This window comes from Acinetobacter sp. YH12064 (assembly GCF_013419735.1).
In the GTDB taxonomy this organism is placed as follows: Bacteria; Pseudomonadota; Gammaproteobacteria; order Pseudomonadales; family Moraxellaceae; genus Acinetobacter; species Acinetobacter amyesii.
The window spans coordinates 1-57,671 of the sequence record NZ_VOZP01000020.1 but is presented as its reverse complement, the minus strand read 5'-3'; the positions used below and the strand labels follow the sequence as shown (position 1 = coordinate 57,671).

General features: G+C 40.4%; 58 protein-coding genes (1 of these 58 running past the window's edge). 37 read left to right on the top strand and 21 right to left on the bottom strand.

Annotated features, from left to right (window positions below; translation table 11 throughout):
• The 5 genes from FTU13_RS16085 to FTU13_RS16065 form a co-directional block, all read left to right on the top strand.
• On the top strand, positions 1-251 hold the 3' portion of the coding sequence (locus FTU13_RS16085) for a CaiB/BaiF CoA-transferase family protein (RefSeq protein WP_180092515.1). Its footprint begins 871 nt before the window's first position; only the last 251 of its 1,122 coding nucleotides appear in the window; its start codon lies off the left edge, out of view; its stop codon occupies positions 249-251.
• Positions 252-467: 216 nt separating this feature from the next.
• The gene (locus tag FTU13_RS16080; RefSeq protein WP_257226701.1) at positions 468-1,706 is read left to right on the top strand and encodes a carbohydrate porin; all 1,239 of its coding nucleotides are present in this window, start codon (positions 468-470) and stop codon (positions 1,704-1,706) included.
• A gap of 170 nt (positions 1,707-1,876) precedes the next feature.
• Entirely contained in the window at positions 1,877-4,282 is a 2,406-nt protein-coding gene (locus tag FTU13_RS16075) for a glucose/quinate/shikimate family membrane-bound PQQ-dependent dehydrogenase (protein WP_180128824.1), read from the top strand.
• Positions 4,283-4,547: 265 nt separating this feature from the next.
• Positions 4,548-6,191: a nitrite/sulfite reductase gene (locus tag FTU13_RS16070; protein WP_078190090.1), complete on the top strand. Its 1,644-nt coding sequence runs from the start codon at positions 4,548-4,550 to the stop codon at positions 6,189-6,191.
• Positions 6,184-6,669, top strand: coding sequence for a DUF934 domain-containing protein (locus FTU13_RS16065; RefSeq protein WP_168379542.1), 486 nt, complete (start codon positions 6,184-6,186; stop codon positions 6,667-6,669). Before FTU13_RS16070 ends, FTU13_RS16065 begins: the two co-directional genes overlap by 8 nt.
• Positions 6,670-6,738: 69 nt before the next feature.
• Here FTU13_RS16065 and FTU13_RS16060 read toward each other — a convergent pair whose 3' ends face one another.
• From FTU13_RS16060 to FTU13_RS16050, 3 genes are all read right to left on the bottom strand, one after another.
• Positions 6,739-7,188 carry a VOC family protein gene (locus FTU13_RS16060; RefSeq protein WP_180128826.1) on the bottom strand — a complete coding sequence of 150 codons (450 nt, stop codon included), beginning with the start codon at positions 7,186-7,188 and terminating at the stop codon, positions 6,739-6,741.
• A 206-nt stretch (positions 7,189-7,394) separates the two neighbouring features.
• Positions 7,395-8,570, bottom strand: coding sequence for a thiolase family protein (locus tag FTU13_RS16055; RefSeq protein ID WP_180026710.1), 1,176 nt, complete (start codon positions 8,568-8,570; stop codon positions 7,395-7,397).
• A 113-nt stretch (positions 8,571-8,683) separates the two neighbouring features.
• Positions 8,684-9,205 (bottom strand): GspH/FimT family pseudopilin, encoded by a 522-nt coding sequence (locus FTU13_RS16050; protein ID WP_180128827.1) that lies wholly within the window; start codon positions 9,203-9,205, stop codon positions 8,684-8,686.
• A 378-nt stretch (positions 9,206-9,583) separates the two neighbouring features.
• Here FTU13_RS16050 and omp38 point away from each other — a divergent pair, with 378 nt between their 5' ends.
• Both omp38 and FTU13_RS16040 read left to right on the top strand, forming a co-directional pair.
• Complete coding sequence (omp38, locus tag FTU13_RS16045) at positions 9,584-10,633, top strand: outer membrane protein Omp38 (RefSeq protein ID WP_180128828.1); 1,050 nt, start codon at positions 9,584-9,586, stop codon at positions 10,631-10,633.
• A 414-nt stretch (positions 10,634-11,047) separates the two neighbouring features.
• On the top strand, positions 11,048-13,225 hold the full coding sequence (locus FTU13_RS16040) for a TonB-dependent siderophore receptor (RefSeq protein ID WP_180128830.1): 2,178 nt from the start codon (positions 11,048-11,050) through the stop codon (positions 13,223-13,225).
• A 65-nt stretch (positions 13,226-13,290) separates the two neighbouring features.
• On the opposite strand, the gene FTU13_RS16035 is transcribed toward FTU13_RS16040, so the two are convergent.
• From FTU13_RS16035 to FTU13_RS17570, 4 genes are all read right to left on the bottom strand, one after another.
• A complete protein-coding gene (locus FTU13_RS16035) occupies positions 13,291-14,355 on the bottom strand; it encodes an aldehyde reductase (protein WP_180128831.1) in 1,065 nt (354 codons plus the stop codon).
• 326 nt (positions 14,356-14,681) lie between these two features.
• On the bottom strand, positions 14,682-15,170 hold the full coding sequence (locus tag FTU13_RS16030; protein ID WP_078194247.1) for a hypothetical protein: 489 nt from the start codon (positions 15,168-15,170) through the stop codon (positions 14,682-14,684).
• Between the two features lie 190 nt (positions 15,171-15,360).
• Entirely contained in the window at positions 15,361-15,606 is a 246-nt protein-coding gene (locus FTU13_RS17575; RefSeq protein WP_257226697.1) for a hypothetical protein, read from the bottom strand.
• 56 nt (positions 15,607-15,662) lie between these two features.
• The gene (locus FTU13_RS17570; RefSeq protein WP_257225319.1) at positions 15,663-15,839 is read right to left on the bottom strand and encodes an SMI1/KNR4 family protein; all 177 of its coding nucleotides are present in this window, start codon (positions 15,837-15,839) and stop codon (positions 15,663-15,665) included.
• A 391-nt stretch (positions 15,840-16,230) separates the two neighbouring features.
• On the opposite strand from FTU13_RS17570, the gene rlmF reads away from it, so the two are divergent.
• Both rlmF and bfr read left to right on the top strand, forming a co-directional pair.
• Positions 16,231-17,205 carry a 23S rRNA (adenine(1618)-N(6))-methyltransferase RlmF gene (rlmF, locus tag FTU13_RS16020; RefSeq protein WP_180128832.1) on the top strand — a complete coding sequence of 325 codons (975 nt, stop codon included), beginning with the start codon at positions 16,231-16,233 and terminating at the stop codon, positions 17,203-17,205.
• Between the two features lie 361 nt (positions 17,206-17,566).
• Complete coding sequence (gene bfr, locus FTU13_RS16015; RefSeq protein WP_067762676.1) at positions 17,567-18,031, top strand: bacterioferritin; 465 nt, start codon at positions 17,567-17,569, stop codon at positions 18,029-18,031.
• A gap of 57 nt (positions 18,032-18,088) precedes the next feature.
• On the opposite strand, the gene FTU13_RS16010 is transcribed toward bfr, so the two are convergent.
• Positions 18,089-18,622: a peroxiredoxin gene (locus FTU13_RS16010; protein ID WP_373423843.1), complete on the bottom strand. Its 534-nt coding sequence runs from the start codon at positions 18,620-18,622 to the stop codon at positions 18,089-18,091.
• Positions 18,623-18,844: 222 nt separating this feature from the next.
• Between FTU13_RS16010 and FTU13_RS16005 the strand changes: the two genes are divergently transcribed.
• From FTU13_RS16005 to FTU13_RS15980, 6 genes are all read left to right on the top strand, one after another.
• Entirely contained in the window at positions 18,845-19,576 is a 732-nt protein-coding gene (locus tag FTU13_RS16005; RefSeq protein ID WP_180128835.1) for a YqiA/YcfP family alpha/beta fold hydrolase, read from the top strand.
• 86 nt (positions 19,577-19,662) lie between these two features.
• Positions 19,663-20,955, top strand: a complete 1,293-nt coding sequence (gene bioA, locus FTU13_RS16000; protein ID WP_180128837.1) for an adenosylmethionine--8-amino-7-oxononanoate transaminase — start codon at positions 19,663-19,665, stop codon at positions 20,953-20,955.
• The gene (locus FTU13_RS15995; RefSeq protein ID WP_180128838.1) at positions 20,952-22,109 is read left to right on the top strand and encodes an 8-amino-7-oxononanoate synthase; all 1,158 of its coding nucleotides are present in this window, start codon (positions 20,952-20,954) and stop codon (positions 22,107-22,109) included. The genes bioA and FTU13_RS15995 overlap by 4 nt, the downstream gene beginning before the upstream one ends.
• 7 nt (positions 22,110-22,116) lie before the next feature.
• Complete coding sequence (bioC, locus tag FTU13_RS15990; RefSeq protein ID WP_180035869.1) at positions 22,117-22,905, top strand: malonyl-ACP O-methyltransferase BioC; 789 nt, start codon at positions 22,117-22,119, stop codon at positions 22,903-22,905.
• Positions 22,902-23,546 carry a dethiobiotin synthase gene (gene bioD / locus FTU13_RS15985; RefSeq protein ID WP_180128839.1) on the top strand — a complete coding sequence of 215 codons (645 nt, stop codon included), beginning with the start codon at positions 22,902-22,904 and terminating at the stop codon, positions 23,544-23,546. The genes bioC and bioD overlap by 4 nt, the downstream gene beginning before the upstream one ends.
• 39 nt (positions 23,547-23,585) lie before the next feature.
• Positions 23,586-24,044 (top strand): nucleoside deaminase, encoded by a 459-nt coding sequence (locus FTU13_RS15980; RefSeq protein WP_180128841.1) that lies wholly within the window; start codon positions 23,586-23,588, stop codon positions 24,042-24,044.
• Between the two features lie 104 nt (positions 24,045-24,148).
• Here the strand turns inward: FTU13_RS15980 and FTU13_RS15975 are convergent, their stop codons facing one another.
• The 5 genes from FTU13_RS15975 to FTU13_RS15955 form a co-directional block, all read right to left on the bottom strand.
• On the bottom strand, positions 24,149-24,562 hold the full coding sequence (locus FTU13_RS15975; RefSeq protein ID WP_078190075.1) for a biopolymer transporter ExbD: 414 nt from the start codon (positions 24,560-24,562) through the stop codon (positions 24,149-24,151).
• An 18-nt stretch (positions 24,563-24,580) separates the two neighbouring features.
• On the bottom strand, positions 24,581-25,006 hold the full coding sequence (locus FTU13_RS15970; RefSeq protein ID WP_078190074.1) for a biopolymer transporter ExbD: 426 nt from the start codon (positions 25,004-25,006) through the stop codon (positions 24,581-24,583).
• Positions 25,007-25,020: 14 nt separating this feature from the next.
• Positions 25,021-25,884, bottom strand: a complete 864-nt coding sequence (locus FTU13_RS15965) for a MotA/TolQ/ExbB proton channel family protein (RefSeq protein WP_078194237.1) — start codon at positions 25,882-25,884, stop codon at positions 25,021-25,023.
• Positions 25,885-25,912: 28 nt separating this feature from the next.
• Positions 25,913-26,611 (bottom strand): energy transducer TonB, encoded by a 699-nt coding sequence (locus tag FTU13_RS15960; RefSeq protein WP_180128842.1) that lies wholly within the window; start codon positions 26,609-26,611, stop codon positions 25,913-25,915.
• A gap of 148 nt (positions 26,612-26,759) precedes the next feature.
• Positions 26,760-29,471, bottom strand: a complete 2,712-nt coding sequence (locus FTU13_RS15955; protein WP_180121262.1) for a TonB-dependent receptor — start codon at positions 29,469-29,471, stop codon at positions 26,760-26,762.
• A 774-nt stretch (positions 29,472-30,245) separates the two neighbouring features.
• Here FTU13_RS15955 and FTU13_RS15950 point away from each other — a divergent pair.
• The 6 genes from FTU13_RS15950 to FTU13_RS15925 all read left to right on the top strand — a co-directional run bounded on the left by FTU13_RS15950 (position 30,246) and on the right by FTU13_RS15925 (position 39,692).
• A complete protein-coding gene (locus FTU13_RS15950) occupies positions 30,246-31,973 on the top strand; it encodes an ABC transporter substrate-binding protein (RefSeq protein WP_180128855.1) in 1,728 nt (575 codons plus the stop codon).
• 67 nt (positions 31,974-32,040) lie between these two features.
• Positions 32,041-33,804, top strand: a complete 1,764-nt coding sequence (locus FTU13_RS15945) for an ABC transporter substrate-binding protein (protein ID WP_373423847.1) — start codon at positions 32,041-32,043, stop codon at positions 33,802-33,804.
• Between the two features lie 23 nt (positions 33,805-33,827).
• Positions 33,828-35,843 carry a M3 family metallopeptidase gene (locus FTU13_RS15940; protein WP_078190068.1) on the top strand — a complete coding sequence of 672 codons (2,016 nt, stop codon included), beginning with the start codon at positions 33,828-33,830 and terminating at the stop codon, positions 35,841-35,843.
• A 10-nt stretch (positions 35,844-35,853) separates the two neighbouring features.
• Positions 35,854-36,792: an ABC transporter permease gene (locus FTU13_RS15935; protein ID WP_078190067.1), complete on the top strand. Its 939-nt coding sequence runs from the start codon at positions 35,854-35,856 to the stop codon at positions 36,790-36,792.
• 7 nt (positions 36,793-36,799) lie between these two features.
• Positions 36,800-37,939 carry an ABC transporter permease gene (locus FTU13_RS15930; protein WP_180085375.1) on the top strand — a complete coding sequence of 380 codons (1,140 nt, stop codon included), beginning with the start codon at positions 36,800-36,802 and terminating at the stop codon, positions 37,937-37,939.
• 13 nt (positions 37,940-37,952) lie between these two features.
• A complete protein-coding gene (locus FTU13_RS15925; protein ID WP_180092470.1) occupies positions 37,953-39,692 on the top strand; it encodes an ABC transporter ATP-binding protein in 1,740 nt (579 codons plus the stop codon).
• 51 nt (positions 39,693-39,743) lie between these two features.
• On the opposite strand, the gene rluB is transcribed toward FTU13_RS15925, so the two are convergent.
• Genes rluB through FTU13_RS15910 form a run of 3 tightly spaced genes read right to left on the bottom strand, consistent with a single transcriptional unit; the run spans position 39,744 to position 42,291 of the window.
• On the bottom strand, positions 39,744-40,862 hold the full coding sequence (gene rluB / locus FTU13_RS15920) for a 23S rRNA pseudouridine(2605) synthase RluB (protein WP_078194228.1): 1,119 nt from the start codon (positions 40,860-40,862) through the stop codon (positions 39,744-39,746).
• A gap of 41 nt (positions 40,863-40,903) precedes the next feature.
• A complete protein-coding gene (gene scpB, locus FTU13_RS15915; protein ID WP_078190063.1) occupies positions 40,904-41,500 on the bottom strand; it encodes an SMC-Scp complex subunit ScpB in 597 nt (198 codons plus the stop codon).
• A complete protein-coding gene (locus tag FTU13_RS15910; RefSeq protein ID WP_180128844.1) occupies positions 41,497-42,291 on the bottom strand; it encodes a ScpA family protein in 795 nt (264 codons plus the stop codon). The genes scpB and FTU13_RS15910 overlap by 4 nt, the downstream gene beginning before the upstream one ends.
• A 339-nt stretch (positions 42,292-42,630) precedes the next feature.
• On the opposite strand from FTU13_RS15910, the gene FTU13_RS15905 reads away from it, so the two are divergent.
• Complete coding sequence (locus tag FTU13_RS15905; RefSeq protein ID WP_180128845.1) at positions 42,631-43,350, top strand: GNAT family N-acetyltransferase; 720 nt, start codon at positions 42,631-42,633, stop codon at positions 43,348-43,350.
• Positions 43,351-43,364: 14 nt separating this feature from the next.
• Here the strand turns inward: FTU13_RS15905 and FTU13_RS15900 are convergent, their stop codons facing one another.
• From FTU13_RS15900 to FTU13_RS15890, 3 genes are all read right to left on the bottom strand, one after another.
• Positions 43,365-43,691, bottom strand: coding sequence for a hypothetical protein (locus FTU13_RS15900; protein WP_180102416.1), 327 nt, complete (start codon positions 43,689-43,691; stop codon positions 43,365-43,367).
• A gap of 100 nt (positions 43,692-43,791) precedes the next feature.
• Positions 43,792-44,409, bottom strand: a complete 618-nt coding sequence (locus tag FTU13_RS15895; protein ID WP_180128846.1) for an L-threonylcarbamoyladenylate synthase — start codon at positions 44,407-44,409, stop codon at positions 43,792-43,794.
• 89 nt (positions 44,410-44,498) lie between these two features.
• The gene (locus tag FTU13_RS15890; protein ID WP_180025025.1) at positions 44,499-45,161 is read right to left on the bottom strand and encodes an elongation factor P hydroxylase; all 663 of its coding nucleotides are present in this window, start codon (positions 45,159-45,161) and stop codon (positions 44,499-44,501) included.
• A 97-nt stretch (positions 45,162-45,258) separates the two neighbouring features.
• Here FTU13_RS15890 and FTU13_RS15885 point away from each other — a divergent pair, with 97 nt between their 5' ends.
• The 10 genes from FTU13_RS15885 to FTU13_RS15840 all read left to right on the top strand — a co-directional run bounded on the left by FTU13_RS15885 (position 45,259) and on the right by FTU13_RS15840 (position 50,346).
• Positions 45,259-45,816 carry a DUF177 domain-containing protein gene (locus FTU13_RS15885; protein ID WP_078194223.1) on the top strand — a complete coding sequence of 186 codons (558 nt, stop codon included), beginning with the start codon at positions 45,259-45,261 and terminating at the stop codon, positions 45,814-45,816.
• Between the two features lie 77 nt (positions 45,817-45,893).
• A complete protein-coding gene (gene rpmF, locus FTU13_RS15880; RefSeq protein WP_004279227.1) occupies positions 45,894-46,076 on the top strand; it encodes a 50S ribosomal protein L32 in 183 nt (60 codons plus the stop codon).
• Positions 46,077-46,281: 205 nt separating this feature from the next.
• Positions 46,282-47,262, top strand: a complete 981-nt coding sequence (gene fabD, locus FTU13_RS15875) for an ACP S-malonyltransferase (RefSeq protein WP_180005433.1) — start codon at positions 46,282-46,284, stop codon at positions 47,260-47,262.
• The gene (gene fabG, locus FTU13_RS15870) at positions 47,259-47,993 is read left to right on the top strand and encodes a 3-oxoacyl-ACP reductase FabG (RefSeq protein WP_078190055.1); all 735 of its coding nucleotides are present in this window, start codon (positions 47,259-47,261) and stop codon (positions 47,991-47,993) included. Before fabD ends, fabG begins: the two co-directional genes overlap by 4 nt.
• 85 nt (positions 47,994-48,078) lie before the next feature.
• Positions 48,079-48,315: an acyl carrier protein gene (gene acpP / locus FTU13_RS15865; protein WP_078190054.1), complete on the top strand. Its 237-nt coding sequence runs from the start codon at positions 48,079-48,081 to the stop codon at positions 48,313-48,315.
• Positions 48,316-48,506: 191 nt separating this feature from the next.
• Positions 48,507-48,980, top strand: a complete 474-nt coding sequence (gene lysM, locus FTU13_RS15860; protein WP_078190053.1) for a peptidoglycan-binding protein LysM — start codon at positions 48,507-48,509, stop codon at positions 48,978-48,980.
• Positions 48,981-49,086: 106 nt separating this feature from the next.
• On the top strand, positions 49,087-49,437 hold the full coding sequence (locus tag FTU13_RS15855) for a hypothetical protein (protein WP_180128848.1): 351 nt from the start codon (positions 49,087-49,089) through the stop codon (positions 49,435-49,437).
• Positions 49,438-49,620, top strand: a complete 183-nt coding sequence (locus FTU13_RS15850) for a hypothetical protein (protein ID WP_180128849.1) — start codon at positions 49,438-49,440, stop codon at positions 49,618-49,620. It begins immediately after the preceding gene.
• A 65-nt stretch (positions 49,621-49,685) separates the two neighbouring features.
• Positions 49,686-50,183 (top strand): hypothetical protein, encoded by a 498-nt coding sequence (locus tag FTU13_RS15845; RefSeq protein ID WP_180128850.1) that lies wholly within the window; start codon positions 49,686-49,688, stop codon positions 50,181-50,183.
• Positions 50,173-50,346 carry a hypothetical protein gene (locus FTU13_RS15840; RefSeq protein WP_180128852.1) on the top strand — a complete coding sequence of 58 codons (174 nt, stop codon included), beginning with the start codon at positions 50,173-50,175 and terminating at the stop codon, positions 50,344-50,346. Before FTU13_RS15845 ends, FTU13_RS15840 begins: the two co-directional genes overlap by 11 nt.
• Before the next feature lie 69 nt (positions 50,347-50,415).
• Here the strand turns inward: FTU13_RS15840 and hemJ are convergent, their stop codons facing one another.
• Both hemJ and FTU13_RS15830 read right to left on the bottom strand, forming a co-directional pair.
• Positions 50,416-50,868, bottom strand: a complete 453-nt coding sequence (gene hemJ / locus FTU13_RS15835; protein ID WP_180022661.1) for a protoporphyrinogen oxidase HemJ — start codon at positions 50,866-50,868, stop codon at positions 50,416-50,418.
• Positions 50,869-50,936: 68 nt separating this feature from the next.
• Positions 50,937-52,166, bottom strand: coding sequence for a beta-ketoacyl synthase N-terminal-like domain-containing protein (locus FTU13_RS15830; RefSeq protein WP_111885033.1), 1,230 nt, complete (start codon positions 52,164-52,166; stop codon positions 50,937-50,939).
• 273 nt (positions 52,167-52,439) lie between these two features.
• On the opposite strand from FTU13_RS15830, the gene FTU13_RS15825 reads away from it, so the two are divergent.
• From FTU13_RS15825 to FTU13_RS15805, 5 genes are all read left to right on the top strand, one after another.
• Entirely contained in the window at positions 52,440-53,900 is a 1,461-nt protein-coding gene (locus FTU13_RS15825) for an EcsC family protein (protein ID WP_180128853.1), read from the top strand.
• 155 nt (positions 53,901-54,055) lie between these two features.
• A complete protein-coding gene (gene rpsL, locus FTU13_RS15820) occupies positions 54,056-54,430 on the top strand; it encodes a 30S ribosomal protein S12 (RefSeq protein ID WP_000246374.1) in 375 nt (124 codons plus the stop codon).
• A gap of 178 nt (positions 54,431-54,608) precedes the next feature.
• The gene (gene rpsG / locus FTU13_RS15815) at positions 54,609-55,079 is read left to right on the top strand and encodes a 30S ribosomal protein S7 (RefSeq protein WP_005011815.1); all 471 of its coding nucleotides are present in this window, start codon (positions 54,609-54,611) and stop codon (positions 55,077-55,079) included.
• A gap of 131 nt (positions 55,080-55,210) precedes the next feature.
• On the top strand, positions 55,211-57,346 hold the full coding sequence (fusA, locus tag FTU13_RS15810; protein ID WP_111885035.1) for an elongation factor G: 2,136 nt from the start codon (positions 55,211-55,213) through the stop codon (positions 57,344-57,346).
• A 93-nt stretch (positions 57,347-57,439) separates the two neighbouring features.
• Positions 57,440-57,671 (top strand): GTP-binding protein (locus FTU13_RS15805; protein ID WP_249680400.1); only part of this gene is annotated, 232 nt, incomplete at its 3' end.

The following is a 57,671-nucleotide window of genomic DNA, read 5'->3' as shown; positions in this document are numbered from 1 at the left end:
TACTGACCAAAACATGGGCTGAGTGGAAAAAGATTTTTGCCTCTCAAGATGTCTGTGTGGAACCAGTTTTAAGTTTGGACGAAGCTCTAAATTCACAATTGGCCCAAGAGCGGCATTGGTGTGTTGAAGTTCCGCTACAAGAAGGCGACACAATGACACAAACTCAACTGGCATGTCCGATTAAATTTTCTAGATCAGCATTGATTTATACCCATGTGGGTAAAACTTTAGGTGCGGATAATTGGTTATGAACGGTATAAAAAAAGGTGATAAGTTAAACAATAAAACCTTTAAAATCTCTTAATTAGATAAACATCTATGTAAATATTGAGAGTTATTAACAAAAAAATAAATAAATTATACAAATGTGAGAGTATTATATGAACTATTAACACAATTGGTATATAGGTCTCCAAATGAAAATAGCTGTGAGTAAACTTGGATCTTTATATCTTAGCCTCGGAATAATGCTTGCGGGTTCAGCAACCCAAGCGGCAACTACTGCAGATGCTTTCAGTTCTGAAAGCCCATGGATGTTCGGTGATTGGAACGGTCAACGAACAGCTCTCCAACAGAAAGGTTACGATTTTAGTTTTAGTTATGGTGGCGAATTAGCCACTTTGTTAGATGCAAGGCATGCTTCTGGTCATGGCACTGAATATGCGGACCAATTCGCGATCGGGGCACATCTCGATTTAGAAAAAATTGCGGGTTGGAAAGATACCGAAGCGCAAATCAATATCACTGAACGTAATGGTCGTTCATTGTCTCAAACTTCAGATGCATTAAATGGTCATTTAAGTGCAACACAAGAAGTGTGGGGTCGTGGTCAAACTTGGCGTTTGACTGATTTTTGGATCAAGAAAAAATTCTTAGACCAAAAATTAGATATTAAAGTCGGTCGTTTTGGTGAAGGTGAAGATTTCAACAGCTTTGACTGTGACTTTCAAAACTTAGCACTTTGTGGTTCACAAGTGGGTAACTGGGTCGGTGACCAATGGTACAACTGGCCAGTCAGCCAATGGGCTGCTCGCGTGAAATATAACATTCAGCCTGAACTCTATGCACAAGTCGGGGTTTATGAATACAACCCTGAAAATCTAAAACGTGGTAAAGGTTGGAACTTGAGTACTGATGGTTCTAAAGGTGCGATTATTCCTGCTGAAGTGGTGTGGACTCCAAAAGTGGGGACACAAAAGCTACCGGGTGAATACCGTGCAGGTTACTACTACAGTACCGCTGATGCCGATGTCATTGATAGCCCAGTAAATGAAAAAGATCACCATCAAGGTGGTTGGATTGTGGCGAAACAACAACTGACAGCACACAAAGACGATGCTTCACGTGGCTTAAGCGGTTTTGTGAATGTCACCGTGCATGACTCAGACACCAACAATGTGAGTGATATGCAAAACATTGGCTTGGTCTACAAAGGTGCATTCGATGCACGTCCTCAGGATGAAATTGCGATTGGTTTAGGTCGTATCAGCATTAATGATGATGTGAATGATGCCAATATTGCCAATAACAGCGTTGATGCACGCGGTCTACAAAGTGAAGAGTATGACGCAGAAATTTACTACGGTATTCATGCAGCAAACTGGCTGACTATTCGTCCAAATATTCAATATATCCGTCACGTCGGTGCTTACAAAAATGGTGAGAATGCGTGGGTCGGCGGTATCAAATTTCAAACAGCATTTTAATTGATGTCAAATTAGAGTTCTTATAAAAGCAATTCGGTAATTCTGAGAAAAATTACGATATTTCCTCTTGAATTGTTTTTGTAACAACTTCTCTTTGCGACATAAAAACGTTGGTGTGTTGAATGTGTTTCACGCACCAAATACAACATTCGACAATAGAGGTGGTCAACATGAGCAACCCATCTACCGGAACTGGGATGCGAACATTTACCGTCGTTGTGATGGCAATTTTCGCCTTGGTTCTATTGATTGGTGGTATCTGGCTGGCAGTCCTTGGCGGTTCTTGGTACTACATTATCGCCGGCCTGTTAATGCTGGCTTCAGCAATATACTTAAGAAAAATTCAAAACAGTTCTTTATACATTTATGCAGCGTTGATGCTGGGTACAGTGATTTGGGGACTTTGGGAGGCAGGGTCTGACTTTTGGGCACTTGCACCGCGTTTTGATATTTTAGGCTTATTGGGCCTTTGGTTACTGATTCCTGCCGTGACACGCGGTATGGAAAATGGCAAAACTGCGAAAATTACATTATCAGGCACACTGGTGATTGCGATTATCGTGATGATCTATTCAATTTTTAATGATCCGCAAGAAATTCACGGTGAAATTAAAAATGCACAACCTCAAACAGCCAAAGCGATTGAGGGTATTGCTCCTGAAGATTGGCCTGCCTATGGTCGTACACAAGGTGGTGTACGTTATTCTCCACTCACCCAAATCAATAGCGACAACGTTAAAGATTTAGAAGTAGCATGGACTTTCCGTACAGGTGAGTTACCAACAGAAAATGACTCAGGTGAAACCACAAACCAAGTCACTCCGATTAAAGTCGGCAATGACATGTTTATGTGTACAACTCACCAACGTTTAATTGCACTTGATCCTGCGACAGGTAAACAAAAATGGGCATTCGATCCTAAGCTTAAAGCGGACAATACCTATCAACATTTAACATGTCGTGGTGTGTCTTATTTTGACGCTGCAAATACCACTCAGTTTGCAAAAAGCTTAGAGAACAAACGCTCGACTTCTACTGAATGTCCGCGCAAAGTGATCTTGCCTGTAAATGATGGTCGTTTGGTTGCAGTCAATGCTGACACAGGTAAAGCATGTAGTGATTTTGGTCATAACGGCGAAGTCGATCTACAAAAAGATATGCCTTATCCGTATCCGGGCGGTTATATCCCAACTTCACCTCCAGTGGTTACTGGCACAACCATTGTGATTGGCGGTTCAACTACCGATAACTTCTCGACTAAAGAGCCATCTGGTGTCATCCGTGGTTATGATGTCAATACCGGTGAATTATTGTGGATCTTTGATACAGGGGCGGAAGATCCAAATGCCATGCCAGGCGAAGGTCAAAAATACTCTGTAGCCTCACCGAATGCATGGGCACCTTTAGCATATGACGAAAAACTTGACATCGTTTATGTGCCAACAGGTGTAGGCACACCAGACATTTTTGGTGGTCACCGTACGCCATTAGATGAACGCTATGCAAACTCAATGTTGGCATTAAATGCATCAACAGGTAAATTAATTTGGAATTTCCAAACCACACATCATGATTTGTGGGATATGGATGTACCATCACAACCTTCATTGGCAGATATCAAAGATAAATCAGGTAATACTGTTCCTGCGATCTATGTCTTAACCAAAACAGGTAATGCATTCGTCCTTGACCGTAGTACTGGTAAAGCGATTGTGCCAATCACCGAAAAAGCGGTTCCACAAACTGTAAAACGTGGTCCACAAACTAAAGGTGAGCATTATTCTGCAACTCAACCGTTCTCTGATTTTGATTTAGCACCAAAAGATAAATTGACTGATAAACAAATGTGGGGTGCCACTATGTTTGACCAGTTGATGTGTCGTGTGTATTTCAAATCATTAAACTACGACGGTATTTATACACCACCTTCTGAAAATGGCACATTGGTATTCCCTGGTAACCTTGGGGTATTTGAATGGGGTGGTATGTCGGTGAACCAAGACCGTCAAGTTGCTGTGATGAACCCAATTGGCTTGCCATTTGTCACTAAGTTGATTCCTACAGATCCAAACCGTGAGCAAACTGCGAAAGGTGCGGGTACTGAACAAGGCGTGCAACCGATGTATGGCGTACCTTATGGTGTGGAAATCAAAGCCTTCTTGTCACCACTTGGCTTACCTTGTAAACAACCTTCATGGGGCTTTACTGCAGGTGTAGATTTAAATACACATGAAGTGGTCTGGAAAAAACGTATTGGTACAATTCGAGACAGTTTACCGAAATTGTTCCAATTACCTGCTGTGAAAATTGGTGTACCGGGTCTTGGTGGATCAATCTCGACTGCTGGTAATGTCATGTTTGTAGGCGCAACACAAGATAACTATATCCGTGCAATCAATGTAACGAATGGTGATACTTTGTGGGAAGGTCGTCTACCAGCAGGTGGTCAAGCGACTCCAATGACTTATGAAGCAAATGGTAAACAATATGTTGTGATCATGGCTGGTGGTCATGGTTCATTTGGTACAAAACTTGGTGATTACCTTGTTGCGTATGCTTTACCAGATAAAAAATAAGTGATTTTACATCGCTAAATAAAAAGCCCGATTTATCGGGCTTTTTATTGGCTTAAATTCTTTATGTAAATTTATGCTAAGTAATGGAGAAATAATTCAATATATTAATAAATAAAAAGTAAATGACCGGAATCCGCTATATCAGTGAAATTGCGACAGTCTTATCAATAAAATCGCTATTAAATATGTAAAAAACGCATTTTCTTGATAGATAAAATCTCGTTATGCTGTGCATTGTTATAATAGAAATTACTAGCTGTACGCCATGTATTTATATACTGATTTTGACCAGCAACTGGTTAATGAACGTGTTGCACAGTTCCGTGATCAAACGGAACGTTATTTAGCAGGTAAATTGACGGAAGATGAATACCGTCCACTGCGTCTTCAAAACGGCCTTTATGTACAGCGTTATGCACCGATGCTACGTATTGCAGTACCTTATGGCCTGATGAATTCTAAACAATTACGTAAAATTGCGTCATTGGCTCAGGACTATGACCGTGGTTATGCGCACGTATCTACTCGTCAAAACATTCAGTTTAACTGGCCTGCACTAGAAAATGTGCCTGATATGTTACAAGAGCTCGCATCTGTTCAAATGCATGCGATTCAAACTTCGGGTAACTGTATTCGTAACACAACTACTGACCAATATGCAGGTGTGGTTGCGGGTGAAATTGCTGACCCACGCCCAACGTGTGAATTGATTCGTCAATGGTCAACTTTCCACCCAGAATTCGCTTTCTTGCCACGTAAGTTCAAGATTGCAGTTTCAGCACTGGAAGAAACTGATCGTGCGGCAACGTCTTTCCATGATATCGGTGTGTATATCGTGAAAAATGAAGCAGGCGAGATTGGCTATAAAATCAAAGTTGGTGGTGGTTTAGGCCGTACACCAGTGATTGGTAGCTTTATTCGTGACTTCTTGCCACGTGAAGATTTGATTGCTTATTTAGAAGCGGTACTTCGTGTATACAACTTACACGGTCGTCGTGATAACAAATATAAAGCACGTATCAAAATTTTGGTGAAAGCATTAACACCAGAAGTATTTGCAGAGAAAGTGGAAGCTGAATTTGCACATACCATCAAAACTTTAAAAATTGATGCTGATACCTTGGCGAAAATGGATGAGAACTTCACACCATTTGATTACCAAGATTATGCGGATGAAGATTTTGCAGAGCAATTTGCCGCAGAGCCGAAATTTAAACAATGGTTCAACATCAACACCAATGCACATAAAGTCAAAGGTTACCGCATCGTTACGATTTCTTTGAAACGTGCGGGTATTGCACCGGGTGATATGACTGTTGAAGAAATGAACCTGATTGCTGACTTGGCTGACAAATATACCTTTGGTGAGTTCCGTACCACACATGAGCAAAACATTGCGCTTGTTGATGTACCGCAAAAAGATTTGTTTGATCTATGGAAAATCCTTGATCAACATAATCTTGCACGTGCGCATATTGGGTTCTTAACCGACATCATTTGCTGCCCAGGTGGTGACTTCTGTTCATTGGCAAATGCGAAATCGATTCCAATTTCTGAAGCGATCTCTCGTCGTTTTGATGACTTAGATACCATTTACAATTTAGGTAAATTGGATCTGAACATCTCTGGTTGTATGAATGCGTGTGGTCACCACCATGTCGGTAATATCGGTATTTTAGGTGTAGATAAAAAGGGTGCTGAGTTCTATCAAATCACTTTGGGTGGTAATGCCGACCATGATGCATCAATTGGTGACATCTTAGGCCCATCATTTGCAGCCGAAGTTGTACCAGACATTATTGAAGAAATCTTAAATACTTATCTAGACCTTCGTGCAGAAGGCGAAGAGTTTATTGATACTTACCGCCGTGTTGGCATCCAACCATTTAAGGAGCGTGCATATGCTTAATACAGCACTACAAGTCCTCTCTAAAGATGGCTCGATTGCAGACAATACTTACCAAGTCATTGGTGAAGATGGTGTGTTGCCACAAGGTGACGTGGTTTTAACAGTTGAGCAGTTAGATCAACTTGCGAATGTGTCTGGTAAAAAAGCACTTTTCGTAACGGTGGATGCTTCACCTGAAACCAATGAATTCCCGCTTGATCAGTTAGATGCAATCTTTATCGAGTTTGCTGGTTTTAACGATGGTCGTGGCTATTCATTTGCTGCGTTGTTACGTCGCCAAGGTTTTCAAGGCGAGCTACGTGCAACAGGTGATGTATTCAAAGATGTGTTGAACTACATGAAGCGTTCAGGTTTCGATACTTTTGTAGTGAAAGAAGGTAAAGATATTGCTGAAGCTGCTGCTGGCTTAGGTGATTTTACCAATCCATATCAAGCTTCAACTGCAGTGCCGCAAGCGCATTATCAAACTGGTGCTTAAGTGCCTTGATCAATAAAAAAGCCTCCATTCGGAGGCTTTTTTATTGATCGAAATACTTTTAATGAGTGATTATTCATTTTTAAGCTGGCAATTGACCATCCATTTAATTCCGAACTGATCGGTAAATGCGCCATAGAGTGCACCCCAAAAGGTCTTTTCGAGAGGCATTTCTATAGAGCCACTTTTGGACAATGCATCAAACAATCGTTTGGCTTCAGCTTGTTCACTGCTGTCTAAATTAATCGAAATATAGTGATTGCTGCCTAAGGTAAAGGGTTGATTGGATTGCGCACAGAATTGTTCGTTGACATCTGAGGCCATCAGCACGGTAAATTCATTGATCGGTAGGGAAATATGCATAATCTTTTGCTGATCTGCATCGGATAGTGAAATGCCTTCCTCAGCAGGCATATCACCATAACGCATCACATTGAGGAACTCTCCACCAAATACAGAACGATAAAAATTAAAGGCTGCTTCGGTATTGCCTTGAAAATTCAAGTAGTGATTGAGCTGCATAAAGGTCATCCATTTTTATTATGTCGACATTTATTTTAAGAGCCTTGGCTGACGTGTATGTGAACAATTTATGTCTAAAATGTAAGCATAAAAAATCCCTCTTACAGAGGGATTTTCAGTCTCCCTCCTTTATTAAAGGAGGGGTTAGGGGAGGATTAAAGAATATTCCCTCTAAATCGCCCTTTGTGAAGGGAGTCAGCAGAGGATTAAAGCAATTCAATCGCCACAGCAGTCGCTTCACCACCGCCAATACACAGCGCTGCAATACCACGTTTACCGCCTGTACGTTTTAATGCATGGATCAGCGTTAAGATAATGCGTGAACCTGTAGAACCAACAGGATGTCCAAGCGCACAAGCACCCCCGTTGATATTTACTTTTTCAGCATCTAATTTAAATTCATCAATAGGGCACATCGTGACCATGGCAAAAGCTTCATTAATTTCCCATAAATCGACATCAGCAACATTCCAACCCGATTTATCTAGAACTTTTTGAATTGCGCCTACAGGTGCAATAGTAAATTCTGAAGGATGCTGTGAATTTGATGCATAAGCCACAATTTTCGCTAGTGGATTTAAGCCCTTTGCTGATGCTTGTTCTGCTGATGTTAATACTAAAGCAGACGCACCATCAGAAATAGAACTGGCATTGGCAGCGGTAATTGTTCCATCTTTAGCAAAAGCAGGGCGCAGTGTTGGAATTTTTTCGATATTGGCGTTAAAAGGCTGTTCATCTTTATCGATAATCACATCGCCTTTACGACTCGAAACAGTGACAGGCACGATTTCGTCAGCAAAATAACCCTCAGTAATTGCAGTTTGAGCACGTTTAAGCGAGCGAATGGCGAAGTCATCCATTTGTTCACGTGTATAGCCTTTTGTGTTTGCCATATCCTGCGCAAAAGAGCCCATGAGTCGGCCCGTTTCTGCATCTTCTAGGCCATCTAAGAACATATGATCTTTAACGTCACCGTGGCCCATACGGTAGCCAGCTCGTGCTTTGGTCAAAACATAAGGGGCATTGGTCATAGACTCCATACCACCTGCAACTACGACTTGAGCTGATCCTGCCTTGATCATATCTGCCGCTTGCATCACGGCCTTCATACCTGAACCACACAGCTTGTTGATGGTTACGGCACCAGTTGAATCTGGAAGACCGGCTTTACGCATCGCTTGACGGGCAGGACCTTGTTTTAGGCCAGCCGGAAGCACACAGCCCATAATGACTTCTTCAACATCTGTCGGTTGTAAACCCGCGCGTTCGATGGCTGCTTTAATCGTAACTGCGCCTAATTCTGGTGCAGTGACAGCGGCTAAACTCCCTTGAAAACCACCCATTGCTGTACGGGCACCATTGACGATGACGATATCAGTCATTACATGTCTCCATTTTCTTATACATTAATATTTGAATACGTCAGCAGTATAAGTAAAATTGAACAGGAAAAAAGCAAATTTAAAAAGCTGTTTTGGACTCACCGGTTCTCAAATTAGCAACTGGCTGGGTTTTCAAATCGGATATGTCCCATTCGACTTAAGACTGCTCGGATCGGTTGAAGCGTTGATTTCGAACAGTAGTAGAAACTACCATTTGAACCATTGGGTAAACCGGAGCTAGCCTGAAAGGTTAGGCTCGGAATGTGTAAAGTCCCACGCCAAGACAGATCGCCATATTTTAAATTGAGTTTATCTTGCAGCAATATTTTTTCATTTGCGTCGACTTGACGGTTTTTATTACTGTCAATAAATATGATCAGACCACTGTTCCAGTTGTTAGGTTGGCAAAGTTTAAAGTTAAGACTAGGACAAATCACAATATTGGAGTGATAAATTGTGGCCTGAGCCCGTGCGAATGCATTGTGATTTTGAATAGTCGATTTGATGTTATTCGCTTCTCGCTGCGCCATTAAATTGTTGAAATGTGGTAAAGCTATCGTCACGATAATGACCATAATCGCGATTGAGACCAAAAGTTCAAATAACGTAAAGCCGGTTTCTTTATTGTAAAGCATTGATTTAATCCAAAATTTAATATTATTTTTATATGTCTAATGTTATATGTGTTTTTAATGGCGATATTAATTTTGAGTATAGAATTTTATTACTCAATTTTAGATAAAGCTGTTAAAATGAAAATAGCAAGTGACAATAGGCGATTCACTGCTCAAAATTGAGTAAAAATTTACCGAATTACAACGGAAATTGTAAGTAATTTTGTCAATAATTTACTTGATTAGATTAATCAAGCACTTGGAAAAAGAAAAAAGTGTTTGTATGATTCAGCGTGAATAGCTTAAAAAAAAAACTGGGGTATAAGAAAGCCTATCTCAGGATAGCCAATTTTTCGGCTTGAGCTTGAACAACAATTGTTATCTCTGGAGGATAAATCCATGAAAATGAGTCGTATTGCATTAGCAATGCTCGTAGCTGCTCCTTTAGCAGCTGCAAACGCAGGCGTAACTGTTACTCCATTAATGCTTGGTTACACTTTCCAAGATTCTGAACACAACAACAGCCGTGGCAACCTTACTGAAGGTCCAGAGCTACAAGACGACTTGTTTGTTGGTGCAGCACTTGGTGTTGAATTAACTCCATGGTTAGGTTTCGAAGCTGAATACAACCAAGTTAAAGGCGATGTGGATACTGATTGGGGTGAGTACAAACAAACTCAAATCAACGGTAACTTCTATGCTACTTCTGATTTGATCACTAAAAACTATGACAGCAAAGTTAAGCCATATGTATTGTTAGGTGCTGGTCACTACAAATACAAATTTGACGAAGCTGCTGCTCGTGGTTTAGGTGCTGACCGTGGTACTACTGAAGAAGGTACTTTGGGTAATGCTGGTCTAGGTGCTTTCTGGCGCTTAAACGATGCTTTATCTCTACGTACTGAAGCTCGTGCTACTTACAACATCGATGAAGATTTCTGGAACTACACAGCTTTAGCTGGTCTTAACGTAGTTCTTGGCGGTCACTTGAAACCTGCTGCTCCTGTAGTTGAAGTTGCTCCTGTAGCTCCAGTTGCTCCAGTTGCTCCAGCTCCTCAAGAGTTGACTGAAGATCTTAACATGGAACTTCGTGTGTTCTTTGATACAAACAAATCAAACATCAAAGATCAATACAAACCTGAAATCGCTAAAGTAGCTGAAAAATTAGGCGAATACCCTAATGCTACAGCTAAAATCGAAGGTCACACAGACAACACTGGTCCACGTGCTCTAAACGAACGTTTATCACTAGCTCGTGCTAACTCTGTTAAATCTTCACTTGTTAACGAATACAACGTTGACCCAGCTCGTTTATCTACTCAAGGTTTCGCGTGGGATCAACCGATCGCTGACAACAACACTAAAGAAGGCCGTGCTATGAACCGTCGCGTATTCGCTACGATTTCTGGTAGCCGTACTGTAGTGGCTCAACCTGGTCAAGCTCAATAATTTGAGTTTAACTTCGGTTAGAAAAAAGCGGCTCTTTTGAGTCGCTTTTTTTTTAAATTTACAAAAGGGACTTAAATTTGGCTAACAGGCACTAACTAAAATGCGTTATTAACTTTTGAATGTAAAAGGATTTATCTATTCATGTGGCAATTAAGCATGTAAAAATTCAAACTATTTGTATATTAATTAATCATTTATTTGCCTAAGAGCTTTAATTGAACATACACAGATTGTATTTATTTTTTTATAAAAGCAATAAAAAACAATTATTTACATTTGTATTATCTACAATTTATAAAAAATGAATATTTATATTTTTCATTAAAAAAGTATAATCATCGGGATTTATAATGCAGTTAAGAATTATTATAAATATAATAATGATTCTTATTCAAATAAATTAAGCGTTCAACAATGATCAATTTTCCAAAAACTCATTTAGTCCGTGCGATTTCAATCGCGATCTTAGGGGTGGGTACATCTGCAGTAGTAAATGCAGCAGAGCGAACCGTGCTTGAAACAATTGAAGTTGAAGTGCCAGCCGAAAAGCAGCTTGCAAATGGAAAATTGAAAGCGCAGACAGACCTTGGTGCATTGGGAAATCAAAAAATTGTTGATACGCCATTTAGCGTGACGGCATATAGCGAAAAACTGATTGAAGAACAGCAAGCGATCACCGTGGGTGAAGTGCTGAGAAATGATGCGAGTATCCGTATTACAACTAACCAAGGTCATTTAAACGAAAACTTTAATATTCGTGGCTTTGACATCAATCATGATGATATTGCATTGAATGGTATGTATGGTATGGCACCTTATGGGCGTGTACCAACTGAATTTTTAGATTCGGTTACTGTATTGAAAGGCCCGAATGCCCTGGTTGCCGGTATGTCGCCTGCTGGTGGGGTCGGTGGTGTGGTCATTGCTAAAACAAAGCGTGCTGATAAAGAAAAAACTCAAGTTTCAGCTTCAATGGAAGAAGGTGGTTTTTACCAATCAGGTTTTGACGTTTCGCGACGTTTTGGTGCTGAAAAAGAATTTGGTCTACGTGTGAATGGTGCTTATGGTCAAGGTGAGCACATTATTGAAGGCATGGAAGATAAACATGCATCAGGTGCAATTGCTGCAGACTATACAACGGATAAGTTAAAACTTAATTTTGATGCCTATGCGGTACGTGATGATCGTAATGGTGGGTCACCTGCAATGGTCGCGTTCGGCGTGAAAGACGCACATGGTCATATCTATAATGGCGTACTTGATGCGCCTAAAGGCGATACCAATTATTTTAGTAATTTAGAAGGTCATACAGATAGTGAGTTTGTAGGATTAAGTGGTGAATATGCATTCACGCCTGATTTAAATGTGTATGCGGGTGTAGGGCATATTGAAAAGGCCTATAGCGGACACATTTTTGGTACGCGTCTTGTCGTAGGGCAAGCAGATGGTCATGCTACATCTCAGTACTATCGTACGGGGTCATCTGAGTCGATTACATCAGCCAATACAGGTTTGCAATATAAGTTTAATACAGGTGCTGTAAAACATGCCTTAAATGTAAGAGCTGACTACTTGACCAAAGAAACAGATCAGCATGTGAAAGCGACGCAAGAGAATATTGAGTCAACCAATTTATATGATCCTAACACCACTATCGGTATGCCTTCAGCTTATCCTGTGGTTCAACCAAACTTAGACAATAAATATGTCAGCTATACGGTGTCTGATCAGATTTCGATGTTAAATGATAAATTGCAGCTGATTGTTGGTGCACGCTATCAGGATATCGATACCAAGAATTTACAAAGAAAGACTGGCTATCAAGATGATAAAATTTCGCCAAGCTTAGGTGTCGTGGTTAAACCTTTTGGTGAGAATCTTTCTATTTATGCAAACTATGTAGAGGGACTTTCTGAAGGGGTAACGGTGAATAACGTTGCAGATGCCAACAATAATGTCACCTTTGCGCCATTCCAAACCAAACAATATGAATTGGGTGCAAAATATCAAGTAGGTTCTTGGTTGAATACATTTGCCCTTTATCAAATTGAAAAACCATCGACCATGGTATCTTCATATTCTGATGGTCAACCCAATAGTACAATCAATCAAATTACCACAGATGATGCAGAAACACGTTCACATGGCGTGGAATGGGCATTTTCAGGAGAGATTTATACAGGTCTAAATCTGATGGGTAGTTTGGCTTATATCGATGCTGAATATACCAAAGCAGCGGTGAAAAATGGTGTAACTAATCAAGGCAATACGGTATATGGTATTCCTGACTTTACCGCAACGCTTGGCTTAGATTATGCGGTACCTTATGTAGATGGTTTAAATGTGAATGCGCGTGCAAATTATGTGAGTGAACAATATTTAAATGAAACTAATAGTCTTAAACTACCAGACTATACAATCTTAGATTTAGGTGCACGTTATAAAACCAATTTGGGTGGTGTAAATACTACATTCTTAGCCAATATTGCTAACGTGACTGATGAGAAATATTGGGAAGGTACATTCAACTCAGGTTATGTCTTAGTGGGTGGTCCACGTACCTATAAAGTCGGCGTGACTTTTGATTTCTAAGTTAGTTTAATTTTTTTAATATAAAAAGCCACCTATTTAAGGTGGCTTTTTTGTTAATGAGTGATTCACGGAATATATTGCTTCACCACACCGTCATCGAGGAGTTGTTGGAAATGCTCAACCACACTGTTTTGAATATTGCGGTATTCGATCCCTAATTCTTTCTTGCTCTTATCTGCATTAAAGTAAATTGGGTAACCCATATTCAGTTCAACAAACTTTCGCGGGAAACCTGCAAGAGGGCCAAAGGCTTTAAAGGCAAACTTCGGTAAGGTATTGCGCGGAAATGGAAATTTATTACCAAAATGCGAGCGTAATATTTTCCCCATTTCTAATAAACTTAAAGTACCACCACTAATAATATAACGTCCGCTTGCTGCAGGATTGAGAGCTGCTTGTACGTGCGCATCGGCAACATCGCGAACATCGACGATACCATTCCACATTGGTGGAACACCGGCCAAAGTCATGCCATTGGCAAACTGTTGTAGCACTTCAACGCTTCCTGACTGTGTTGACGCTGTTAAAGATGGCCCCATGACCAGTGCTGGATTAACACAGACCAGATCCCAACGGTTTTGTGCTTTTTGCATATCCCATGCTTTTCGCTCTGCCATAACTTTTGAATACGGATAAGGCTGATGAGTTTCTGAACTGGAGGTATTCCAATGCGATTCATCAAATTCATTATGCTCGGTCTGTAGAATATCAATGGCATCACCATAGGTTGATGCGATGCTTGAAGTCACGACAACACGTTGTACAGATTCTGTTTTATTGACACTGTTGAGTACATTTTCAGTGCCTAAAATAGCCGGCTCAATAATGTCTTTTATTGCGTCTTTATAGTTGGTCACAACAAAAGGGGATGCCATATGGATCACAATGTCACAACCTTGCATGGCTGAATCAAATGCACCCTCATCCAATAAATTGGCTTGGAACAGTTTTAAAGTGCCAGTTGTATCAGCTGCAATTTTTTCGAGATGTGCAAATCCTGATGTTTTATTCAGATCACGAACTGTGGCATGTACCGTGTGCCCTAATTCGAGTAAATTTTTGATGACCCAACTGGCAATATAGCCTGTCGCGCCTGTGACGAGTATCTGTCTTGTTGTCTTGCTATTCATATTCTTCAACTTTAATTGACGCATTTTTTTATCATATTGAGAATATTTAGTTTTGTCTTTGATTGATTTGAAAAAATATATGTTGATGATTGGGTTTAATGCGCACTAAATTCAGCAGAGAATGCATGTGAATGCTGAAAAAGTACTTTTTTATTGATCTTAAAATATGCGAATATGGGATGAATGTTGGATAGATGTATATTCTTATGAGTATGGACGCAAAATCTCACAGAAAAATGGACAAAGAGTCATATCTAACTTGTGTGCTTTAATTTAAAGCCTAGATCTTAGGTCTTGGTTTTTTATTTCGTATAACCTCTATGATGTTAAATAGGCTTCAAAAGCCACCCATGAATGACATTAATCTGATGCTGTATAGCATCTATTAAATGAGGTGAATTTTCGATTGTCCATGTTTCATCGCACCAGTCACAAGCGTCATAGAGGTCACCTATCCATTCGGGATAGTAAGCTATGTTATTTTCAAGTCCTCTTGGTGCATCAAGGAACCCTTTTTCTAAATTACTAAAAATTTTACATAGCTTAAGAGGGCTTAAATTACCATTTTTATAGTCAGCTAAAACACCTAAAAAGAATTTAGCTGCCAATATTTCGGCTTCTAAACAATTGGATGAAAATTCAGAATCTTTTATCTGTATTACACTGAGTAATAGTGGTTCATAATTAGGATATAGTTCAAGTAATTCAGCAGGAGTATTTTCATTGTTATCAATATATTCAATTAATTTTTTTCTCCTTTCTGAGTAAGAATATTCTCCATAATAAAGTTCTATATATAACGCTTTTAATGTCATTGATTATTCCAACTGATTCTTGATTTTCTCTAAAATTAGCATAATACACGTGATGCGAAGTTGAAAAAATTGATACTATAGACTTAATTTTTATATATTTTTTAAATTTAAAGCCTAGATCTTCGGTCTAGGCTTCTTCATTTTGTATAACAGCCATCATTTTAAATAAAAAATAGTCTTTTGAAACCTTTTAATATTCAATATCTTCATGTAATGAATTTATAAAATATACAAATCTATCAGCTAAATAAAGAACTTTTCTCTTATCCTCATTTACACCGTAATCATAGAAATCATCATGTAGGACTAAGACAATTTTAGGTTGATATTTTATCCATGGAAATCTGTAATCAAAGCAAATAAAGTCGCCTCCAGGCGTCATACTAAATCCAATTAACTTGCCACTATAGTCATCGTCACCTTCAGGGAACTGCATACCTTCTATTCGAGGCGTATGTATATATCCACCAAATTCAGCAATACAAGAAATATTTAGCTCTCCATTAGTATCAACAAAATCAAAGCTACTAATTTGGGGAAAAATCCATCATGTTGTGAAATAAGTTTAATATATTCAGGTGGGAATTCTACACCTAGAGTATTAGCAAAGTTTTGAATTACTTTCTTTTCAACTTCACCATTTGGATATAGATCGCCAATATCTTGCATTACTCAATACCTTTAATTATTTTCATTCATAGTTCCCACATCGTTAATATTATCTAAAATTAACATAATACACCTTATACGAAATTCTATTTTTTATTTCATATAAATCACTATCTTATACTTATATAAAAAGCCCAATCATCAACGATGGGGCTTTTTGTTGATTCTTCATGTTTCACGGTTTTGTTTAATGAAATTTAATGCTATAGCAAACAAAAATGTCCAAATAAAATAAGAATAGACTTCCAAGTGGTTATTGATTTTCAGATAGACAAATAAAAGGATAGGGGCGTCATTGATGGTCAAATTCACGTACAATATTGACTAATTTGCAGGTATTGATCCTGCCTTATCAGATGATTCTGTTCTCCCGTTGAATATTGGCATATACATGGCGCAAGCAAAGAAATCTTTTCCGCAGCAAAAATCGGAATTACATGCACGAAATCTGCATCGCAGTCGTTACGATTTTCCTCAGTTAATCAAGAGCTGTCCGGAACTTGCGCCTTTTGTCAGCCCAAATAAATATAACGATTTATCGGTAGATTTTTCTGATCCACACGCAGTGAAAATGCTGAATAAAGCATTGCTCAAGCATTTTTATGGCATTCAATATTGGGATATTCCCAAAGATTTTCTTTGCCCGCCTATTCCGGGGCGAGCGGACTATATTCACTATTTGGCTGACTTGTTGAGTGCCAACAACAAAGGGCAGATTCCAACAGGACACCACGTTCAAGTCTTAGATATTGGGGTGGGTGCGAACTGTATTTATCCGATTATTGGTCATCGCAGCTATGGCTGGAAATTTGTCGGCTCAGACATACATGCTGCATCGGTTAAAAGTGCTCAATTTATTGTGGAGGCAAATCCGAATCTGCGTAAAGGCATTCAGATTCGATTGCAAAAAAAAGCGAGCAATATTTTTAATGGTGTGATTAAACCTTCAGATCGTTTTGATTTGACTATGTGTAATCCACCATTTCATGCCTCGCAAGATGAGGCAAACGCGACTGCAACGCAAAAATTAAGAAAACTAGGCAAGCCAGTTGATCGGAGCAAGGTGGTATTAAACTTTGGCGGTCAAAAGAACGAACTCTGGTGTGATGGCGGCGAAGAGCGATTTGTCTGCCAAATGGTACAAGAGAGCATCCAGTTTGCTGAACAATGTCTTTGGTTTAGTACGCTGGTTTCCAAGAAAACAACATTGCCAGTGCTTTTAAAGGCCTTAGCGAAGAGCGGTGCAGTGGATGTGAAAACCATTAAAATGACGCAGGGACAAAAAGAAAGCCGTTTTGTCGCTTGGACTTTTCTAGATTTAAGGCAACAGCAAGCGTGGAAGAATGCACGTTGGACTTCAGCTTAAGTCTGTCTTCGTTGGAGATTTTCGCCTTGTCTTTGACAGCAATGCATAGAGCATCAATATAAAGTTTCCCATAGCGATAAGCACAGTGTGTTGAATCAATCTGGAGATATTTTTGCTAAACAAGACGCATTGTTAATTGTTACAAAAAACAGCATACAGCGATTTTTGATTATTACGTGTTCTAAATGCCTTGAATATTCTGCAAGGGCTTCTTTTATATGTGAAAAATGCGCGGAATTGAACTGCAAATGCGTATGTTTATCATTTAAATTTTATATAAATCATAAACTTACAAAAATTATATTTTGCATTCATTTTGAAACTTGTCCATAATATTTGAAAAGGGTATGGAGTGAAGAAAATGCGTGGCAATCCAGAAGTCGTAGACTACTTAAATATGCTGATCGGTGGCGAACTGGCTGCTCGTGATCAATACTTAATTCATTCCCGTATGTATGAAGATTGGGGCTTAAGTAAAATCTTCGAACGTATCGATCATGAAAGCCAAGAAGAAGGCTCACATGCAGATGCATTGATTCGGCGCGTATTGTTCCTTGAAGGAACGCCGAATATGAATCGTGATGATATTGAAGTCGGTACAGACGTTGTGACTTGTTTAAAAGCGGATTTGGCGCTTGAATATCATGTTCGTGAGAAACTTGCACAAGGCGTAAAATTGTGTGAAGAAAAGGGTGACTATGTGACCCGTGATATGCTCCGTCAGCAAATGTCAGATACTGAAGAAGATCATACTTACTGGCTTGAAAAGCAAATGCGTTTGATCGAACTTATTGGTCTACCAAACTATATTCAGTCTCAAATGTAATTTAAAAAATATCCAAAAAACCCAGCAGAAGCTGGGTTTTTTATTGGGCCATGAAAACTATTGTTGTAGTTTTTTAATATCTGCCAAGACTTGCGCCGCATGTGTCTGTGTATTCACACTGGTATAGTGATAAACAATAATGCCTTTCGGGTCAATGAGAAAGGTTTCACGTTTGGCAACTTTCAAAATCCCTAAGTTTCGTACAATACCTAACTGAGTAGCCAGCTTGTGCTGTTGGTCGGCAAGAATTGGAAAGGGAAGTCCGAGTGCTTTAGAGAACTTTTGATGTGATGCAACATCATCTAAGCTTGCGCCCAAAACAACCGCATTACTTTTTAAAAATTGTGGATATAGGGTTTTAAATTGATTGGCTTCTTCTGTACAACCGGGTGAGTTGTCTTTGGGATAAAAGTACAGAACAAGCCATTTGCCTTGATATTGTTTCAGTTCGTGCCATTTTCCATTTTGATCTTGCAATTTAAAGTTGGGTGCGGGTGTGCCTACCCATTGTTTTTGTTTGTTTTGACTGGTGCTGAGTATTGATGTTTCGGCAACTGTGATTTGGGTAGTTGCTATTAAAGCACATGTCATGAAACAGATTTTAAGCAATGAAGAAACTTTCATAGAGCATCAGTTTATATTGTTCTTTATCCGATCTTAGCAAATTTTAAAGCGCTGTAGGCTAGCTGATTTTATATTTTTCAAAGTCGATTCCAAATGTATTTTGCAAATCGGTTGATGTGCTGAAATGCCACTATCAAACTTACTTTGAACTTTTATACTATTTGGAATCGGTTAATTTTAGAGTTTGCATTGAATCAACATATTTTACTTATTACTGGCTGGGGCGGCGGTCGTAAATTACTTGCTCCTTTACAGCAGGCATTGATCACACAAGGTTATCAGGTCGAATTATGGAATATTTTTGATGCCTTAAATCTAGCAGTGCTCGAACAGAAAGTTGAATTGGCGAAACAATTTGATGTGATTATTGGCTGGTCACTTGGTGGTCAATTGGCGGCGATATTAGTAGATGAAATTCAAAAAAAATATCAACAACAAAAAGTGCTGATCACACTTGGCTCAAATCCAAGTTTTGTGGCTCATGAAAAGTGGTCTGCTGCGATGGATCAAGCGACTTTTCAAAGCTTCAAACAATCTTTCGAGCAGGATACGATTTCTACCTTAAAGAAGTTTGGTTATATGGTTTGTCAGGGTACTGATAGCACCAAGCAGGATTTCATCACCTTGCAAAGTTTGATTCAAGCGCAAAATTTAGATGTACTTCGTGCGGGTTTGAATTGCTTGGAAAAATTAAATAATGTAAGTATCTTAAAAAATTATAGTGGTTATCAATATCATGTATTTGCCAAGCAAGATTATTTAGTTAGTTACAAAGTTGAACGTTTATTGCGAAATTTAGCAGTAGAATTTTTAGAAACTGAATTGGTTTCTGGCTCACATGGCTTTCCATTGTTTGAATCTGAAGTCATAAGTTGCAAAATCTGCCAATATTTAAAGAAAATAGAACAAATCTCTGACTAGCTGGGCTTTATGGCAATTTATTTTTCATTGCCATGGGTTTAACATCTTGCCTCATTGATGTTTAAGCCTGATACATGGAGTGAGGGATGGCCAATTTAACCGATCTACAATTTGATCAGCAGCATATTTGGCATCCCTATACATCGATGACTCAGCCCCTTCCAACGTTTAAAGTGAAACGTGCGCAAGGGGTAATGATTGAGCTTGAAGATGGTCGTCAATTGATTGACGGTATGTCTTCATGGTGGTGTGCAATTCATGGTTATAACCATCCCGAGCTAAATCAGGCAGTGACCGATCAACTGCAACAGATGTCACATATCATGTTCGGTGGATTGACACATGATCCCGCGATTCAACTGGCTAAATTACTGTTAAAAATCACCCCGCCCAGTTTAGATAAAATCTTCTTTGCCGATTCAGGTTCGGTTGCTGTCGAAGTAGCCTTGAAAATGGCAGTGCAGTATTGGGCATCTTTACATCAACCGAATAAAACCAATTTTGTCACACCACGCTCGGGCTATCACGGAGATACATGGAATGCGATGTCTGTGTGTGATCCCGTGACTGGGATGCATCAAATTTTTGGCCCAAGTTTGCCCAATCGAATTTTTGTTTCTGCGCCGCAAATTGGCTTTGAGCAAGCGTGGAATCCTGCGGATATTGCTGAACTAGAAAAGACTCTCTCAGAACAGCATGAAAATATTGCGGGATTGATTCTAGAGCCGATTGTGCAAGGTGCAGGAGGCATGCGTTTCTACCATCCTGAATATTTGCGTCAAGCTAAATTACTCTGCGAAAAATACAATATCTTGTTGATCTTCGATGAGATCGCGACAGGTTTCGGGCGAACAGGAAAACTCTTTGCTTGGGAATGGGCCGCAGTTGAGCCAGATATTATGTGTATTGGTAAAGGACTGACAGGCGGTTATATGACCTTGTCTGCAACCCTGACTACGCAGAAAGTTGCGAATACGATCAGCCAAGGCGAAGCGGGTGTGTTTATGCATGGCCCAACCTTTATGGCAAATCCTTTGGCTTGCGCTGTGGCTGTAAAAAGTACCGAACTGCTGCTTTCTCAAGATTGGCAAGCCAATATTCGACGTATCGAAGCTCAATTGAAGTTTCATTTACCAACACTTTCATCGCTTGAACATGTCAAAGATGTGCGAATACTTGGTGCTATTGGTGTGGTGGAATTGACCTTCAATGTAGATATGAAAACGCTACAACAGGAGTTTGTTCGTCGTGGTATTTGGATTCGTCCATTTGGGAAACTGGTTTATGTGATGCCACCCTATATTATTTCTGAGTATGAATTAAAAATTTTGCTAGAACACATGGTTGAGGTGGTGAAAAACATGGGGCAGTCGGTATGAATCTGCTTAGCCATTTTTCAGATCAACTTGATCAACTGAAACAGCAAGGCAACTTACGTCAGTTCACTTCTAATCTTCAGCACGATCATTGCATCAGTATTCACGATCACAATATGTTGAATTTAGCGTCAAATGACTATTTAGGTCTGGCTTCAAACCTACATCTACGTGAACAGTTTTTTGATGAAACCCCGAACGCACAGCGTTGGATGAGTTCATCCTCTTCGCGGTTACTGACGGGAAACTTTCCTGAATATGAACAACTTGAATCAACATTAAGTGATGCCTTTCATGGCCGATCAGCACTGTTATTTAATAGCGGCTATCACATGAATATCGGGATTTTACCTGCACTGGCAGACAGTAAAACCTTGATATTGGCGGATAAGCTGATTCATGCCAGTATGATTGATGGCATCCGATTATCGAGTGCGAAATATGTACGTTATCGCCATAATGATTTGGCGCATCTTTCTCAGCTTTTATGCAAATATCATGAAGATGAGGCTTTTGAGCGGATCATTGTGGTGACTGAATCGATTTTCAGTATGGATGGTGATGAAACCGATTTGGCTGAACTGGTACGGATCAAAAAACAATTTCCCAAAGTGATGTTGTATGTCGATGAGGCGCATGCAATCGGTGTACGCGGTGAGCGTGGTTTAGGCTGTGCTGAACAATATCAAGTGATTGATGATATTGATCTTTTAGTCGGGACATTTGGTAAAGCACTGGCTTCAATAGGGGGGTATCTCATCTGTCATGCGATTATTCGTGACTATTTGATTAACTCGATGCGACCGTTGATTTTTAGTACCGCACAGCCCCCGATCTGTATGGCTTGGACAGATTTTATTTTCAAGAACGTTTTAAATTTAAAAGAAGAGCGTCACCATTTACAACAAATCAGTCAAAGTTTGCAGCAAGCTGTGCAAGCTAAAGGTTTTGATTGTCCATCTACATCACATATTGTGCCCGTCATTATTGGCGAGTCGAATAAAACAGTTGCCAAGGCTCAATCATTGCAAACGGCAGGTTTTTATATCATGCCTGTACGTCCACCCACTGTGCCGCAGCATAGTTCGCGCTTACGCATTTCACTCACTGCTCAGATTACACAAACAGATCTTGATCAGTTGACTCAATTGTTGTGAGTGACTTGTGAATAATATTGAGATTGATAAATCCCAAGTGGCGTTGCGCTTTGCTCAGGCAGGGCAGAGCTATGCTGAACATGCCGTTGCACAAAAAGAGATTGCTCAACATGTATTTGAGTTAATGCAGCAGTATTGTCCAAAGTTGCAAAATCATCCTGTAGAAACGGTTTTTGAAATCGGATGTGGTTCGGGGAATTTAAGCCATTTGATGCTGGAAAATATGCAAATCAATCATTTGGTTTTAAATGATCTATATGCAGAAATTCAACAGCATTTTTCATCAAGTCCGCAGATTCAGTACTGGCTTGGAGATATCGAACAACTTGAATTTCCACAGCATATCGACTTGATCGCATCCAGTTCGGCTTTGCAATGGGTAGGGAACTTTGCAGGCATTGTCGAAAAAGCCTTTCAAAGTTTAAATCCAGAGTCATATTTTTGTTTTTCGACCTTTGGACAGCAGAATTTACAGGAAATAAAAGCTTTGACTGGGCAGGGTTTGGACTACCTCGATGTTGATATGCTTCAAATCATATTAAGTCAAAATGGTTTTGAAATTCTGCATCTTTCAGAGCAGACAGCGGCATTATATTTTGATCATCCAAAGCAGGTTTTGCAGCATTTAAAAGCGACAGGTGTGACTGCGACAGCCTCACATTTTCGTTGGACGAAACAATCGCTCTTTGATTTTTATTCAGCATATCAACAGTTTTCTTTGCGTGATGAATCTGGGCAGATGCGTTATGCACTGACCTATCATCCGATTTTTTGTATTGCACGGAGAATGCCATGACAGGGCAAGTTTATTTCATTAGTGGGATCGATACAGGCATCGGGAAAACATATACCACGGGCTATTTGGCTAAAATATGGAATGAACAAGGGGCGCGAACGATCACGCAAAAGTTGATCCAAACAGGCAATGTCGATATTTCTGAGGATATAGAACAACATCGTCAAATTATGGGTACGGGGTTGTTGGTCGAAGATGAAACCAAACTCACGATGCCTGAAATATTTAGTTATCCTGCGTCGCCACATCTCGCTACCAAACTCGATGGGCGTGAAATCGATTTTGCTAAAATCGAATACGCGACAAAACGTTTAACTGAAAAATATGACAACGTTTTACTCGAAGGTGCGGGTGGGTTGATGGTGCCATTAACCACGGATCTTTTAACCATCGACTATGTTGTAGAGAAACAATATCCCGTTATTTTGGTGACATCAGGTCGTTTGGGCAGCATTAACCATACGATTTTAAGTTTGGAAGCATTAAAAAGTCGTGGCTTAGTGCTTTATGCACTCGCTTATAATTTAAATGATGAATCGCAAGATGCATTGATTTCTAAAGATACTGCTGAATATTTAAAAGCATATTTAGCGAAACACTTTCCACAAGCATTATGGATTGATGTTCCTGTATTGGCATAATGGGCTAACTCTATATATTGACAATGATGGGGTGTAATTATGACGGATCATGCGTTTATAGAACTTGCGATTCAACTTGCGAAAGAAAATATTGAGCAAGGTGGGCGACCATTTGGTGCTGTGATCGTTAAGCATGGTGCTGTGGTGAGTATAGGGGTGAATGAAATATTAATCTCGGGCGATCCGACATCTCATGCCGAGTTAAATGCATTAAGACAAGCCGCACAAAATTTAAATACGACGTCTTTGAAGGACTGTGTCGTTTATGCGAGCGGACAACCATGTCCAATGTGTTTGGCGGCTCTGCGAATGGCTGGAGTTGAAAAAATTGTATATGCTTATTCAAATGCTGATGCAGAAGCCTATGGTTTATCTACAGCAGAGATTGCCGAAAAATTAAGACTTGAACCACATGAACAGCAAGGGTTGAGTTTTAGTCAGTTAAAGCCAAACTGTGATCATGAGCTATATGAATTTTGGAAGCAGAAAAATACTTAATAAATAATAAGAGTTTCTTTCTGAGTCACTAACTGTATAGATTTCTGTGAAGAATTAAAAAAGCCAACTGAGGTGATCAGTTGGCTTTTTTTGTTGGAGAGCAATTATTGATTTGCTGAGACACCAATTTTTTTGACATTCAAACGTTGTGCTGCTGCCATCACCATAGCGACATCTTTATATTCTGTCATTTTGTCAGGTTGCACTTTGATCGTATCTTGATCTGCTTGTTGTGCAACACCAGCAAAAAGTGTTTCTAAAGCTTGCTTATTGGCAACGGGTTGACCATTCCAAAATAATTTACCCTGCGCATCAATGCGTAAGGTGACCGGCTCAGGCGGCTTTTCATTGGTTGGCGGTGGCGTACCATTTGGCAAATCAATATTGATCGAGTTATTTGGAATTGGAATTGTGATAATAAACATAATGAGCAAAACCAACATCACATCGATCAATGGCGTCATGTTAACGTCCAACATAACATCATCGTCTTTATCGGAACCGACATTCATTCCCATACCTTGTCCCTCATCCGATTATGGTGCGGCAACAGGAGTCGTGACAAAAGCAATTTTGCCAATTCCTGCTGCTTGTGTTGCACTAATGACTTCATCAATCGCTTCATATTTTGTCACCTGATCGCCACGGATATGAACTTCAGGTTGCGGACGCTTTTTAGCTTCCGCTTGTAGTCGACTGATCAGCGTGTCTTTATCTGCAATGTATTTTTCATTCCAGAAGATATCGCCATTTTTATTGACAGCAATCTGAATATTGATCGGTTTAGTTTCATAAGGTGTGTTTTTTTCCTCAGGTAACTTCACCGGAACTGTATGGATTGCAACAGGTACTGTAATTAAGAAAATAATGAGCAGCACCAACATAATATCAACCAAAGGTGTTGTATTAATGGCTGAAATTACATCATCTTCGTCACCATCTGAATTGACCATCATTCCCATGGCTGATGCCTCTCTTATTTTGTGTCGTTATTATTGTTTTTGATCTCACCGCTTAAAAGTACGGTGTGTAGATCTGAACCAAAGGTACGAACATTATCTAGAACTGCTTTATTACGACGCGTTAACCAGTTGTAGCCAAGAACCGCAGGTACTGCTACAGCCAAACCAATTGCCGTCATAATTAGGGCTTCACCGACTGGGCCTGCAACTTTATCAATAGATGCTTGACCTGAAATACCAATTGCCGTTAAAGCATGGTAAATACCCCAAACTGTACCGAACAAACCCACAAATGGTGCAGTCGAACCGACAGTTGCGAGAAAAGCTAATCCACCACTTAAATGGCTTTGAATTTTATCGATAGCACGCTGGATTGAAATAGTCACCCATGTGTTGAAGTCGATACGTTCCAGCAGATTACCGCCATGTTTTTTGGTTGAATTAATGCCTTTTTCTGCAATAAAGCGGTATGCACTCGATTCGTCTAAGGTTTCTGCTGCGCTATCAATTGAAGCAGCATCCCAAAATTTAGCTTCGGCTTCTTTGCCTTGACGTTTAATTTTAGCTTGTTGAATAAATTTAGTGACCATGATGTACCAAGTTCCAATCGACATCAGGACCAAGATAAAGAGTGTCGATTTAGCAACGATGTCACCTTCACGCCATAGTGCTTCTAAGCCATACGGGTTATAGACTTCTTTGGTTGCTGTAGGCATTGGTGGCGGTGCAGGTGTATTTGTTGTATTCGTAGTTTCTACTTGTGTTGTTGCAGTATTTGCAGATTCTTCAGCAAATGCTGCTTGCAGTGGGAGTAATGTACTTGTTACTAAAACTGTAGCAGATGCAAAAATACGCGCAGATTTCATCATTTTATTCATTTATATTCTCCAAATTTTTGTAGATTCATTAATCAAGTTTAAATTCGTATTCAATATCAAACCAATCTTCAACTGGCTCACCATTTTTGAGTGCAGGCTTAAATGTACATAAGCTGAATGCTTTGCTAGCAGCCTTATCTAGAGATTTAGTACCACTCGATTTTTTGACCTTCACTTGTTTCGCACTGCCGTCAGGCCCAACCAATACAGAGATGCGGACAGTTCCTACTTCTTCTGCCATTGCAGCTTCACGAGGGTAATCTGGTTCTTTACATCCAACGCTACCCTCAGATGCACCACGTGTTTCCCCAGCAGGTTTGGGTGCAGGCGCAGGTGCTGGAGCTGCTGCAGCTACAGGTGCTGGTGCTGTCAAAGGACTAGGAGATGGGGAAGCTGTAGGCGTAGGTGTTGAAACGGCTTTAACTGTTTGAGTTGGTGCAGCTTTTTCAACGACCTTTTGTTCAGGTTGAGGGTCTGGTGTTTTGAGCACTTCCTTAACGAGTTTTGGTAATTCAGGTGGTTTTTCAATTGGTTTCGGTTTTTCTGGCTCAGGTTTTTTATCTTGAATAATGATTAATTCAACAGGTTCTTCTACAGTTTTCTCACCTTTTTTGGACAGGCCAGTAATTAATCCGTAGAGTACAATGAGATGCAGAAGAATGACTGCCCCAATTCCGATCAGGCGTTTGCCGGAATTATTTTCTAATTCGGAAAAGCTTTTGCCCATTACTACTCCTGAAATGTGAGACAAACAATCAATAGTGAAATTGGCACTTGAGATATAAGTGTTTTTTGCATTTTTTATGTTTGACTAATTAATTAAATAAATAGTGCAAGTACGATTCCTATTGGAATCGTACTTGCAAATTTAGCTTTTAGAACTTGTAAGTACCGCGGACATAGAATGTACGACCAGTAGGATCGCTATAACGTGGGTCATAGCCATATTGGAAGTTATCTAAAACGTTCGATGCTGCAGGTTCTTCAGCAAAGATATTTTTGATACCACCAGTGAGCTCTAAGTTTTTAAATCCACTGTAAGTTGTTGCAATGTTATAAAGGGTGTAGTCAGGAACACGATGTTTGTCGAACTGTGCTTTCCCAGTTTGGTTTTGGTCGTCATAACCACGGAAGAACTGTTGTTCAAAAATCATTTTCCAGTTTTCATAACTCCAGTTTAGATTTGCTGTGTGTTTCCAACGTAAAACAGCTGGATCGTCATACACGCCAACTAAGCCTTCCCAAGCACCATCTTTTTCTTCTTGATAGTCATTTTTGATGACATAGGTACCATTAATGCCAAAGCCGAAACGACCTGTCGCGGTTAATGGTGAAAGATAATCTAAGCTAATGTCGATACCTTGAGTTTTAATACCCCCTGTATTCATTAGAATGGTATTGATGTATTCAATACGACCATCGGCACCACGCACGAATAATGAAGCATATTTCTCAGGATCTTCAAAAATTGAAGTTTCACCCACTTGGCCAACTAATTCGTCAATTTCAATGTTGTAATAATCAACAGCTAAAACTAAGTTTTTAATTGGTTCGTAAACAAAGCCGGCTGTAAATGTTTTAGATTCTTCTGGTTGAAGATCTGGGTTACCACCTTGCATACGGTAGAACTGAGTATTACATTCGGTTTGATATTGAGTTGAGGTTGGTTTACCGCCTGGGCAAAGGACAGGGTCGTTATATTTTGCGCCAGTGTAGGTTTTACTTTGTTGCGCATTAATTTCCCAAAGGCTTGGAGCACGGAAACCAGTACTGTAGGTACTACGGAACATAAGTTGCTTCATTGGTTCCCAACGAATACCGACTTTTGGATTGAAAGTGTCGCCAAAATCGCTGTAGTCGTCATAACGTGCTGCAAGTTGAGCTTCAATTGTTTTGGTAATTGGAATTTGAAGCTCAGCAAAAGCGGCAGTAATATCTCGGTCACCTTTACTCAGAGGTTTGTCAGGGTCAATACCACTACCTGGTACAAGGCGTACTAACTCAGAGTTTACTTTTGCTTCCCAATCTTGAGTTGTAAAACTTCCACCAAATGCAAAACCAACATCACCAGCTGGTAAGGTGTAAATCGGGCGGCTCACGGTAAAGTCAAATGTTGTGGAATCAAGTGTTGCTTCGTTTGTTGTACCACTCACATTTAATGAGGTCCAAACGTTAGCATCTGCAGATGGACCAAATGGGTTGATTGTGCCGTCATTTAATCCTTCTTGTAGTTTGTTACGATTTAAGTATCCACTAACAAAGCTATCTGATGCTTCGCCTTTTGCGTAAGTTACGCCACCGTTGATATCCCAACCGTATGCTTCACCTTCAAGTCCAGCAAAAATACGATGAGATTCATTGATAGATTGTGAAACACGGTTGCCCGCTTGAGAGCGTAAGTAAAGTTGTAATGGATCACCACTTAGACCATCAACACCAGGGGTAATACCCTCGCCTGGATAATATTGACTGCTTTTAGGAATCGTGACAGAGCGACTATATACGTCTGGAGCAATAGAAGTCGTCACTTTGCTTTTTGCATAGACATATTCACCAATAGCGTTGAAGTTATCGCTAAGTTTGATGGTTGCACGACCAATTGCAGACAAGTCCTCAGTTTCTGGCTGAATACCAATTAAAGCTTGCGTATTGAGGAAGCAGAGTCCGCCATCTTCAGTGACATTGGTTAAATTATTACAATTCGCTGCACCACCATACGGGTTCGCTAATACACCTTCAGGATTTCCGTCAGCATCTAAAGGCCCGCCGTTTGGATCAAGAAAGTTAGCAGGGAAGCCATTTGCTGAACCTGCATCGATACCTAACTCAGGTAGAAGGCCACCACGACGGCTGACTTTACGGTCTTTTGCCATAATTTCTTTGGCTTTACGGTAGTCAATTGCGCCATAAACGTTAAAACCTTGTTCATCTAAGTCGCCATAGCCACCAAAAATCGAAACATCGTATTCTTCGCCGCCTTTATCCTCAGGTTTGAGCAAACCACCGCTAATACCTAAACCTGTGTATTGCTTTTTGGTAATAAAGTTAATTACACCTGCGATTGCATCTGCACCATAAATTGCAGAGGCACCATCACGTAAAACCTCAATACGTTCAACCATTGCAAGCGGAATGGTATTTAAGTTGGTCTCAGAGGTACTAAATGGGCTATAAGCCAAACGACGTCCATTAAGTAGGACAAGGGTTTTATCTGATCCTAGCCCACGTAAGTTCGCTGTTGAGCCTGATGTATTACTTGCACCAACGTTTTGCGCTGTACTGTAGCCCGCTTGGTTCGCACTAATTTTTATTAAGGCTTCTTCAGTCGTTGTGACCCCTTGTTTAGTTAATTCTTCAACTTTAATGACTGTAATAGGTGAAGAACTTTGAGCAGAAACCCCTTTAATGGATGAACCAGTCACAGTTACTTTGGCTACTTTCGTTGGCTTAACTGTTTCTTCTTCATTTGTTTCTGCTGCATGCGCTAAAGATAAACACAGCATACTTAAACTAAGAGTACTTAATTTAAGTATTGTTTTGCTAAATGGTGTGCCCCCCACAGATTTAGCATTTTTTTTCTCTTTCATAGTAAAAGTATTCCTTTTTGTTGTAGTTAGCGATATTGCTTGATTCTTTTTAAGCAATTCAAGTGCCAAATTTATATTTAAATTTTATTTTCAAATATAAAATACTGATAAATATCTACATTATTGAGTTTAAAGTGGAGAACTTTAAGATGAACGGTAAGTATATTTTTTTTAAAGTTATCCTTTTAATTAGGTTTTATCAGGAATTTAACTTTTGATCAAAATTTTTTTTAAAAACATGATTAGATGCGAATTAAACCTTAAAAAGTGTGAAATAATTCATATTTATGTGTTTGATTTATAAGATTAATCAGTGAAATAAATAAAAAATAAAAACATATAATTCATTGGTTTATATGCTGATGACTTGTCATTTCATCTGAAGGTGATCCCTTATGAATCAGGAATGTATTATATTTGTGCAAAATATGCTTGGATGCGTTCAACAACAAGAGTTGAATTTTTGATAAAAACGAGCTTTACTCGGAAAGTCGCTATTAGTATAAATTTATCTTAAAAAATGAATTTAAAAGGATATTTAATTCAGATAACTTTCAACCAAGGAGTGGTGGCATGAATTTCGCTTTATATTAATTACTGTATTAAGTTCTACGTTTAAAACTTAATTTAAACTGGTTCATTTTATTTTAGTAAAGGTGGCTTTATTTAAAGTCTGCTTGCGGCTTTGTATTATTAAAAAATCATCAGAAAGGAAAAGGTTTGGAAACTAGAAAATTTAAAATAGCGCTCCTTGCATTATTAATTTCAACAGGGATGATGGCCGAGGTTCAAGCTTCTGCACAATCGAATAAAGTTTTAAATATTGCATTTGAAGCACCGGATGATGGTTTTGATATGGTCAAAACCTATAATTATTATAGTGGCAATATTGCGGAAGCCATTTTTGAACCCTTATTGAAATATGACTATCTAGCACGTCCTGTTGTTCTTGTTCCAAATACTATTGAAGCGATGCCAAAGATTGAACAAGAAGGAAAAGTCTATACCTTCAAAATCAAACGAGGCATCCATTTTTCAGATGATCCAGCCTTTAAGGGAAAAAAACGCGAGCTAGTTGCGCAAGATTACATTTACGCGATTCAACGAATTTTAGATCCAGCTAACCGTTCTCCGACCTATTCATTTATTGATGGCAAAATCTTAGGAGGGGATGCGGTCGTTGCGGATGCAAAGAAGTCAGGAAAATTTAATTACAATGCGGCTATTGCCGGCCTAAAAGCGATAGATCCTTATACTTTGCAAATTACTTTGACGCGCCCTGACTATAATTTTCAATATATTTTGGCCTATGTTACGTTTGGTGCAATTTCAAAAGAAGTTGTTGAATTTTATGGCAATAAAATTGCACAGCATCCTGTGGGAACAGGACCGTATCAGCTCAGTAAATATGTTCCACGTAGCAAGATAGAATTGGTTGCAAACCCGAATTATCGTGGTTTTGTCTGGAATTTTAAATCGACAGGCACCGCTTGGGACAATCAGTTAGTTAAAGAAATGAACGGGAAGAAAATGCCACAAATCGGCAAGGTTTCCGTCAGTATTATTGAAGAAGAACAGTCACGGTGGTTAGCATTTAAAACAGGGCAGCTAAACTTTGATAAATTGACCTCAAATGCTGTCCCACAAGCCTTAGATTCTCAAAATAAACTTAAGCCTGATATGCAAAAGCTCGGCATTAAGCATTATCCAAATAAAGACGCTGAAATCACCTACAGCATGTTCAATATGCAAGACCCGCTTGTCGGTGGTCAAAGCCTTGAAAAGATCGCTTTACGCCGTGCCATCAGCATGTCATACAATCAAGCTGAATCGATTAAACAGTTATATCAAGGGCAGGCCGTAAAGGCTGAAATGTTTTTACCAGAAGGCGTGAGTGGCTTTAATCCAAAATATCGCAGTAGTTTGGGATATAACCCATTGCTGGCCAATAAATTACTGGATCGATTTGGGTATAAGAAAGGTGCTGATGGTTATCGAACCTTGCCCGATGGTAAAGCGTTGATCTTAAAAATAAATACTGAAAATAGCTCTAAATCGGTGATTCAATCTGAGTTGTGGAAAAAAAATCTCGATGCCATTGGGATACGGGTACAGTTTAAGGTCAGTAACTTTGCTGACAATTTAAAAGAAGCAATGCAATGTAAATATATGATGTGGTCTGGAGCGTGGATTGCAGATTATCCTGAAGGGGAGAACTTTGCTCAATTACTATATGGGCCAAATTCAGGACAAGGGAATTTAAGTTGTTATCAATCTAAAGCTTATGACGCATTATATAAGCAAGCTATTGTGTTGAAACCTAAAGATCGTGAACCTTTTTATGAAAAAATGAACCGTCAAATTGAAGCGGATAACCCTTGGATTATCCATTCTACACGGATTCGTAATTGGTTAATTCACCCTGAAATTCAGGGGTATAAAACACATCCAATGATGAACACCAGTTGGCAATATCTCGATATTCAGCCTAGTAAAAAATAATTGAGTCAGGATTACAATGAAGCGAAATTCGAATTTTACGCTCACCAAATTTGCTACAGCGTGTTTGATGGGGGGAGTGTTGTTCAGTGCGATGCCGACATTAGCATTGGCAAAGAATCCAGCAGATCCAAATAAAGTTTTACGTCATATTTTCCCTGTCGCAGAAACAGGTTTTGACCCAGTTGGCGTACATGATCTGTATTCTGCACATGTGAATACCTCAATCTTTGAAACCTTATATACTTATGACTATTTAGCATCACCAGCAAAGTTGGTTCCTAAAACGGCTGCTGCCATGCCGGAAATCAGTGCTGATGGTTTGACTTATACCATTCGCCTGCAAAAAGGCATTTATTTTGCTGATGATCCTGTATTTAAGGGCAAGAAAAGAGAGTTAACCTCGGCTGATTATGCATATACCTTTAGACGTTTAGTCGATCCGCAACTTCGCTCACCAAACAGTTGGCTACTTGATGGTCGTATTTTAGGGATGGAGAAGGTTTTAGAAAAGGCAAAAAAAACAGGTAAGTTTGATTATGATGCGCCCATTGAAGGCATACAAACCCCTGATCGGTATACCCTAGTCATTCGTTTAAATTCTCCAGATCAAAACTTTCCAATGTTATTGGCTCATCAACCTGCCTCGGCCATGGCACGTGAAGTGGTCGAAAAATATCGAGACAAAGCGGGTTTTGTGATGGGTAAACCTGTGGGCACAGGGCCATATATTTTGACACGCTGGACACCTGGTTCACGAATTATTTTAAAGGCCAATCCAAACTATCGTGGCTTTGTCTGGGACTTTAAAGCATCAGATGCCAAAGATGAAAAGATTGTAAAAGCCATGCAAGGCAAAAAAATGCCGCAAATTGGCGTGATTGATATTCAGGTGATGGAAGAATCACAATCACGTTGGTTGACCTTTGCAAAAAATGAAGCGGATTTGTTGGTACTAGATGGAGATTTGTCGGTACAAGCCTTAAAAGATGGAGAGCTAAAGCCTGAGTTGGCTAAAAAAGGCATCCAAATGTCGCGGATTTCTGACCCCTCTATCGACTATCACTATTGGAATATGCAAAACCCTGTGGTTGGAGGTTTTAGTAAAGAAAAAATTGCATTACGTCGTGCAATGGCGATGGCTTATTCAGCAGATAATCAAATCAAAATTTTGATGAATGGTGATGCACAAAAATTACAAAGCCCAATTCCACTCGGCGTTGTCGGCTATGACCCGAATTATAAGTCGAGTATTCCATACTCAGTTAAAGCGGCAAATTTATTGCTCGATCGTTATAACTATAAAGTCGGCGCAGATGGCTGGCGTACTCAACCGAATGGTAAACCGCTTACGATTGAAATGACGATATCGGGCAATAGTAGCCGTAGTCAGCAGTTGGGCGAATTTTGGAAGAAAACTTTAGATAGCATCAAAATTAAAATGACAACAAAGTCGATGCCATTTGCAGAAGCTTTAAAAGCCGAAAAACAGTGTAAAACCATGTTTAAAGCATCTGCATGGATCGCAGACTATCCAGATGCAGACAATTTTATGCAATTGTTCTATGGCAAAAATATCAATGTCACCAACAACGGCTGTTCAAAAATTCCTGAATACGACCGTTTATATGAACAGACGCAGCGTATGAAACCGGGACCGGAGCGTGATGCAATCTATCGGAAAATGTCACGCATATTAGAAGTGTATATGCCTGTCCAAATTAATTATGCACGTTACCGTAGTGTGTTGTCGCAACCACGCGTGATTGGTTATAAAAAGCATCCAATTTTGGCAACAGAATGGATGTACATCGATATTGACCCGAAAAAATAAAATGGAACAAAACTGGAGAAATTATGAAAAATAAAGCTTTGAAACTCACCACCCTCAGTATGTTGATGATCGGCGCTAGCCAATTCGTTCAAGCCGAAGATTCAATACGGAGTACTTTGCCAAAGTTCCAAGCCAAAGAAATACCTGCGCTGTGTGATGCCAAAATTCAGCAAGTGAAAACAGATTTAGCGGCATTTGAGCAAAAAAAGATAAAAAATAATGCAAAAGCAGCACCTGTTTTGGCGGAGTGGGATCAAATTTTTGCCAAATTTGAAGATTTTTATGGACCAATCGGACTATATAGTAACGTCGATCCTGATGAGGCTTTACGTAAGGCGGCGGAAGATTGTGAAATTAAAATTATGGAGTTTCAAACTTCGGTTTATCAAAATCCAAAACTTTACGAGCAAATTAAAAAACTCAAAACCAATGACGAAATTGATAAAAAAATGCGTCAAGACATCTTGGATGGTTTTGAAAATACAGGGGTACAATTTACACCTGAAAAACGTGCTCGTTTGAAAGCTATCTTTGATGAATTAGCAAAAATTGAACAAGAATATGCGCGTAATGTACGAGATAATAAAGAAAAACTGGAGTTTACACCGGCGGAGTTGAAAGGCTTGCCAGACAGCTATATTTCGGGCTTAAAGAAAAATGAAAAGGGCAATTATTTGCTCGGTTTTGAATACCCAGAATACCGTCCATTTATGGAACTAGCAGAAAGCGATGATGCGCGTAAGCGTTACCAAACTGCATTCACGCGTCGTGGTACTGAGAAAAACTTAGTATTGTTAAAGCAAGCAATGGATTTACGTTATGAAATTGCGCAGCTCTTTGGCAAAAAAAGCTATGCCGAATGGGTGTTGCAACACCGTATGGCAAAAGACCCTGAAACAGTGAATAAGTTCTTAGCCGATGTTCATCAAACGGTGGCACCTTTAGAGAAAAAAGAAGTTGAGACTTTACGTGAGTTCAAAGCGAAAAGCCTGAAAATTCCACTCGAAAAAGCTGAAATCAATCGCTGGAGTGAGAGTTACTGGAGTGAAAAACTTCGCAAAGAAAAGTACCAAATCGATCAAGAAAAATTGCGTGACTATTTCCCAACCCAAGCATCTCAAGAATGGATTTTTGCCATTTCATCTGACCTTTATGGTATTGAATTTAAGCCTGCGAAAGTCGATGTTTGGCAGTCAGAAGTTGAATATTACGATGTAAAAGATAAAAAGACCGGTGAGTTGCTTGGTGGTTTATATATCGATAAATACCCACGTGAAGGGAAGTATGGTCATGCGGCTGTTTGGGGCGTAAAAGGTGGTAGTACCTTGACTAAGCGTAAACCGATTTCTGCTTTGGTGACTAATTTTAACCGTAAAGGTCTAAATAGTGATGAACTTGAAACCTTTGTTCATGAGTTTGGTCATGCTTTGCACGGTATTTTGTCCAATACACGCTATGCATCCCAATCGGGGACTTCAGTAGAGCGCGACTTTGTAGAAGCACCTTCACAAATGTATGAAGAATGGGCGCGTCGTAAAGAAACTTTATCTACACTCGCAAATTACTGTAATCCAGCATGTCCACCTGTAGATGACGCACTGATTAATAAATTAAAAGCGGTTCATAGCTATGGACGTGGTTTGCATTATGCACGTCAAGCCTTGTATGCAAAATATGATATGGCACTTCACTCATCAGATGCTTTGAGTGTTAAACCCTTAGATGTCTGGAAGAAAATGGAAGGCGAGACAGCTTTAGGCTATGTCCCAAGCACTGAATTCCCAGGACAATTCAACCACATCATGGGCGGTTACCAAGTTGGCTATTATGGTTATATGTGGTCTGAAGTGATGGCACTCGATATGTTGTCTGCTTTTGGAGATAACCTAAATAACCCTGAAGTGGGACAACGCTACCGTAAAACGATCTTGTCGCAAGGTGGTCAATATGAAGCCGAAAAACTGGTGCATGATTTCTTAGGTCGTAAACCTGATAACAAAGCTTTCTTTGATGAAATTACTGGGCAACGAGTGAAGTAAGGACAACTTTATGCTGGCATATATCATACGGCGTATATGGCAGATGATCCCAACGATGTTGGGGGTTGTTCTGCTCATATTCTTCTTATTTAACTGGGTAGGTGGAGACCCTGCATATATTCTAGCAGGCAAAATGTCGAACCCAGAGCAAATTGAAAACATCCGTCAACAGTTGGGGGTTGATCAACCCTACTATGTCCAATTGTGGATTTTCATTAAGCAGATTTTAACTTTTGATTATGGAATGAGTTGGAGTACAGGTGAGTCGGTGTCAGATATTATTTTGACCCGTCTAGGACCATCACTGACGATTTTAATTCCTTTAACCATTTTGCAAACGATCATTTCAATTGGTTTGGCACTTGCTGTGGCTTCAGTTCGTGGCACATTAACCGATCGTATGATTATGATGCTATGTACGATTGGTATGTCGATTAGTATTTTGGTTTACATTATTGTTTTCCAATACGTTTTTGCATATCAGTTAAGCTGGTTTCCGGTTCAAGGCTGGAGTGATCACTTTAGCGAAAACTTATTTAAATACGGTTTACTGCCTATCTTAATTATGTTGGTGGTGAGTATTGCGCCAACTTTGCGCTTATACCGCAGTTTTGTATTGGATGAAGTCAATCAAGACTATGTTCGAACTGCGCGCGCAAAAGGTGTAGGTGAAAGCCGTATTTTAGGTGTACATGTACTGCGTAACGCCTCAATTCCAATTATTACCGATGTCATGTCGAGTCTACCGGCACTGCTGATAGGCGCTTTCCTGATTGAACGATTCTTTGGTATTCCGGGTATTGGTCGTGAAGTCATTATTGCTGTTGAACGCAGTGACTTTCCTGTCATTAAGGCGATTACGGTCTACGTTGCAGCAGCTACAATGATTTTTAACTTAATCGCGGATTTGATTTATAAACTTGTCGATCCTCGCGTTCAGTTGAAGTAGGTGGCCTATGCTAGGTATATTCAATAAGACCAAAGCAACGGCATCAACACCTGCATCGACTGGCTTGTGGAAGTTGGCGATGCGACGCCTAAAAGCCGATAAATTAGCGATGGTGTCGTTGTTCGTTGTACTGTGTTATTTCGTGGTGTTGCTATTGTCGATGACAGGCTTGGTTGCATCCAATTGGAATAAAGAAGTGGCTGTTAGTTATGCACCTCCAAGTTTTATTGGGGCGGAACTTAATGAAACAGCCAAAACCAAAGCATCAGCAGAAGATATGGCATTGCCTGAAAATCCTGTTGATCCTTTAAAAGATGTAATTGCTGAACTGAATGCAGAGATTGCGACTGAGCAAGGTGGTACCAATGCAATTGACTACTATGGAGTTGTCGATCCACTAGCAGAAGATATGAAAGCGATTGATCAGCAATTGGGTGGCCATTTGTTAGATCAACAAAGCGAGCTAAAACAAACTTTACCGTTTGGTGCGGATAAATGGGGGCAGGATGTCCTGCAAAAAACCATTAAAGGTGCTGAAACATCTATTATTGTTGGTGTGGTAGCTGCATTACTTGCTGTCGTGATTGGGACAATTTTAGGGGCAATTTCTGGCTACTTCGGTGGTTGGGTCGATGATATTTTAAACTGGTTTTATAACATTTTTACCTCGATTCCGTATTTACTCTTGGTTCTTGCGATTGCAGCTGTATTACAACAAAAGGGGATCTTATCGATTGTCCTCATTCTAGGACTTACTGGGTGGACGGGGGTGTATCGTCTGATTCGTGCAGAGTATATGAAACATACTTCGCGTGAATATGTGCTCGCTGCCAAAGCGATAGGGGTGAGTCATTTCCGACGCATCTTTGTGCATATCTTTCCGAACGTCAGTCATATTGCATTGGTGCAAATCTCGATTTTAGTGGTGGCCTTTATTAAGTCAGAAGTGATTTTGAGCTTCTTGGGATTTGGTGTACCTGTTGGGGTTGTGTCATGGGGTAGCATGCTTAATGAAGCACAAAGTGAATTGATTTTAGGTAAATGGTGGCAGCTTATCGCAGCATCTGTAGCAATGGCGGTTTTAGTTACGGCATTTTCGATGTTTACTGATGCACTGCGTGATGCATTAGATCCAAAATTGAAATAAGGAGGAGTAAAGGATGACGGAACAAAATCAAACTGTTAAACCAACGCTCCTCAGTGTTCAAAACCTGAAAGTGAGCTTTAAAGCCGAAGATAAAAGCTATATCGAAACGGTCAAAGGAATATCTTTTGACATTCCTGCCAATACAACTGTGGCGCTTGTGGGAGAATCTGGCAGTGGCAAGTCGGTGACTTCGTTGGCAACCATGGGGCTGTTACCACGTGATCAAAGCCGTATAGATGCAAGCAGTAAAATAGTTTTTGAAGGGCAGGATTTACTGAGTCTGTCTCCAAGAGAAATGCGTAATATCTGTGGTAAAGATATTGCGATGATTTTTCAGGAACCGATGTCGTCACTCAATCCAGTCTTTACGGTGGGTGATCAAATTGCCGAAGTATTACGACTTCATCTAGGTATGGGACGTAAGCAGGCAAGAGCACGGACTTTGGAATTATTGAAGGAAGTGGGTATTCCTTCTCCTGAAACGAAAATTGATGCCTATCCTAGCCAAATGTCAGGTGGCCAACAACAGCGGGTCATGATTGCAATGGCAATTGCATGTGAGCCGAAGTTATTGATTGCCGATGAGCCAACCACAGCACTTGATGTGACGATTCAAAAGCAAATTTTAGATTTACTTGAAGCCTTGCAAAAGAAACGTGAGATGTCGATGCTATTCATTACGCATGATTTAGCATTGGTAAGCGAAATTGCCGATCAGGTGATTGTCATGCGTCATGGAGAAATCCGTGAACAAGGCTTGGTCAATGAAGTGCTGGATCATCCTAAAGATATCTACACTCGAGCTTTGCTTAAGTGTCGTCCACAGATGTCAGAGCGTCCTTATAAATTACCGATGATCAGTGATTTTATGCGTCAAAATGGTGATGAGCTGATTGAGGATGTGCATTTATCTGAGGAAACCCGTAGACAACGAACGCGTGGTCTTACGGGTAATGAACAGATTATTTTAGATGTCAAAGACCTGAAAAAATCGTTTTATAGCCGCAAGGGTTTATTTGGTAAGGATGAGTATCAGGCGGTCAAAGGTGTCTCGTTTCAACTGGCGAAAGGTAAAACGCTCGGGTTGGTTGGAGAGTCTGGCTCAGGTAAAACCACAATTGGCCTTTTACTGATGCGTCTACAGGAAGCGACAGGTGGTCAGGCGCTGTTTGAAGGTCATGATATTTTGGCGATGAGTGACAAAGAATTTACTCAATATCAGCGCAAAATACAGATCATTTTCCAAAACCCTTACGCTTCACTTAATCCACGATTTACTGTGGGTCAAATTTTGATGGAGCCGATGCAAGTGCATCAGATAGGGAAGGATGATGCTGAACGCGAGCAAATGGCGTTTGATTTGCTTGAACGTGTCAGTTTGCCTGCCCAAGCATTTTATCGCTATCCACATGAGTTTTCTGGTGGTCAGCGTCAACGTATTGCCATTGCACGATGCTTGACCTTAAAGCCAGAAATTTTGATCTGTGATGAGTCTGTCTCTGCCCTAGATGTTTCGGTTCAAGCCCAAGTTCTGAACTTATTGCAAGATTTACAAGATGAATTTGGTTTGAGCTATATCTTTATTTCACATGATTTATCTGTGGTGAAATATATTTCTGACCAAATCATGGTGATGAACCATGGTGATATCGTTGAAATTGCAAACTCGGATGAGCTGTATCGATCACCACAGCATGAATATACCAAGCGTTTGCTGAGTGCGATTCCACAAACCACTGAACAATTTATTTAGTGTTGGTATAAAAAAACCGCTCAAATGAGCGGTTTTTTTATACTTAAGAAATTAAAATTTCTTAAAGCCTTTGTTGTTTCCGCTAAATGCGCGACTTGGCACAGAGTCATTGCGACGCTCACGATTGCCAAAATTGTCGTTACGACGTTCACGGTTACCGAAGTTTTCACTGTTGCGATCATTACGGTTATTGTTGAAACCGTCGTTGCGACGCTCTGAACGGTTAAATCCATTGCCTTGGAATCCACCTTCAGTACGGCCAGTACGACGTTCACCACGGTTGTCTTGATAACCATTGCTTTGTTGTGGCTGGTTTTCGTCACTGTCACGACGTTGTTGGCGTAAGTAACCACCACGACGTGCCGCCATTGGTTTGTCTTGCATACGTTCAGTACGACGTTTCGCCATACCAAACAGGCCAGTACCTTGACGTGGTTTAAGCTCAACGGACTTGGTTAAGTTGTCAATATCTTGTTTATCTAGCTCGATCCAACGACCAGTACGTAGTTCGCGTGGCAGAATTACTGAACCATAACGTGTACGTAAAAGACGGCTCACTTTTAAGCCTTGAGATTCGAAAATACGACGAACTTCGCGGTTACGCCCTTCTTTTACGACCACTTGATACCAACGGTTAATACCGTCACCACCAATTTCAGAGAATGACTCAAATTTTGCAGGGCCATCATCTAAAACAACGCCTTGTAACATGTTGTTTTTTAACTGAGGAGTGACTTCACCCATGACACGAACGGCATATTCACGTTCGATTTCGCTAGAAGGGTGCATTAAACGGTTCGCCAGTTCACCGTCATTCGTGAACAGTAATAGACCTGTAGAGTTGATATCTAGACGACCCACCATGACCCAACGATCACCTGTAATTTGAGGTAATTGTTCAAATACCGTTGGACGGTTTTCAGGGTCATTGCGTGAGCAAATTTCGCCTTCTGGTTTGTAGTAAATCAATACACGGCGACGAATTTCGTCTTCAATTTGGAACTGAACTTTACGACCATCGATGCGAAGCTCATCACCCGGTTCAATACGTTCACCCACTTGGGCAACTTGCCCATTTACGCTCACACGACCAGCGGCAATGACTTCTTCCATATAACGGCGAGAACCCAAACCAACGCGTGCGAGCACCTTTTGCAATTTTTCACTCATGACAGCATAACCTTAGAAATTATCATCAACAGTTCACCTATTTATGACTTCGGTGCATTCGCATCGAGGGCCATAAAAGCTTCCTTGGCATCCTGCAGGGGAGGCAATTGGCCCAAAGAGGTTAGACCAAAAGCATTTAAAAATTGAGGCGTTGTAACTAACAACGCGGGTCGTCCTGGGAGTTCACGAAAACCAGATTCTTTAATCCAGTTCCAGTCAAATAACGTACGTAAAATTTGACTATTGTTGGTCACCCCACGGATTTGCTCAATATCTGCGCGGGTTACCGGTTGATGGTAAGCAATGACAGAAAGAGTTTCGAGCAAGGATGGCGATAAACGAGTTGGTCGTTCAGGCCAGGTCTGTGCAATAATATTACGATATTTTGCACGTACTTGAAAACGGAAACCTTGAGCGGTTTCAACAAGTTCAATTGATCTGCCGTGTTGCAGCATTGAAAGTTGCTGCAAATATTGGCGTAATTCGGTTTTACTGAAACGGTCTTGGAAAGCCTCTTTTAAACGGGCAATACTCACTGCCGCTTCACTGGCAAAAATAATGGCTTCAAGCTGCATCAAAATTTCATGCAGATTATCTTCTGAAGACACCGCAGTCATTTGTTTAAGTTCAGTGTTCATGCACGTGCTCCTTGAATTGCAAGCGGTGCTTCTACACCTGATGCGACAATTTGGACTTTTTGTTGGCGTGTCAGTTCCAACACGGCCATAAATGTCACGACAACACCCATGCGGCCTTGGCTTGGTTTGAGTAAGTCCGCAAAGTCTAATACTTCACCTGACTCTAGCTTAGTTTCAATATAAGCAATACGTTCTTCGAGTAAGACAGGCTCTTGCAAAATTTGGTGGGTAACCGGTTCTGGTCGATTAAAGACACAGAGTATGGCATCACGAAGTAATTCAATGTCATAGCCATCATTGGTTTCGATAATCGTTCCTAAACTGACATTGGTATCGAAAGTATCCCGATCCAATACTGTCATTTGACCTAATCTTTCCGCAGCTTGTTTGATGCGCAAATACGTTTCTAAACGGTCAATCAATTCTTGTTTAGGATCTTGTTCATGTGCCGCGGTCGATTTAGGTTTTGGCAATAATAGACGCGATTTTAAATCGGCCAATAAAGCTGCCATCACCATATAATCTGCGGTTAATTCAATATCTAGAGATTTCATTGCATCCATATAGGACAAATATTGGGATGCAATTGGTGCAATATCGACTTGTAATAAGTCGAAGCCATTTTTTTGAATCAAGTAAATCAGAAAGTCGAGTGGTCCTTCGAAATGCTCTAATAGAATTTCAAATGCAGCGGGTGGAATGTACAAATCTTCTGGAATAGCTTCTTGCCACTCATCCAAAACGCGAATGTGTGGAGCATCTTCCATAGAATTATGGACAGTTTGGTTCATTGCAATTATAGGCCACGCGAATTTTCAAAGGCATGCAGACAGCTTTCGCTTCGATCTCACATCGAAAGTAAAAGCACAAAAGTTATAGGGAATAGTGTAATGGAAAAATGCGTTTAAAGAAATTACTGAACGGTTGAATTGGGTAAAAAACTTAAAATTTATAGGGAATAGGCTTTATTTATACACATGTAAAATTTTAAAGCTGTGATATCGATCACATCTTGTGTTAAATGTAAAAAATACACTCATCACTCAATGAACTCATTTAAGCTGTTATATCTGGATGATGGGCGTCCAACATGAAATGATTTGATTGAATTGACTAAAAGAATATTTGCTATGCCACAACAATATAATCAATGGGGTCAGGCCGTAGGGATGACGTTGGCGCAGTTTGTACCTTGCCAGTTCAGATGTAAAACCGAAGAGGGGCAATCTGTTCGACTTATTCCGATGTTGCCCGATCAGCTTGATGATAGTCTTTTACAGCGGCTATGGCAGACAGTACAACTAGAACCTGATGAACGCTGTTGGACGTATTTGCCTTATTCTCAAATTCAAAGCATGCAGCAATTGCTTGATTATTTTCAGCAATCCTTTCATTTTGCCGGTTCGATGCATTATGTCATTGAGGTTGGTGATGCCATTGTAGGATGGGTTGCTTTGCTCAATGTACGCCCTGCACATGCTGTCATCGAAATTGGCAATGTCTATTTTTCAAGTTTAATGAAGCAATCAACAGCCGCAACAGAAACCATTTATCTATTGTTAAAAGCATGCTTTGCAGCGGGATATCGACGGGTGGAGTGGAAGTGTGATGACTTGAACACGCCTTCGAAAAATGCTGCCTTACGTTTTGGCTTTCAATTTGAAGGGTTGTTTCGTCAACATGTGATAGTGAAAGGTCGTAATCGTGATACCGCTTGGTTTGCAATGTTAGATCAGGATTGGCCAATGTTGTCTCAAGCATATGCAGCATGGCTCGATACAAACAACTTTGATGAGCAAGGGCAACAAAAAGTTCATTTAAAGGAATTTATGCAGCTTTATTACGCTTGAGGAAAAGCACACTATCAAGGTTTTGAGCTTGTTGGTAAGACCCTTTGTTCAAGTGCAAATTCGATGATGACTTGGCACTGCGCTTGCGAACAGAGGTTTTGATTAGCTCTACGTTTAAACAGTGATTTGACCGTTGATGCATGCAGAAAATAACGAAAAATTTGCGGCTGTGTTGTCGCTATTGGTGAAATTAAATTTTCATCTTTTGCCCTCAGTTGAGCCTTGGATTCTAAAGTCCAAGGCTCAGTGGCATATATAGCAAAATGATTGAGACTGCTTTGCTCGGAGACACTGAGGTCTGTCGCATTTTGGAGCTTGAGTAAAATCTGAAATAAAGTCATCAGGTCGATTCCTTTATCGAAAGGTGCTTTAACCGCGTTTTGAGCCGATGTATTTTACATGCTGTGCTTCTAATCGACAGCATGTATTTAATAGTACATGCTATTCAAATGCACTGACATCACCGACACCACGGCGAATCACTTCAGGGTATTCACCTGCAAGGTTTACAACGCTAGTGGTATTTAAAGTACCAAAACCGCCATCAATCAATACATCTATGCGTTTGCCGATTTGCAGTTCAATTTCGTAAGGATCATCAATCGGTTCTTTTTGGCCCGGTAAAATTAAGGTCGATGTTAATAAAGGCTCACCCAATTCTTTGAGTAATAATTGGCAAATCGGGTTGCTCGGAATACGCAGTCCAATGGTTTTCTTTTTAGGATGCATTAAACGGCGAGGAACTTCACTGGTCGCAGGCAAAATAAAGGTGGTGACAGCAGGGGTGTTATTTTTCAATAGACGATACATGGCATTGTCGACTTTGGCATACGTGGCAATGTCAGATAAATCTGCACAAATAATCGCATATTGATGTTTAGCATCGAGCTGACGAATTTGGGCAATGCGTTCCATGGCATTTTTGTTCCCAATTTGGCAGCCGATGGCATAGGCGGCATCTGTAGGATAAACCACCACATCGCCGGCACGAATCCGTTCAACGGCTTGCGTAATTAAACGGGGCTGAGGATTTTCCGGATGTATTCTTAAATGCAACATGTCGTTTTCCTCTTATTATTAAAGGCTCTTGCCATTATGTCGCGGTCTATTCGCTTTGTGCAATGTGAAATGCAGTCAAATTGTATAATTTAATCAAGCATTTCACGTTGAAATTCATTCGCCTGTAACATTTTGCCAGCACGTGTACAGTGGCAAATGCATTGGATAAAGCGCCAAGCATCGCGTGGAAGTTTGGCTTCACCTTTAAAATAAGCCTGTAATTGTGCATAGACATTATCTTTAAAGCTGCTGCCATCTCCTCCTTCACCAGTGAGGTTATCGAGTGATACACGAAACTTACGTCCAAAGGCTTTGGCAAATAACCATTCGATCGCTTGGGGCTTAATCTCCACTTGTTCAAAGAGGGCTTGTTGCTCTTTGCTGCGACCATCTGGTGCATACCAATAGCCTAAATCAGGAAGTAAACGGCGTTGATCACCAGCAATAGTCCAATGACTAATTTCATGCAAGGCGCTATTGAAATAACCATGAGCAAATTGAATGCGGGCAGGGCCGTTTAAATCGGCAGGAAAGTACTCGGGCTCACAGTCACCTTTCACTAAGCACACATTCAGGTGGGAAAACCAATGATTAAAGTGTAAGATGAGCCAATCGACGTGTTCTGTTTCTGTGGAAAGTTTCTCCCAAGCCGAGAGTTGCACTTGGTCAGTTGAAATGTCAGAATCAAGCGTTGAAATTGTGCTCATAAGTGATGAAACATTCACTTCTGTTTGCGGCTGCAACAGATGCATAACTTAAGTTACCCAAATGGTCTGTCTAAATAAGTACAAAATTGTATCTTAATCTTTGACAGAGTACTGATGAATTTGTAGAATTGCCGCCTTAATTATGTCAGCAAATACCTTTCCGGCACAGATTGAGCCGTTTAAATGGGCTGAACAGGGCTTTAAATGGTCAGGAACACTGCCATTATCTCGCTTTGTTCGTATTGCTCGTGAAGCTGTTGGATCAATTGATGATCAATTGATTAACATAGACTGTAAGCTATCAATGGATGCTTATCATCGCATTGTATGGCTAGATGGTCATGTTGAAACAAATGTTCCAATGGAATGCCAGCGTTGTCTGGATACTGTTGAGATCCCGCTTGTTTCAAGTTTTCATCTAGCTCTTGTAGATGACGAGTCACTGATAGAGCGCTTGGATGAGGATGCTGATTTCATCGTTTTAGGTGAAAGTGAAGCAACAACCAAAGGTTCATATGATGCGCCTGCGACTGCTGATTTACTCTCACTGATAGAGGATGAATTGTTATTGTTGATGCCTTTGTCACCTAAGCATGACGCTTGTGAACATAAGCATCAACCTGCCGCTGAAGAGCTTGTTGAAGAAAAACGGGACAACCCGTTTGATGTTTTGGCAGGTTTGAAGGGTAAACTTAACTAATTTTTGTGTTATACTCTTGAGTATAAGACAATCGAATTTGTTCTGATCCATTTTTTCGATCTTTGTAAGGAGCCATCATGGCCGTTCAGCAAAACCGTAAAAGTCGCTCTCGCCGTGACATGCGCCGTTCACATGACGCTTTAACCGAGAATGCATTAACTGTAGACCAAGCTACTGGCGAGACTCACCGTCGTCACCACGTATCTAAAGATGGTATCTACCGTGGTCGTCAATTATTCGCTAAAGCATCTGCTGAATAATTGGTGATGTATTAAGCGTCAAGCTTAGTAGAAAAAATGGGAGCGTTAAGCTCCCTTTTTTTGTACCGATTTTTTGTTGCATTTGGCAATTACCAAGACAAAAATTAAGTGTTAAATTTCCGTCCCTGAAACAAGCTTACATGGGATTGTGTTGAATAAATGTCCAAATAGCATAAATTCACCAGTCTTGATAAAGGATTTTTTTATGTCTGCTAAACAACTCGAGCAAGCAGCTCAAGCTACTAAAACTGCATTCGTGTTCCCGGGTCAAGGGTCACAGAAAGTCGGCATGCTCGCTGAACTTGCAGAACAGTTTAGTAGTGTGCAAGCAACATTTGCAGAAGCATCAGAAGCGGTTGGCTTTGATCTTTGGCAAATTGCGCAAAGTGGTGAAGGGTTAAACCAAACAGAATTTACTCAACCTGTACTCCTGACTGCCAGTATTGCTTTATGGCGTGTGTGGTTAGAGTTAGGTGGTGTTGCACCGAAATACCTTGCAGGTCACTCATTAGGTGAATACAGCGCCTTGGTTGCTGCAGGTGCGATGAGCCTAGGTGATGCCGTTAAACTGGTGAACCTACGTGGTCAGTTAATGCAAAGTGCTGTACCTGAAGGTCAAGGTGCAATGGCGGCAATTTTGGGTCTAGATGATGCCAAAGTCATTGAACTTTGTGCTCAAGCAGAAGGCCAAGGTTCAGTAGATGCTGCAAACTACAATGCACAAGGTCAAGTTGTCATTGCTGGCGATAAAGCCATGGTTGAAGCGGTTATGGCTGCTGCTAAAGAAAATGGCGGTAAGGCAATCGCACTTCCGGTTTCTGTGCCATCGCATTGTGCATTGATGAAACCTGCTGCTGAACAGTTTGCGACAGCATTGGAACAAACTGCCATTGAGCTGCCTACTATACCTGTAATACAAAATGTAGGCGCTGAAATCGCGACTGATGTAGCGCAATTACGTCAGGCGTTAACTGCACAGTTATACCAATCTGTACAGTGGACAAAGACCATGCAGTATTTGCAAGACCAAGGTATTCAGTACATTGCTGAATGTGGTCCGGGTAATGTCCTTGCGAATCTCGCAAAACGTTTGCCAAATATTGAAAAAGCATTCCCACTCGACACGAAAGGTCGTATGGAAGATGCACTGAATGCCATTTTAGTGGCAGAAGGGAAAATTGCATGACACAAGAACGCAAAGTTGCTTTAGTAACAGGTGCGAGCCGAGGGATTGGAGCAGCAATTGCTCAGCAATTGATTCAAGACGGTTATTTTGTTGTTGGTACTGCAACTTCAGAAGCGGGTGCGGAAAAATTATCTGCTGCTTTTGCTGAAAATGGTGCCGGTAAAGTTCTAGATGTACGTGATGCAACTGCAATTGATGCATTGGTATCAGACATTGAGCAAAACTTTGGTTCTGTATTAGTTTTGGTAAACAATGCAGGTATTACCAAAGATAATTTGTTACTTCGTATGTCAGAAGATGATTGGGATGACATTCTCAACATTCATTTGAAAGCCGTTTATCGACTTTCTAAACGTGTTTTAAAGGGCATGACCAAAGCACGTTTTGGCCGAATTATTAATATTAGTTCTGTGGTTGCACATTTTGCTAACCCAGGGCAAGCAAACTATTCTGCTGCAAAAGCAGGGATTGAGGCCTTTGGTCGCAGCCTTGCAAAAGAGATGGGAAGCCGCCAAATCACTGTAAATGCAGTGGCTCCGGGCTTTATTGCAACAGAAATGACAGAACAGTTAAGCGAAGAAATTCGTAAAAAAATGAGTGATCAAGTGGCTTTAAACCGTTTAGGTGAGCCGCAAGATATCGCAAATGCCGTAAGTTTTCTTGCTTCTGAAAAGGCAAGTTACATTACCGGAACTGTATTACATGTAAATGGTGGTTTATACATGAGCTAAGCGCTCAAGTATAAACTTTCAAAACGATTTAGATTCAATTAAACTAACGGCATTAAAAACGCCACAAGCAATGAGGAGAATTCCTGTGAGCGATATCGAACAACGCGTAAAACAAGCAGTAGCTGAACAACTTGGTCTTAAAGCAGACGAGATCAAAAACGAAGCTTCTTTCATGGATGACTTAGGTGCAGATTCTCTAGACCTAGTTGAATTAGTTATGTCTTTCGAAAACGATTTCGACATCACTATTCCTGATGAAGATTCAAACGAAATCACTACTGTACAATCTGCAATTGACTATGTTTCTAAGAAACTAGGTTAATTTTAGATTTCAGCGATGCTGATTTAAAAAGCCACCATTCGGTGGCTTTTTTTATGCCGAATATTTTGTTTTTACATTAGCTTACGTTTCTGTCACCAACAACAACTCAAAAGCGGTTATTTTTTAGCTATAAGAATAGAGTTTGAACAATAGTTAAATGATTTAAAACAGTAAAAACAACGGAGAAAAATATGGGTCTTTTTGATTTTGTAAAAGGTATTGGTAAAAAAAATACAGCACCTGCAGAGCCTCAGGCAGCGCCAGCAACACCTTCTGAACCATCTGCACAAGAAATTGCCAATAAGTTATTGGGTCATATCAAAGCACTGGGCTTACCCGTAACAGGCTTGTCTGTGAGTTATAACGGGACTTCAGATCTAGCAACAGTGAAAGGTCAGGTACAAAGCCAAGCAGATCGTGAAAAGATTATCTTAGCAGTAGGAAATATTGATCATGTGGCGCAAGTGGATGATCAGTTAACAGTGACGAGTCCTGAGCCTGAGAGTAAGTTCTATACTGTCAAGTCGGGGGATAACCTATCTAAAATCTCTAAAGAATTTTATGGTGATGCAAATCAATACAATAAAATTTTTGAAGCAAACCGTCCTTTGTTAAAAAATGCCGATGACATTTTCCCAGGGCAAGTACTGCGTATTCCTGCATAAGTATTTGCGTTTAAAACAAAAAGCCATCTTGTGATGGCTTTTTTTTGTATGCGTGAATGGTGGAGTTGAATATAATGCGGCTGAAATAATTCAAAATAAGAAATCAATGAAACAAAAAATCATCTTTATTTTCTTGCTGTTGCTTGCAGTTGTTGTGTGTTTTTGTCTTTGGCTGCGGTGGGAGGAGCGTATTGATCCTCGGGTGCTCAAGTGGCAGCAGTCTGAAATTTCTTATCATTCAAATTACACACAAGAGCCGTATTTTAACTTGCTTGGGCTGAATGCTGGAGATCGGTTTTCGGCATTGAATGTTGGGCGCTATCGTTATCATCAAGATTGGGCATTTAGTTTGTTGGGGCAAGAGCATCAGAATGCATTGGGCCAGCCATTGAATGCGAAGCTAACGCGTGAAAAGTGGTCAGAAGAACAGACGAATTTAGTTGCGGAGTTTCAGTAATTGCTGGTCGATGATCCTACGGCGGTTAGTGCATTTGTTGTTGAGCATTGTCTGGTGCTTGGTGCGTTGATACAGCAAGAAAAGGTGCCGTTGCAGCGCTTTAACACATGGTTGCAGCATGCAGACCAATACCGCAGTTTAAGTATGCCGAGTAATTCCACATATCCAGACTTAAGTATTTAAATCAGTTGGCGATCCTTTATCAGATCAATATTGCGTTAAATAAAGAGGATAAGCTGGATGCATATATGGCTGAATATCAAAGATTGCAGCAGATGCTTGAGCGCCCGATCTCATTGGTTGAAAGGATGTTGATTCAAAACTGGCTGGCACGTTATGTTCGAATTATATGTAATGAGCAATTAAAGACTGGACAAGTTGTTTATTTGGAGCCTTTAAGTACTCGTCAGTTGAGTTTGCGCTCAGCAGCGCAATTCGAAGCCTATGGCGTATATGCGGTGTTGAAGCAGGTGCAGCAATCATCGGGCTGGAATACCTCCTTGATGTATTGGTTGTATTTGCCAAATCAAACTGCAAATCAATTGTTTAAGCAATATGAAGAGGCGGCACAGCTATCTGAGCTTTCTTATGATTCGTTTAGGATGCAGGCTGGTCAAAAACAGGGACAGTATTCATCTTGGCATATCAAAAACTATTTGGGCAATACTTTGTCCAATATAGAGGGGGGCTTGGGAGCGCTATGTACTTGCAGGGCACATTTTGAATGCTTGTATTATGATTTTTAATTTGTTGAATAAGGGTGCGACTGATTTAACGCAGTTGAATCAAAATAGCTACGGCCGACGTTTCTTTAAGAAAGAGGGGATGTTGTGTGCTGAAGTACCGTATCCGCGTGAGCAATTTAGAGCACACAATTGGAATATTTTAGATAGCTGTGTGCAGTTGTAGTTTTTGTATATAAACATTTTGATATAGAAATAAAAAAGCCCCAATGAGTAGGGGCTTTTTTACAGTCGTTTAGAAGCTTGGCTTCACTACAACTAAAATGACAACCGCAAATAAAATCAAAGTGGGCATTTCATTAAAATAACGCCAGAATTTATGCGACTTATAATGTGCATTTTCGATAAGCTTTTTACGGTAATAACCACAAACAAAATGATAAATCACCAATAGTCCAACCAATCCAACTTTTAAATAGAACCAAAGCGCTTCATGGTAGTGTCGTGTTGCATCACCCCAATCGACGAGGAAGTGCGCCGTGATCAGTGTAGCAATCATAGCGGGCCACATAATGCCGCGGTATAGCTTACGTTCCATGATTTGAAAGCGCTGATGACTCGTAGCATCATCACTCATAGCGTGGTAGACATAAAGGCGAGGGAGATAGAATAGCGCTGCGAACCAGCAAACAACTGCGATGATATGCAATGCTTTTACCCAGAGGAAAGCATCTGATGGAGCATCCATATATTAACCCTTAAAAGGGCGGTGGGTATGTGCTTTGGCACCGAAGCGCCAAAGCAGCAAACTTTATATTATGCTTCCCATTTTTTGAAAACGAGGCAAGCGTTTACACCGCCAAAACCAAAACTGTTACTCATCACAGTATTCAATTTTGCATCACGTTTTTCAAGTACGATATCAAAAGGTTTTGCACCTTCGTCAAGTTCAGTCACGTTGATATTTGGTGCTATAAAGTCATTTTGCATCATTAAAATAGAGTAAATCGCTTCTTGTACACCTGCAGCACCCAGACTGTGACCGGTCATCGATTTGGTCGAGCTGAGCGGAGGAACTTGTCCTTCACCGAAAGCACGCTCCATCGCTTTAAGTTCAGTGACATCGCCTGCCGGAGTAGATGTACCGTGTGTATTAACATAGTCGATGGTATCTACACCATGTTGTTTAGCTTCTTCTAAAGCCATAAGGATACAACGCGTCGCACCTTCGCCCGATGGTGCAACCATGTCAGCGCCGTCAGAATTTGCTGCATAGCCGACAACTTCAGCCAAAATGTTTGCACCACGTGCTTGAGCATGTTCAAGTGACTCTAGTACAACGAAGCCACCGCCGCCAGCGATCACGAAACCGTCACGGTCAGCAGAGTAAGGGCGGGAAGCAGTTTCAGGAGTGTCATTGTATTTTGAACAAAGTGCGCCCATTGCATCAAATAAAAGACTTTGTGACCAATGGTCTTCTTCACCACCACCGGCAAGCATTAAGTCTTGTTTGCCCAATTGAATCAGGTTGTATGCATAACCAATGGCATCTGCAGATGTTGCACAAGCGCTAGTAATCGTATGTGCAATACCTTGCATTTTAAATGCAACACCCACGTTTGCGGTAATGGTGTTGGTCATGTTACGTGGTACAAAGAATGGACCAACTTTACGTGCACCTTTGGTGTCTAGAAGTTCTTTCATTTCAACAACAGATGCAGTTGAACCACCACCTGAACCACCCGCAATACCGTAACGTGGATTACCACCGATTTGTTCTGCTGTTAAACCTGCATTTTCTACTGCAGCCAAAGCTGAGTTGTATGCATACATTGCGCATACGCCCATAAAGCGTTTTAAGCGGCGGTCAATACCGTCAAAATTTTGTTCTGCAGCCGCACTGACATGACTTTTAAAATTAAGTTCAGCATAACTTGGGTTGAAACGTGTTCCAGAAATCCCGTTTTGCAAAGAATGAGTGACATCTTCTAATGTATTACCAATGCATGAGTTGATGCCCATACCAGTGATTACAACACGTTTCATCTACAGATCCTTTATAGGTAGTGTGTGAGCAAGCTATTGAAAGTATACGAAGGAAACTTTCTAAATAGGCGAACTCATATAATTTGATTGGAATAATGATAGCAGAAAGCTTTTTGAATTCTTATGGCAAATCCTATGCCTATTTTTGACTGAGCTAATTTGCAACGATGCAGCAAAAAACTTAACTTAAAGATACATATTCAAGTTGTGATAAAGTTTGACTACACCTAGTATTTATCAATAATTTAAAGAATAGTTTTAATGAGGTAGTGAATGGTGAAAACGAATAATAAACCAACGGCAGGTCTACTCTCAAACGCCTTTGGAGTGGCTAAAAAGCTCAGTTCTACTGGGGTATCTATCATTAATCATGTCGCACCAGAATCCGTAACTAAGGTCATTCAACCTCAAAAAAATGGTCAAACCTTGGAGGGTCAGTCAAGGCAAGCGGGCGTATTTGATGTAAAAAAATATGATAATCCTCAGCAAATCTTGCGTGAACACGTTCCAAATGTTTCTAGACAATTATTGGGTCGACATTTTAATACTGTAAATAATGTGGCTAATTTTGTTGCTCCTCAATTTAGTGAGAAAATTTCTGATTATTTATTTGATCGACTTAATCATTTTAGTTCGGATATTTCATCTGTAGATGCTGTACTGGATGAAGCTGGGGTACGTGATTTAGAAGAGTTGACACAAGATGTCGATCGTTCGCGTCGTATTAGTCAGGCTCTGGGTGAGCAAAATAAATGGATTGCTTCGATTCAAGGGGCTTTAACAGGTGCGACAGGTGTCATTGGTTCAAGTATTGATATCCCTGCTTCACTGATTATGACTCTGCGAGTGATTTATCAAGTTGGACGTTCTTATGGTTTCGACTTAAGCAAAGAAAGTGACCAAGATATTGTTCAGTTTATTTTTAAACAGGTCGACTTGAGTTTAATTGCAGAAAAACAAACTTTGCTTATGGCAATAAAAGCTCTGAGTAGTACGCTACAAAATAGTGATTTACATCAATTGCAGCAATTGGTGGGTTCAGATACTGATGCAGCAGCATTGAAAAAATATGTACTAGATGAAAATGGTCAGTTTAAGTGGGCATGGCTCAATCAAATGCCAAAAGTTTCATTGTTAAATCAGCTATCACGATTATCTCCTGTGGCGAGTGTTGGTGTAAGTGTGGTGTATAGTCGCCGTTTAGTGGATGAAGTGAATCAGAAGGCACAGCAAGTCTTTTCTAATGCGCGCCAATATATTTTGCAGCATCAGGATATTAGCTTGTCACCTTTACATGCCTATGAGCGTTCTCTTGAGTTGCTTGCTCAAGCAACACCTAAATTACTAGAAGGTATTAAGGCGAAAGATATTGATTTGGCTGAGCCTGTACTAGATCAGACCATAGATGTTACAGGTCATGAGAGTATCCGCGCAGTAAAAGTCATCAAAAAAGCACAAGTTAAAAACTCTGATGCAGCCGAAGTGGAAGTAGAGCAGGAACAAAAAGTCTCAGAAGGTTTGGAGGCACTTGCGGAGAAAGTTGTTGAGCCTCATGCACCCGGGGCTGCGCAAAAACCTGCTTTAGCTGAAAAAGATGAGTTTGATGTGTTGGAATCTGTACAGCAGGAGGATGTCCCAGTGGAAAAAGCTGCACCCAAAACTAAGCCGCGTAAAGCCAAAACAGCAGCCGTAGATAAAGTTACAAAAAAATCAGCAGATTCTTCTGAAAAATAAACTATTTATTTGTGGGTGAAAAATTGCGCAAATCATGATGAATAAATGTTTTCGATGATCGTATATTGTTGACCAATTTTAAGTCTTCGCTTACAATTGCATGCCCTCAAAAAGTAGTATTTTTTGGGGCTTTTTATTAACGGGAGAATTGCCAAATGGCAACAACAAATCAGTTGATCCGTAAGGGTCGTACAACTTTAGTTGAAAAATCTAAAGTTCCTGCGTTGAAGGCTTGTCCACAACGTCGTGGTGTTTGTACACGTGTTTACACAACTACACCTAAAAAACCTAACTCAGCAATGCGTAAAGTTTGCCGTGTTCGCTTAACTTCAGGTTTTGAAGTTTCTAGCTACATCGGTGGTGAAGGCCATAACCTACAAGAGCACAGTGTTGTTCTTATCCGTGGTGGTCGTGTTAAAGATTTACCAGGTGTACGTTACCATACCGTTCGTGGTTCTTTAGACTGTGCTGGTGTTAAAGATCGTAACCAGTCTCGTTCTAAATACGGTGCTAAACGTCCTAAGAAATAATCTGAAAAGATTAACTTCTTAGTTCGTTAGAACTGCAATCCTTTATCGTCTCGCTTGTCTGATTTCTGCATTTTTTGTGAAAATTCCAAGCGACGTATAGTAAGGCCAGCGAAAGCACATGACACTTTGTGCACCTGCTGGAGTAACCTGAAGTGTCATATTTATTAGGTGTATTAAAATGCCAAGACGTCGCGTAGTTGCTGCCCGTGAAATCCTTCCGGATCCTAAGTTCAGCAGCCAAACAATCGCTAAATTCATGAACCACGTAATGCAAGATGGTAAAAAATCTATTGCTGAAAGTATCGTTTACGGTGCTTTAGACCGCGTTCAAGAAAAATCTAAAGTAGACCCAGTTGAATTTTTCGAGACTACTCTTGAAAAAGTTCGTCCTATGGTCGAAGTAAAAGCACGCCGTGTTGGTGGTGCTACATACCAAGTGCCTATGGAAGTACGCCCATCCCGTCGTACTGCCTTGGCTATGCGTTGGTTAGTAGATGCTGCTGCTAAGCGTTCTGAAAAAACTATGGCTTTACGTCTTGCTGGTGAGTTGCTTGATGCAGCTGAAGGTAAAGGCGCAGCGATCAAAAAACGTGAAGATGTGCATCGTATGGCTGAAGCCAACAAAGCCTTCTCTCATTACCGTTTCTAAGCGGATAAAACAGCCCCTATTCAGGAGGGTGACAAATCAGTTGTCACTGTTTTGTCATCGAATCGCTTTAAGTTGCTATGCAGCTTAAAGCGTCCTGTTTTAAACAACAAAATTTAGGAATGCTAGAAATCATGGCTCGTCAAACCCCAATTTCTCGTTATCGTAACATTGGTATCTCTGCGCACATTGATGCTGGTAAAACTACCACTTCTGAACGTATTTTGTTCTATACAGGTGAGAGTCACAAACTTGGTGAAACTCACGAAGGTTCTGCAACTACAGACTGGATGGAACAAGAGCAAGAACGTGGTATTACTATTACCTCAGCGGCAGTAACATGCTTCTGGAAAGGGATGGGTAACCAATTCGAACAGCACCGTATTAATGTAATTGATACCCCAGGACACGTAGACTTCACTATTGAAGTTGAACGTTCTATGCGTGTTCTTGACGGTGCATGCATGGTTTACTGTGCTGTAGGTGGTGTACAACCTCAGTCTGAAACTGTATGGCGTCAAGCAAATAAATATAAAGTTCCACGTATTGCATTCGTGAACAAAATGGACCGTACTGGTGCGAACTTCTTCCGTGCTGTTGAACAAGTTAAAACACGTCTTGGTGGTAATCCAGTGCCAATCGTTGTTCCAATCGGTGCAGAAGAAAACTTCCAGGGTGTTGTTGACCTAATCGAAATGAAAGCGATTATCTGGGACGAAGCGTCTCAAGGTATGAAGTTTGAATATGGCGAAATCCCTGCTGAATTAGTTGATACTGCTAACGAATGGCGTACTAACATGGTTGAAGCTGCTGCGGAAGCATCAGAAGAACTCATGGACAAGTACCTTGAAGAAGGTGAGTTAACTAAAGAAGAAATCGTTTCAGGTTTACGTGCACGTACATTGTTGAATGAAATTCAACCAATGCTTTGTGGTTCAGCGTTCAAAAACAAAGGTGTTCAACGTATGTTGGATGCTGTAATTGAATTCTTACCTGCGCCGACTGATGTCGAGGCGATTAAAGGTATCCTTGACGACAAAGACGAAACTGAAGGTTCTCGTGAAGCGTCTGATGATGCTCCGTTCTCGGCGCTTGCGTTCAAAATCATGAACGACAAATTTGTAGGTAACTTAACATTCGTACGTGTTTACTCTGGTGTGCTTAAAGCAGGTAGCCCTTGCTATAACCCAGTTAAAATGAAGCGCGAACGTGTTGGCCGTATCGTACAGATGCACGCAAATGACCGTCACGATATTGAAGAAATTCGTGCGGGTGATATCGCAGCATGTGTAGGTCTTAAAGATACTACGACTGGTGATACATTATGTGATGAAAATAATGTAATTACACTAGAGCGTATGGAATTCCCAGAGCCAGTAATTGCGCTTGCGGTTGAGCCTAAAACTAAAGCAGACCAAGAAAAAATGTCAGTTGCTTTAGGTCGTTTGGCGAAAGAAGACCCTTCATTCCGCGTACGTACTGACGAAGAATCTGGTCAAACAATTATTGCTGGTATGGGTGAGCTTCACCTTGACATTATTGTTGACCGTATGAAGCGTGAATTCAACGTTGAAGCGAACATTGGTAAACCAATGGTTGCGTATCGTGAAACTATTAAAAAGTCAGTTGAACAAGAAGGTAAGTTCGTACGTCAAACTGGTGGTAAAGGTAAGTTTGGTCACGTATACGTACGTTTAGAACCACTTGCTGAAGATGCTGGTAAAGACTACGAGTTCGCTGAAGAAGTTGTTGGTGGTGTAGTACCTAAAGAATTCTTCGGTGCGGTTGACAAAGGTATCCAAGAACGTATGAAGAATGGTGTCCTAGCTGGTTATCCAGTTGTTGGCATCAAAGCGACATTGTTCGATGGTTCTTACCATGACGTCGACTCTGACGAATTATCGTTCAAAATGGCTGGTTCTTACGCATTCCGTGACGGTTTCATGAAAGCAGATCCTGTTCTTCTTGAGCCTATCATGAAAGTTGAAGTAGAAACTCCAGAAGACTACATGGGCGATATCATGGGTGACTTAAACCGTCGTCGTGGTCTTGTTCAAGGTATGGACGATTTACCTGGTGGTACTAAAGCTATCCGTGCAGAAGTTCCACTTTCTGAGATGTTTGGTTACGCAACTCATATGCGTTCTATGTCTCAAGGTCGTGCGACTTATTCTATGGAGTTCGCTAAATACGCTGAAACACCACGTAACGTGGCTGAAGGCATCATCGCTAAGTTCCAATCTGGCGGTAAAAAAGGTGACGACGAGTAATCTTTCGATTACTATAAGCCCAAACTAATTCATAGTTAAAAACCAAATGCTCATGCAGTATCCCTGCATGAGTAGTTTAAAAAGGAAGATCTCATGGCTAAGGCTAAGTTCGAACGTAATAAGCCACACGTTAACGTGGGTACAATTGGTCACGTCGACCACGGTAAAACTACTTTAACAGCTGCAATTGCAACTGTATGTGCAAAAAAATTCGGTGGTGAAGCGAAAGATTACGCTGCAATCGACTCTGCACCAGAAGAAAAAGCACGTGGTATTACAATTAATACTTCACACGTAGAATACGATTCTCCAATCCGTCACTACG

Coding starts and splice junctions, on each gene's coding strand:
- omp38 (WP_180128828.1), top strand. CDS start 9,584: ATGAAAATGAGTCGTATTGCATTAGCAATGCTCGTAGCTGCTCCTTTA.
- fabG (WP_078190055.1), top strand. CDS start 47,259: ATGACACAAGAACGCAAAGTTGCTTTAGTAACAGGTGCGAGCCGAGGG.
- FTU13_RS15845 (WP_180128850.1), top strand. CDS start 49,686: ATGGCTGAATATCAAAGATTGCAGCAGATGCTTGAGCGCCCGATCTCA.
- FTU13_RS15885 (WP_078194223.1), top strand. CDS start 45,259: ATGTCAGCAAATACCTTTCCGGCACAGATTGAGCCGTTTAAATGGGCT.
- lysM (WP_078190053.1), top strand. CDS start 48,507: ATGGGTCTTTTTGATTTTGTAAAAGGTATTGGTAAAAAAAATACAGCA.
- rluB (WP_078194228.1), bottom strand. CDS start 40,862: ATGAGTGAAAAATTGCAAAAGGTGCTCGCACGCGTTGGTTTGGGTTCT.
- rpsG (WP_005011815.1), top strand. CDS start 54,609: ATGCCAAGACGTCGCGTAGTTGCTGCCCGTGAAATCCTTCCGGATCCT.
- FTU13_RS15955 (WP_180121262.1), bottom strand. CDS start 29,471: ATGAAAGAGAAAAAAAATGCTAAATCTGTGGGGGGCACACCATTTAGC.
- FTU13_RS15950 (WP_180128855.1), top strand. CDS start 30,246: ATGATGGCCGAGGTTCAAGCTTCTGCACAATCGAATAAAGTTTTAAAT.
- FTU13_RS16080 (WP_257226701.1), top strand. CDS start 468: ATGCTTGCGGGTTCAGCAACCCAAGCGGCAACTACTGCAGATGCTTTC.
- FTU13_RS15965 (WP_078194237.1), bottom strand. CDS start 25,884: ATGAATAAAATGATGAAATCTGCGCGTATTTTTGCATCTGCTACAGTT.
- FTU13_RS16065 (WP_168379542.1), top strand. CDS start 6,184: ATGCTTAATACAGCACTACAAGTCCTCTCTAAAGATGGCTCGATTGCA.
- FTU13_RS16040 (WP_180128830.1), top strand. CDS start 11,048: ATGATCAATTTTCCAAAAACTCATTTAGTCCGTGCGATTTCAATCGCG.
- bioD (WP_180128839.1), top strand. CDS start 22,902: ATGACAGGGCAAGTTTATTTCATTAGTGGGATCGATACAGGCATCGGG.
- rlmF (WP_180128832.1), top strand. CDS start 16,231: ATGGCGCAAGCAAAGAAATCTTTTCCGCAGCAAAAATCGGAATTACAT.
- FTU13_RS17570 (WP_257225319.1), bottom strand. CDS start 15,839: ATGCAAGATATTGGCGATCTATATCCAAATGGTGAAGTTGAAAAGAAA.
- FTU13_RS15825 (WP_180128853.1), top strand. CDS start 52,440: ATGGTGAAAACGAATAATAAACCAACGGCAGGTCTACTCTCAAACGCC.
- FTU13_RS15895 (WP_180128846.1), bottom strand. CDS start 44,409: ATGTTGCATTTAAGAATACATCCGGAAAATCCTCAGCCCCGTTTAATT.
- FTU13_RS15930 (WP_180085375.1), top strand. CDS start 36,800: ATGCTAGGTATATTCAATAAGACCAAAGCAACGGCATCAACACCTGCA.
- FTU13_RS15830 (WP_111885033.1), bottom strand. CDS start 52,166: ATGAAACGTGTTGTAATCACTGGTATGGGCATCAACTCATGCATTGGT.
- FTU13_RS15840 (WP_180128852.1), top strand. CDS start 50,173: ATGATTTTTAATTTGTTGAATAAGGGTGCGACTGATTTAACGCAGTTG.
- rpsL (WP_000246374.1), top strand. CDS start 54,056: ATGGCAACAACAAATCAGTTGATCCGTAAGGGTCGTACAACTTTAGTT.
- FTU13_RS16050 (WP_180128827.1), bottom strand. CDS start 9,205: ATGCTTTACAATAAAGAAACCGGCTTTACGTTATTTGAACTTTTGGTC.
- bioA (WP_180128837.1), top strand. CDS start 19,663: ATGGCCAATTTAACCGATCTACAATTTGATCAGCAGCATATTTGGCAT.
- FTU13_RS17575 (WP_257226697.1), bottom strand. CDS start 15,606: ATGCAGTTCCCTGAAGGTGACGATGACTATAGTGGCAAGTTAATTGGA.
- fusA (WP_111885035.1), top strand. CDS start 55,211: ATGGCTCGTCAAACCCCAATTTCTCGTTATCGTAACATTGGTATCTCT.
- FTU13_RS16060 (WP_180128826.1), bottom strand. CDS start 7,188: ATGCAGCTCAATCACTACTTGAATTTTCAAGGCAATACCGAAGCAGCC.
- rpmF (WP_004279227.1), top strand. CDS start 45,894: ATGGCCGTTCAGCAAAACCGTAAAAGTCGCTCTCGCCGTGACATGCGC.
- FTU13_RS15900 (WP_180102416.1), bottom strand. CDS start 43,691: ATGACTTTATTTCAGATTTTACTCAAGCTCCAAAATGCGACAGACCTC.
- FTU13_RS16075 (WP_180128824.1), top strand. CDS start 1,877: ATGAGCAACCCATCTACCGGAACTGGGATGCGAACATTTACCGTCGTT.
- fabD (WP_180005433.1), top strand. CDS start 46,282: ATGTCTGCTAAACAACTCGAGCAAGCAGCTCAAGCTACTAAAACTGCA.
- FTU13_RS15960 (WP_180128842.1), bottom strand. CDS start 26,611: ATGGGCAAAAGCTTTTCCGAATTAGAAAATAATTCCGGCAAACGCCTG.
- FTU13_RS15890 (WP_180025025.1), bottom strand. CDS start 45,161: ATGCATCTGTTGCAGCCGCAAACAGAAGTGAATGTTTCATCACTTATG.
- FTU13_RS15940 (WP_078190068.1), top strand. CDS start 33,828: ATGAAAAATAAAGCTTTGAAACTCACCACCCTCAGTATGTTGATGATC.
- FTU13_RS15910 (WP_180128844.1), bottom strand. CDS start 42,291: ATGAACCAAACTGTCCATAATTCTATGGAAGATGCTCCACACATTCGC.
- FTU13_RS15945 (WP_373423847.1), top strand. CDS start 32,041: ATGGGGGGAGTGTTGTTCAGTGCGATGCCGACATTAGCATTGGCAAAG.
- FTU13_RS15925 (WP_180092470.1), top strand. CDS start 37,953: ATGACGGAACAAAATCAAACTGTTAAACCAACGCTCCTCAGTGTTCAA.
- hemJ (WP_180022661.1), bottom strand. CDS start 50,868: ATGGATGCTCCATCAGATGCTTTCCTCTGGGTAAAAGCATTGCATATC.
- FTU13_RS16030 (WP_078194247.1), bottom strand. CDS start 15,170: ATGACATTAAAAGCGTTATATATAGAACTTTATTATGGAGAATATTCT.
- bfr (WP_067762676.1), top strand. CDS start 17,567: ATGCGTGGCAATCCAGAAGTCGTAGACTACTTAAATATGCTGATCGGT.
- FTU13_RS15935 (WP_078190067.1), top strand. CDS start 35,854: ATGCTGGCATATATCATACGGCGTATATGGCAGATGATCCCAACGATG.
- FTU13_RS15975 (WP_078190075.1), bottom strand. CDS start 24,562: ATGGGAATGAATGTCGGTTCCGATAAAGACGATGATGTTATGTTGGAC.
- scpB (WP_078190063.1), bottom strand. CDS start 41,500: ATGAACACTGAACTTAAACAAATGACTGCGGTGTCTTCAGAAGATAAT.
- FTU13_RS15905 (WP_180128845.1), top strand. CDS start 42,631: ATGCCACAACAATATAATCAATGGGGTCAGGCCGTAGGGATGACGTTG.
- FTU13_RS16055 (WP_180026710.1), bottom strand. CDS start 8,570: ATGACTGATATCGTCATCGTCAATGGTGCCCGTACAGCAATGGGTGGT.
- FTU13_RS15970 (WP_078190074.1), bottom strand. CDS start 25,006: ATGGGAATGATGGTCAATTCAGATGGTGACGAAGATGATGTAATTTCA.
- FTU13_RS15855 (WP_180128848.1), top strand. CDS start 49,087: ATGAAACAAAAAATCATCTTTATTTTCTTGCTGTTGCTTGCAGTTGTT.
- FTU13_RS16070 (WP_078190090.1), top strand. CDS start 4,548: ATGTATTTATATACTGATTTTGACCAGCAACTGGTTAATGAACGTGTT.
- FTU13_RS15980 (WP_180128841.1), top strand. CDS start 23,586: ATGACGGATCATGCGTTTATAGAACTTGCGATTCAACTTGCGAAAGAA.
- FTU13_RS15995 (WP_180128838.1), top strand. CDS start 20,952: ATGAATCTGCTTAGCCATTTTTCAGATCAACTTGATCAACTGAAACAG.
- FTU13_RS16010 (WP_373423843.1), bottom strand. CDS start 18,622: ATGACATGTGCTTTAATAGCAACTACCCAAATCACAGTTGCCGAAACA.
- FTU13_RS16035 (WP_180128831.1), bottom strand. CDS start 14,355: ATGAATAGCAAGACAACAAGACAGATACTCGTCACAGGCGCGACAGGC.